Raw genomic sequence first — 40,764 nt, 5'->3', positions numbered from 1 at the left:
GCCCCGCGTTCCGCTACGACCGCTCCCTGGACGTCATCACCCAGGGCCGGGCCGCCGGCATGGTCACCAAATCCAACCTGATCCTGGGCATGGGCGAAACCCGGGAAGAGATCTCCGAAGCCCTTGCCGACCTGCACGCCGCGGGCTGTGACCTGATCACGATCACCCAGTACCTGCGCCCCTCCGAACGGCACCTGCCCGTGGACCGCTGGGTCAAACCCCAGGAATTCGTCGAGCTCGCCACCGAAGCCGAGGAAATCGGCTTCCTCGGCGTCATGTCCGGCCCCCTGGTCCGCTCCTCCTACCGCGCCGGACGCCTCTGGGCCACCGCGATGCGCAAGAAAGGCCGCGAAATCCCCGCCCACCTGGCCCACATCGCCGAAGGCATCCAGGACTCCGGCACCACCCGCCAGGAAGCCCGCACCCTCCTCGCACACCACGCATAGCACGTCGGCTAAAGCACGGTCAAAGGACCGGACCCCGGGCAAATCCGGCGTCCGGTCCTTTGGCATAAATCACGTAGAATTAAGGCACTATGGCGAAATCCCCTGATTCCAGCAACTCGACAACATCGGCTGCCGACGCTCCCAAGCGCGGCTTGTTTTCCCGCAAGCCCAAGGAAGCCAAGGCCAAGAAGCCGAGCCAGCTGAAGCAGATCGGCGAGGTCTTCAAGATGACCCGCCGCAATGACCCCATCGTTGTGTGGCTCATGCTGCTGGCGTTCCTTGGCGTCGTTGCTGTCAGCCTCGTCGTCGGGCTCCTCCTGAACAACTGGGTCACAGGCCTGATCATCGGCATCCCCTTGGGCCTGCTGGCCGCTGTCTTCATCCTCTCGCGCCGCGCGGAACGGGCGGCCTTCGCGCAGATCGAGAACCAGCCCGGAGCTTCCGGCGCGGCTTTGGGGACCCTGCGCCGCGGCTGGATCACTGAGGACCAGCCGGTCGCCGTCAACCCGCGTACCCAGGACGCTGTCTTCCGCGCCATCGGCCGTCCCGGCGTCGTGCTGGTCAGCGAAGGACCGTCGCACCGCGTCAAGCCCTTGGTTGACGCCGAGCGCAAGAAGCTCGCCCGTATCCTGCCGAACGTCACCATTCACGTGATCGAAAGCGGTCGCGGCGAAGGCCAAGTGCCCATCAGCCAAATCGCAAAGACCATGAACAAATACAAGAACGAGCTCACCAAGGTTGAGGTCGGCGCGGTCAGCAAGCGGATCTCTTCGCTGGGCAACCGCCTGCCGATCCCCAAGGGCATCGACCCCTACAAGGCACGCCCTGACCGCAAGGCAGCACGCGGACGCTAACCAAGACCACAGCCGCCCGTTCCTGTAATCTCCAGGAACGGGCGGCTTTTTTGTCCGCGTAAAAGTTACATCCGAATGAGAATGGTGTTCATGGCCCTGTCGTGGAGGCCGCGCTGGTCGGGATCAAAAACAACTGCAGGAATCACCAGGCACAGGAGGATCGTCCTGACCAAGGCAGCCAAGGGTCCCGCCTGTGCTCCTCCGAGCCGCACCACGTGGATGCCGGCAACCCGGTGTCCGATGCTGTAGCCGAGCGTGCCGATGAGAAGGATCTGTTCCACCGCGAAGACGGCGAGCGTCGCCCACTGGTTGCCACCGAAGGCAAAGTTGCTGATCACCAAGGCAATGACCCAGTCGATGCAGATTGCCAGGATGCGACGGCCGGCCCGGGCCATCGAGCCGGGGCCGGACTCGGGCAGGCCGAGCCGCGCTCCCGGGTACTTGGAAATTCCGGACGTGTCAGGCCCTGTGAGCCATGAACCAATATCTCTGCGATCAACCACGCTTCAAGCTTACGGCTTCACCATCGGATGGTTGGCGGTGGTGGTCGCAGGTGGTGGAACGTTCACAGTGTTCGCAAGGAAACAGACACACAGGCGTAAGACATAGACTGGCACTGCAGTAGACCAGTAGCGTTTACACGGCAGGCTGTTCTGTAACCTGCCCGAAACAATACTGACACTCCGGGGAAATCCCATTTCCCTATGGTTGGAGAAGTTGCTAGCCGCCGAATCAGGGATACTTTTTTGTTTCCCTGCTTTCGGTTTGCGCTGGACCAGACGGCCCGAGGGCCTGTTACCTGTTATGCGTTAGGAGCATAGATGTTCAAGACTGCGGACGAAGTCCTCAAGTTCATCAAAGACGAAGACGTTAAATTCGTCGATATCCGCTTCACCGATCTTCCGGGCGTCCAGCAGCACTTCAATGTGCCGGCCAAGAGCGTTGACGCTGACTTTTTTGTCAACGGCCAGCTCTTTGACGGATCTTCCATCCGCGGTTTCCAGGGCATCGCCGAGTCCGACATGCAGCTCATCCCGGACGTCACCACGGCCTTCATCGACGCCTTCCGCATCGAGAAGACCCTCGCACTGAACTTCTCCATCGTGAACCCCCGCACGGGTGACCCCTACCACCGCGACCCGCGCGGCGTTGCCGAAAAGGCCGAAGCTTACCTGGCCTCCACTGGCATTGCGGACACGGCATTCTTTGCTCCCGAAGCCGAGTTCTACGTCTTCGACAACGTCCAGTTCGAATCCTCCCCGCAGGGTTCCTTCTACAAGGTCGACTCGATTGAAGCCCCGTGGAACACGAGCCGCGAAGAAGAAGGCGGAAACCTCGGTTACAAGACCCCCTTCAAGGGCGGCTACTTCCCGGTATCCCCGGTTGACCACCAGGCCGACCTCCGCGACGCTATGTGCCTCGCCCTGGACGAAGCAGGCCTTGAAGTCGAACGCTCGCACCACGAAGTCGGCGCCGCAGGCCAGGCTGAGATCAACTACAAGTTCACCACGCTGGTGCACGCTGCCGACGACCTGCAGAAGTTCAAGTACGTCATCAAAAACACCGCGTGGGAGTACGGCAAGTCCGTAACCTTCATGCCGAAGCCGATTTTCGGTGACAACGGCTCGGGTATGCACTGCCACCAGTCCCTCTGGAGCAACGGTGACCCGCTGTTCTACGACGAGAAGGGCTACGCCGGCCTCTCCGACACCGCACGCTGGTACATCGGCGGCTTGCTGAAGCACTCCTCTGCCGTGCTCGCCTTCACCAACCCGACGGTCAACTCCTACCGCCGACTGGTCAAGGGCTTCGAAGCCCCGGTCAACATGGTCTACTCGCAGGGCAACCGCTCCGCCGGCATCCGCATCCCGATCACGGGCTCCAACCCGAAGGCCAAGCGCATCGAGTTCCGCGCTCCGGACGCCGCGTCCAACCCGTACCTGGCGTTCTCCGCCCAGCTCATGGCCGGTATCGACGGCATCCGCAACCGCATCGAGCCCCCGGCTCCGATCGACAAGGACCTGTACGAACTGCCCGCCGAGGAAGCCAAGGACATCCCCAAGGCTCCGGGCTCGCTTGAGGAAGCACTCGAGGCCCTGCGCGAGGACAACGAGTTCCTGCAGGCCGGCGGCGTCTTCACCCAGGACCTGATCGACACCTGGATCGAGTACAAGTACGAGAACGAGATCCGTCCGCTGTCGCTGCGCCCGAACCCGTACGAGTTCGAGCTCTACTACGGCGTCTAGTAACACCGCAAGAGGCAGATGAAGGGCCGCAGTTCATTTTGTGAACTGTGGCCCTTTTCCTTTAACGTCCACAGACGCGAATAGGGCCGACGGGCGCAAGCCCACAAAAAAGGACGGCTGTGTCCGCTAAGACACAGCCGTCCTTTTGCAAAGGCCCCGGATCGCCGGGGCCGGACCCCCAATTTTCCTACACCCGCCGGCGCCCGCTAATCAACCTGAAGAGGAAGACGATAATCGCCAAGACGATCAGTATCGGGGCGATCCAGAGAAGGAATCCCAGGGCCTTGACAGTTCCGCCAATGATAAAGAAAAGGATCGCGATGACCGCGACGATTCCGAGGATGACATTCATGATGTACCTTCCGTTTCAGTCGTAAACATTCTGATGATTGCCTTTATCGCTGTGCAAACCTCAGCAACCTTACTGTAAGCATGCTTATTATTCCAATCCGCCAAGACCCACCAGCGATGGCCCTCCCCCAAACCCTCGCTCACATATAGCCGCCCTGCCCGGGACGCTCGCTCACAAAAAATAACGAGCGTGTCCACCTTGAAGCCATGACTGCAGGGGCGTTGCCCAGATGGATGACACAAGTGAGCGAGGGTCCGGTCAAACACCCATATAAGTGAGCGAGGGTCCATGCTCTGTCGCCGCAGTGGACGCCGTGGTACGTTCAGCGTGATCAGGATGCTTAGGAGCGAGTCCTCATCCCTTCCGGCTCCTGACGCAACTTCTGAAAGCGGAGGCATACGATGACAACCTTGATGATCTTCCATGAGGTCGACGACGTTGAGCACTGGCTCAGCTCACCAAAACGGGAAGAAATCTTCGGACCCATGGGCATTACGGTTCGAACGTTCGCAGACCCGGCAAAAACCAACCGTGTTGGCCTGATCGTCGAAGTCCCGGACATGGAAACATTCCAGCGAATGATGGAGTCCGAAGTTGCGGCCGACGCGATGAAATTCGACGGCGTGCGCCCGGAAACAATCCTGACGCTCGTCGAGTCCTAGATACGGCCTAGCCGCCGAACCTCCGGTACATCGTCCATTGCGGACCGGAGGAACCACCCAGGTACCTGCCCCTCTGGAGAAAACCCGCTTTTGCGTACGCAGCCTGGGCGGCGGGATTGCGTTCGTTAACCGAAAGTACGACGCCGTCCTGCCCGCCGCCCAGCCTCGCTGTCAGCTTCTGCGCTTCCCGGGCCGCAGCTACAGCTGACAGGGAGCCCAGGCCCCTCCCCTGGCTCGTTCGGTCGATCAGGAACCCGCGCAAGAGCCACGCGGAATCGTCGTCGGGCCATCCCGCCAAGGTCGCGGCGCCCGCCTGCAAGGTGAAGACTCCGACGGCGGCACCGGCCGCTTCGATCACGTACGGCAGGCGGCTTTCGTCTTCGAGACCCATGAGCATCATCTTGAACGGATCCCCGACGAAGTCTTCCTGCCCCGCGGCCACTTCCATGGCCGCGACGTCGCCGAGCTTAATGGCGCGGGCATCGTCGTCGAGATCCTTCAAGGGAATGAGCCACACGGTTTCCAGCATCCTTCGAGCTTAGCCGCCTCCGCACTCCGCGGGACGGCTGGAGCGGGAGCTCACTGGCCGTAGAAGTCCTTCTCAAACACGGCCCGGGTCCGCCGGCTCAGGCGCAGATAATCTTCCTCGAACACCGCGGCTTGCCCGGGAGCGTAACCACACCATCTGGCAACGGCCTCTAGATCCCTGCGGGAGGCCGGGAGGAGATCGGATGCACGCCCGGTGCAAATCACATTCGCCGATCGGATACGGCTCGCGAGCCGCCAGGCTTCGCGTAGCAACACGATGTCACTCCTGTCGATCAAGCCCAACGACTCAATGGCGTCGAGGGCCTGCAGGGTGGAAGGCGTCCGGAGTTGCGAATGCTTCCCTGCGTGTTGGAGCTGCAGCAGCTGCACAAGCCATTCGACGTCGCTGAGTCCGCCCCTGCCGAGCTTTACATGCCTGGCCGGATCGGCGCCTCTCGGGAGCCGTTCCGACTCGACCCGTGCCTTGACGCGTCGGATCTCCCGCACGTCTGTTTCTGCGAGCGATTCCGGGTAGCGGATCGGGTTGATGAGCCGGAGGAACTCCGCGGCCAAATCGTCGTTCCCGGCCATTGGCTGGGCCCGCAACAGCGCCTGGGCTTCCCAGATGAGGGACCACCGGCGGTAATACTCCGCGTATGACTCGAGGGAACGGACCATGGCCCCGTTCTTCCCCTCCGGGCGAAGATCGGCGTCGACGCTGAGGACCCGCTCCGCCAGGATGGCCGGTTTGAGGGGTTGGGTCAGCAACGTGGAAATGTGCCCCACGATCGCGAGCGCTTGCTGCTGGGCTTCGGATTCACTCGCGCCGGGAAGAGCACGATGGACGTACATGACGTCGGCGTCAGAGCCGTAGCCGATCTCCCGTCCGCCTTGCCTGCCCATGGCAACCACCAGCACTTGCGTCTTGAGGGGGCCCTCGGTAGCCACGATAGCCTCGGCGACGTGCAAGGCGCCCAGAACCGCCGCCCGGTCGGCATCGGCCAGTGCCGCGCCCACCGCGTCTTGTTCCAGGAGGCCGGAACTGTCTGCAATGGCGATCCGCAGGATTTCCCGGCGCCTGATGAGCCGGATGAGCCGCATCGCGTTCGCGGGATCGGCGTGGCGTGACATCTTGGACTGGATTTCCTGCCACTGCGCTTCGAAGCTAAGGGGCATAAGTTCCTTGTCGGCACCAAGCCACGCAACGGATTCCGGGGAAACCTCCAGGAGGTCCGCGATCAACCGTGAGTTGGAGAGCACGTGGCACAGCCGCTCGGCCGCCGCTTTGGAGTCCCGGAGCATCCCGAGATACCAATGGGTGGTTCCGAGGGCTTCGCTGACGCGGCGGAAGGCGAGCAGTCCGGCGTCGGGATCTACACCTTCGGCGAGCCAGCCGAGAAGGATGGGGAGCAGTTGCCGCTGCAAGGCGGCGCGGCGGCTGACCCCCGCCGTGAGGGCCTCGATGTGGCGCATGGCGCCTTGCGGGTCGCGGTAACCGAGTGCCGCGAGCCGGCCTTGGGCGGCTTCCGGAGTGAGCCGGGCGTCTTCGGTGCTCAGCTTCGCGGCCGTGTTGAGCAGCGGCCGGTAGAAGATCCGATCGTGTAGTTCGCGAACGGACCGTTTGGTCTTCTGCCAGGTTTCGATCAAGGCGTCCGGATGCGGCCTGCCCGTCGAAAAGGGCCCCAGGACGGCCTTTGCGAGGAAACGCAAGGACTCCTGGCTCGTAGGCATCAGGTGGGTACGGCGCATCTGGAACAACTGGATGCGGTGCTCGAGAACCCGCAGATAGCGGTAGGCGGCGTCGAAGGCCGCGGCGTCCACCCGGCCGATGTAGCCACCGGCGGACAGTGCGGATATTGCCGACGTTGTATCCCGGCAACGGAGCGTTTCATCGGACTTTCCGTGGACGAGTTGCAGGAGCTGCACCGTGAACTCGACATCGCGCAGGCCGCCGGGACCGAGTTTGATCTGGCGCTGTTCTTCTGCCGGGGCGATGTTGTTCGTCACCCTGCGGCGCATCGCCTGCACCGATTCCACGAATCCTTCGCGGCCGGCCGAAGCCCACACGAGCGGTTGGACGGCCTGCTCGTAACGCGAGCCCAGATCCGTGTCCCCTGCGATCGTCCGGGCCTTGAGGAGCGCTTGGAACTCCCAGCTTTCAGCCCACTTCCCGTAGTAGCTCAAGTGCGAGGGCAACGTCCTGACAAGGGGACCCGATTTCCCCTCCGGCCGGAGGTTCGCGTCGACCTCCCACAACCCTGGTTCGGATCCCGTGGACGAAATGGCACGGGAGATCCCGGCGGCCAAGGCCGTGCCGATGGTTGCAGCCTCGGCGTCCTCCAGGTTCGGCGCCTCGATCACGTAGATGACGTCGACGTCGGAAATGTAGTTGAGCTCACGGGCACCGCATTTGCCCATGCCGATGACGGCCAGCCCGACGCCGGCAATATCGGCGGGATCGAAAGTCGCCGCTGCTTCTGCCCTGGCAACCGCGAGGGCCGCCTCTATCGCCGCACCGGCGAGGTCGGCCAGTTCGGCGCCGACCGCGGGCATGAAGTCCTGGGGACTGGCGGCGCAGAGGTCCTTGATGGCCAGTTCGGTCAGCCCGCGCCGGTAAGCCGTCCGCAGAGCGGTGTAGGCTCTGGCTCCCGTCATCGCCGCAACGGGCCGGGGAGAATTGGGGTCTGCCTTGACCGATCGGAGCAGCTTCGTCCGCAACTCACCGGCGTCGGCGGACAAGGGCTCCGGGCTGACGCGGACATCGAAGACGTCCAGATGTTCCGGATGCCTGATCAGGAACTCCCCCAAGGCCTCGGATGCCCCCAGCAAGCGGTAAAGCGGTTCACTGCGATCAGGGTCCTCCCCCGCGAGCTGCCTGAGCGAGGGATGCTTCTCAATCAAACGGACAAGCGACTGGAGCGCGGTGTCCGGGTTGGCGCTCAGGTGCAGACCGGCAAAGATCGTGTCCTGGTCGATGCCGTCGAGTTCACGCGCGGCAAGGAACCGTTCACCCTTTTCAAGATCGCTGAAACCGGCCGAGATGAGCCGGCGGGCCAGGCTCACACTCACAGCCTAGAGAATGCCGAGATTGCGCTTGAGCTCGTAGGGCGTGACCTGGAGCCGGTAATCCTGCCATTCCGCACGCTTGTTGCGCAGGAAGTGGTCAAAGACCTGTTCGCCGAGGATGTCCGCGACGAGTTCCGAATCCTCCATGGCGCGGATGGCATCGTGGAGGCTGGCCGGCAGCGGCGTGTGCCCCATCGCCTTGCGCTCGGCCGAGGTTAGCGACCAAACGTCGTCTTCCGCCGCAGCCGGAAGGTCGTAGCCTTCCTCGATGCCCTTGAGCCCGGCACCCAGCAACACGGCGTAGGCGAGGTACGGGTTGGTGGCGGAGTCAATCCCGCGGTATTCGATCCGTGCGGACTGGCCCTTGCCGGGCTTGTAGAGCGGCACACGAACCAGGGCGGAACGGTTGTTGTGGCCCCAACTCAGGTAGCTCGGCGCTTCGCCTCCGCCCCAGAGACGCTTGTACGAATTGACGAACTGGTTGGTGACGGCAGTGAATTCCGGCGCGTGGCGCAGGATACCGGCGATGAACTGGCGCGCGGTCTTGGACAACTGGAATTCGGCGCCGGCCTCGTAGAAGGCATTGGTGTCGCCCTCGAACAGCGAGAAGTGCGTGTGCATGCCTGAACCCGGGTGGTCCGTGAACGGCTTGGGCATGAACGTGGCGTAGGTACCCTGCTGCAGGGCCACTTCCTTGATGACCGTGCGGAAGGTCATGATGTTGTCCGCCGTCTGGAGGGCATCCGCGTACCGGAGATCGATCTCGTTCTGGCCGGGTCCGCCCTCGTGGTGGCTGAACTCCACGGAGATGCCCACGGATTCAAGCATGGTGACGGCCGTGCGGCGGAAGTCCTGTGCCACACCGCCGGGCACGTGGTCGAAATAGCCGCCCTCGTCAACGGGAACAGGAACGCCGTTGGCGTCGAGGTCCTGGGACTTGAGGAGGTAGAACTCGATCTCAGGATGCGTGTAGCACGTGAAGCCCATGTCCGCCGCCTTGGCGAGGGTGCGCTTGAGCACGTTCCGGGGATCGGCAGCCGACGGCTCGCCGTCGGGGGTCAGGATGTCGCAGAACATCCTGGAGGTCTGCTCGGTTTCACCACGCCACGGAAGGATCTGGAACGTGGAGGGGTCCGGCTGGGCCAGCATGTCGGATTCGAAAACCCTGGCGAGGCCCTCGATCGCCGAGCCGTCGAAACCCAGGCCCTCCTCGAAGGCGCCCTCCACTTCTGCCGGCGCAAGTGCCACCGATTTCAGGGAACCGACGACGTCGGTAAACCACAAGCGTACGAAGCGCACGTCACGCTCTTCGATAGTCCGCAGAACGAACTCTTGCTGGCGGTCCATGGGGCCTCATTTCCGGGTCAACGTCCATGCCGCGGGTTCGGGGTTCGAAGCCGACGACAACTCAGCATTCACTCTACTAAGCATTGGCCCGGAATGGCTGCACCCCCAGTTCGCGTAACACAGCGTTTACAAATGTGAGGCTCCCCATGCGCCGGTGGCTAGGACGGCCGGTACCGCATACGCTCTATTCATGGCCCCAAGCAACAGTTCCGATTCCAGCATGCCCGCCGAAGTTCCTGCGCCTTACGGAACCGGACCTGCCACTGCAGGTTCCGGGGCTTCAGCGGATGCTTCAACGCCGAAGCCCGCAGCCAGGATCCGCACCCATCACCTCCAACAGGCCAAGGCCAAGGGTGAGCGCTTTGCAATGTTGACTGCCTACGAGCAATACACCGCTGAAATCTTCGACCAGGCCGGCATCGAGGTCCTGCTGATAGGCGACTCGGCCTCCAACAACGTCTTCGGCAACGAAACCAGCCTCCCTGTGACCGTCGACGAACTCCTCCCCTTGTGCCGCGCGGTGGCCCGATCCGCCAAGCGTGCCCTGGTAGTGGCAGATCTTCCCTTTGGCAGCTACGAAGTGTCGCCGGAGCAGGCAGTGGCAACAGGTGTCCGCTTCCTGAAGGAGGGCCTGGCGCACGCCGTCAAAATCGAAGGCGGCGCGTTTTATGCGGGCACTGTCCGGGCCATGGTCCAGGCAGGCATACCCGTCATGGCGCACATCGGCTTCACTCCCCAGAGCGAACACTCCCTGGGTGGCTACCGCGTCCAGGGCCGGGGGGATGACGCCGCGCGCCTGGTCGAAGACGCCGTTGCCCTCGCAAATGCCGGAGCGTTCTGTGTGCTCATGGAGATGGTTCCCGCGGAAACCGCAGCCGCCGTCGACGCAGCCATTGACGTCCCGACAATCGGAATCGGCGCAGGCAACGCCACCACGGGACAGGTTCTGGTGTGGCAGGACATGGCCGGACTGCGCGGCGGCAAGATGGCCAAGTTCGTGAAGCAATATGCGGATCTGCGCACCACCCTGGGCGAAGCAGCGAAGGCGTACGCCGACGACGTCAGGTCCGGTCAGTTCCCCGGCCCGGAACACTCCTTCTAAGAGGACGCAGCTTCAGTCCTCGTCGTCCTTGTCCCACGCTTCGTTCCGGGCCTTGACCTTTTCGAGGGCATGCTCGGCTTCCTCGCGGGTCTTGTAAGGACCGATCAGCTGGGACCAGTCGGACAACGCGTCCTCTTCGATTTGGTGTGTCTGAACGTTGTACCAGAACTCCGCCACGGTTTCTCCTTTGCGAATCCCGCCGTAAGCTCGGCGGGGCCGGTTGCCCTTCGTCCGGGCCGATATTTAGCTACTTAGTTACTTGCGTCTCGTGCGTCCCTTATATGATCAATCTATGCCTTCTCCCGCTCTGACCGCACCCATCGGCACGCTCACCCGTGGAACCGTCAGCCCACAGCTGCCCGTACCGGCGTCCATCCCGCGCCCGGAGTATGTTGGCAAGCCGGGACCCGCGAAGTTCACCGGTTCAGAGGTCAAATCGGCGGAAACCATCGAGAAGATCCGCATCGCCAGCAAAATTGCTGCCCAGGCGATCGTCGAAGTCGGCAAGCACATCGAGCCTGGCGTCACGACGGACCAGTTGGACCGGATCGGCCACGAGTTCATTCTGGACCACCACGCCTACCCGTCAACGCTTGGCTACCGCGGCTTCCCCAAGTCCCTGTGTTCCTCGCTCAACGAGGTCATCTGCCACGGCATTCCGGACAGCACCGTCGTGGAGGACGGCGACATCCTGAACATCGACATCACGGCGTACATCAACGGCGTCCACGGTGACACCAACTACACCTTCTTGGTGGGAGACGTAGACGAAGAGTCCCGGCTCCTGGTTGAACGTACCCGGGAGTCGCTTAACCGGGCCATCAAGGCCGTAGCGCCGGGCCGCGAAATCAACGTGATCGGCCGGGCCATCCAGTCCTACGCGAAACGCTTCGGTTACGGCGTGGTCCGCGACTTCACCGGCCACGGCGTCGGCGAGGCCTTCCACACGGGCTTGATCATCCCCCACTACGACGCCGCGCCGGCCTACAACACCGTGATCGAAGCAGGCATGGTCTTTACGATTGAACCCATGCTCACCCTCGGAACGATCGAGTGGGACATGTGGCCCGATGAATGGACAGTAGTCACCCGCGACCACAAGCGGACCGCACAATTCGAACACACCCTGTTGGTCACCGAGACCGGCGCCGAAATCCTGACTCTTCCTTAAGCTCTCCGGAAGGTCACCTGCAGCCGTTCGTGCTGCGACATGCCCACCCCTCCTGCCATGAACGGAAACGCATTGACCAAGAAGGATGAGAAGATTCACAAGAACGGCCCGCTGATCGGCATCGACGTCGGTGGCACCGGTATCAAGGGCGGCATCGTCGATCTCAAGAAGGGCAAGCTGCTCGGGGACCGCCTCCGTATCCCCACGCCGCAGCCCGCCACCCCCGAAGCCGTCGCCGAAGTGATCGCACAGATCGTCGAAGAATTGTCGGCCCGCGAGGATGCTCCGGCCAAGGGTTCGCCTGTGGGAGTTACCTTCCCCGGAATCATCCAGCACGGCGTGGTCCGCTCTGCCGCCAATGTGGACAAGTCCTGGCTCGACACCGACATTGATACACTGCTCACCAAGCGCCTGGACCGGCCCGTCGAGGTCATCAACGACGCCGACGCAGCCGGTCTCGCGGAAGCCCGCTACGGCGCAGGCGAAGGCGTCGACGGCACGGTCCTGGTCATCACGCTCGGCACAGGCATCGGCTCAGCCTTCATCTTCAACGGGCACCTGGTGCCCAACGCCGAGCTCGGCCACCTCGAAGTGGACGGCCACGACGCCGAAACGAAGGCATCCGCCGTCGCGCGTGAACGCGACGGCTTGAGCTGGGAAGAGTACAGCGTGCTGCTGCAGCGCTATCTCTCCCACGTCGAGTTCCTGTTCTCCCCCGAACTCTTCATCATCGGTGGCGGTATTTCAAAGCGTTCGGACGAGTACTTCCCCCATCTGAATCTGCGGACCCGTATCGTCACCGCGGAACTGAAGAACGACGCCGGAATCGTGGGGGCCGCGCTGGACGTCGCCCTCCACCACAAGCTCGCCAAGTAGCCCGGCAGCCTTTCGGATGGACGACGGCGTACCCCGACAGCGGGGTACGCCGTCTTCGTCAATTACTCCAGGGATGCCGAAGGCGCACGGACGGTCTCCGGCGGACGGTAGAAGTGGTGCCGGCGGTGGCTGCGGCTTCCCCTCCGCTGCCACCACCGGAGCTAGATTGGGCTCTTCTCGGAGCTCTTGCCCTTGGCGCCCTTCGCTGCATTCTCGGCCGCTGCGCTTTCGGCTTCGTGGCGAAGAAGCGAAATAGCCGACTCGAAGTCCTCAAGCGATTCGAAGGCCTGATAGACGCTGGCAAATCGCAAGTAGGCGACTTCGTCCAGTTTCTGGAGTGGTCCAAGGATGGCCAGGCCGACCTCGTGGGCGTCGATTTCCGCCGCACCCGAAGAGCGGATGTTTTCCTCGACTTCCTGGGCCAGCATCGCAAGGTCGTCTTCAGTCACGGGACGCCCCTGGCAGGCCTTGCGAACGCCGTTGATGATCTTGATCCGGCTGAAGGGTTCTCCCACGCCTGAACGTTTGATGACGGAAAGGCTGGTGGTCTCCACGGTGGTGAAACGGCGTCCGCACTCGGGGCACTGGCGCCGACGGCGGATGGCCGAGCCGTCGTCGGCCATCCGACTGTCCACAACGCGTGAATCGGGGTTTCGGCAGAACGGACAATACACGCTGGGCCTCCCCTGTTCGGTTCCGACCCCTATCCTCGCGGCGGCTTCGGCCGGGAACGAAAAAGGTGCCGGAAGTTTGACTTCCGGCACCAGTTTACGGCTATATAAGGCCTAATGACAAGACTGTAATTACTATATGTAGTGGTTCTTACCCATACATGTAGTGGTTCAGGCCCCCGCGAAACGAATCTTGACGGCGTCGCCGTGGCCGGGAAGATCTTCGGCATCGGCGAGGCTCACGATATGTCTGCTGACCTGTTCCAAGGCAGCCTTGTCATAGTTGATCACCTGGACGGCGCGCAGGAAGGTTGTCACGTTCAATCCGGAAGAGAAGGCTGCGGTACCGCTCGTGGGCAAAACGTGGTTGGAGCCTGCACAGTAGTCTCCAAGGCTGACCGGACTGTAGTCCCCTACGAAAATCGCACCCGCGTTGCGGATCCTTGCGGCGACCGCGGCTGCGCCCGCCGTCATGATTTCCAAGTGCTCTGCCGCGTATGCATCACAGACCGCGATGCCCTGCTCGACATCGTCTACCAGCACCACGCCTGACTGCGGGCCCGACAATGCCGTGGTGACCCGTTCGCCGTGCTTCGTGGTTCCTGCCTGCACCGCGAGTTCCCGCTGCACGGCCGAGGCGAGTTCCTCGGAGTCGGTGATCAGGACAGACGCCGCCTTGGGGTCGTGCTCGGCCTGGCTGATGAGGTCCGCGGCAACGAGCGCAGGACGGGCGGAAGCATCAGCCAAGATGGCGATCTCGGTGGTGCCGGCCTCGGAGTCGATCCCCACGACGCCTTTCACAAGCCGCTTGGCGGTGGCCACGAAGATGTTTCCGGGGCCGGTCACAACGTCGACGGGCTCGATGGGCTGATCATCGCCGGCCCCGGGAATGCCGTAGGCAAAGGAAACAATCGCCTGGGCACCTCCGATGGCATAGACCTCGTCAATCCCGAGCAAAGCGGCTGCGGCCAGGATGGTGGGGTGGGGCAAGCCGCCGAAGTCCTTCTGGGGCGGGGAAGCCAAAGCGATCGATGCGACCCCGGCAGCCAGCGCTGGAACGACGTTCATGATCACCGAGGACGGGTAGACGGCCAGGCCGCCGGGAACATACAGTCCCACGCGGCCCACCGGTACCCAGTTCTGGCTGACGACGGCGCCGTCCCCCAGTTCCACATCGACGTTCGCGGGCCGTTGGCCATCCGCAAAGCGCCGGGCACGGCTGATGGATTCTTCCAGGGCCGCGCGGACTGACGGGTCCAGGTTTTCAAGGGCTTCAGCAAGGGCGGCGGCCGGCACGCGGGGGTGGGACTGTTCCACGCCGTCGAACGCCAACGCGAATTCCCCAAGCGCCTCGAAGCCGCGCGAACGGACGGCCGCAATGATGTCCAGGACTTTTTGCTCGGCGTCCGCCATGGTCTGATGCTTCGCCCGGGGCACGACGGCGCGCAGTTCCGCCAAGGTCAGGGACCGTCCGCGCAAGTCAATGCGGCGGAAGTCCAGGGACTGGGCGGCGGTTTCGGCAGGATTCTCCGGAGAAATGGTCACCAGATCATTTTACGGGGCAAGCGGCGGTGCCTCCGGCTGCTTTCCCATCAAGCTGAAAAGAGTCAGGAGGAATGTCACAAGGGCCGTCGCCCCCGGCCACAGCAAGAGTGCCGTCGCCGCCCGCAATGTGAAGCCTTCACTGCCGTTTGCGGCGGGACCCCACCACTGCGCGGCCAGCATCCCCACCTGCCAGGCCACCAAGGCCCCGGCAGCTCCACCCAGGACTGCCAGGAACGTGCGGATGCCGTGTCCCGGCTGCCGGACCTTGCTATCGAGCAGGACCGCCGTGAAGCAGCCGGAAAGCAGCAGGAGCCCGGCCAGGACCAAGTCCCTCGGAAGCCGCCCGGCCGAGGCTGTGGGATCGGCGAGGGCAGGATTTCCGGAGATCACGTTGAGGCCGCCCGGAGCCAGCAGCCACCATGCGAGACCCAGCCCGATGCCCGAGGCGGCAGGCACGGCGAGCCACATCCACCATTTGCGGTCCCGAGTGTCCGTGCCCGTGTCCGGGTCCGTGTCCCTCGTAGGACCGGAGTCGAGAAGGTTCGATGTTGGCTTGGTCATGACACAAACATTAACAAACGTTTCTGGACGCTCAACAAGCAAGCGTCCCGGCGAGCAGCGGAATACGCTGAATCCACCAGCGTTATTACCAATAGCTCACGCAGGAGATCGGCAAAGTGGCTTCGGACAATTCGGCTTTTGAAGCAACATTCAAGCAAATGTTCCGCCGGCATGCCGCCGGCGTGGCCATCATCACTGCCGACCTCCACGGCAAGCCTTTCGGCTTCACTGCGACGTCCGTGGCTTCGCTGTCCGCCGAGCCGCCACGCTTCACGTTCAACATGTCCCGCAGTTCCAGTTCCTGGCCCGCGGTGGCGAATTCGACCTATATCGGCCTGCACATGCTCGGCCTTGAGAACCAGGCCCTCGCAGACCGCTTCGCCCGCACCCAGGAACGGTTTGAGGGCGATCACTGGGAACCGGGTCCGTTCGATGTCCCCATCCTCAAGAACGTCGCCGGCTGGTTGATCGGCAAGATCCAGATGCGCCTGTCCTTCGAAAACAACGCGATCGTAGTGGTGGAGGTTGTCGACGGACTGGTCGGCGAGGAGGATACTCCCCTGCTTTACCATTCGGGCTCCTACGGCCAGCCGGTTCCGCTCGACTATGAGATCTAGTTAACTGTCCAGGCAGGTCGGGCCAAGAAGTACCTTGAGGTCACCGAAAAGTGACGGAGTGGGATTCACGCGCATGTGCACGGGCAGGCCCATGACCTCGACCTTGGAGTCACCCTGCAAGTGGAGCCTGACCTCGGAGTTCCCCCGGTGGGTGGTCAAAACATCGCGAAGATCGGTGACGACAGCCTCGGTTGCCTTGTACGTGGGCATCGTGATGACGAGGGGACCGTTGGTGCTTTCGCTCAGGTCCGGAACCGAGAGCTCCATGCAGTTCAAGGTGACCGCGCCGTCGTCGCGCCGCTGCAGACGGCCCTTGACCACCACGATCAGGTCCTCCGCGAGGACCGAAGCGATGGGGCCGTAGACCTGGCCGAAGAACATGACCTCGATGGAAGCGCCCAGGTCTTCGATCTCCGCCCGAGCGTAGGCGTTGCCGCTTGCCTTGGCGATCCTGCGGCTGAGCGAAGTGATCATGCCCGCAATGGTGACGATGGCGCCGTCGTGCGGTCCGTCTTCCCCCAGGATCGAGGTGATCGACTGGTCGGCATGCTGGCTCAGCACGCCCTCAAGCCCTTGCAGGGGGTGGTCCGAGACATAGAGTCCAAGCATGTCCCGCTCGAAGGCGAGCTTGTCTTTCTTCTCCCATTCCGGCAGGTCCGGGATCTCCGTGCTCAGGGAGGCCTGCGGCTCCTGGTCCTCGAATCCGGCGAAGAGATCGAACTGGCCGATCGCCTCATTGCGTTTGAGCGTGATGACGGAGTCGATTGCTTCTTCGTGGACCATGGCCAACGCCCGGCGGTGATGGCCGAGGGAGTCGAACGCGCCTGCCTTGATGAGGGACTCGATGGTGCGCTTGTTGCAGACGACCGCCGGAACCTTCATGAGGAAGTCCTTGAAGGAGGTGTAGGCACCCTCGCCCGCCCGGGCCGCCACCATGGCTTCCACCACGTTGACGCCAACGTTGCGGATGGCCCCCATTCCGAAGCGGATATCGGTTCCAACAGGGGTGAAGTTGAGGCTTGACTCGTTGACGTCCGGCGGCAGGACAGTAATGCCCATGCGCCGGCATTCGTTGAGGTAGATCGCCGATTTGTCCTTGTCGTCGCCCACGGACGTGAGCAGGGCGGCCATGTATTCGGGAGCGTAGTGGGCTTTGAGGTACGCAGTCCAGTAGGAGATTACCCCGTACGCGGCGGAGTGCGCCTTGTTGAAGGCGTAGTCGGAGAACGGGAGCAAGATGTCCCACAAGGTCTTGACGGCGTCCATGGAGTAGCCGTTGTCCTGCATGCCTTGGGAGAATCCGGCGAACTGCTTGTCCAGTTCGGATTTCTTCTTCTTGCCCATGGCACGGCGCAGGATATCTGCCTGGCCCAGCGAGTAGCCGGCCAGCTTCTGCGCCACGGCCATGACCTGCTCCTGGTACACGATCAGGCCGTACGTTCCGCCGAGGATTTCGGCGAGCGGTTCCTCGAGCTCCGGATGGATCGGGATGACCTCTTGGATCTTGTTCTTGCGGAGCGCGTAGTCCGTGTGCGCGTTGGCGCCCATGGGACCCGGCCGGTACAGCGCCAACACGGCGGAGATGTCTTCGAAGTTGTCAGGCTTCATGAGCTTGAGCAGCGACCGCATAGGCCCGCCGTCGAGCTGGAAGACGCCCAAAGTGTCGCCGCGCGCCAGCAGCTCGTACGACGCCGGGTCGTCCAACGCCAGGTGCTCGAGATCGAGGTCGACGCCTCGGTTCATCTTGATGTTTTCCAGGGCGTCGGAAATGATCGTCAGGTTCCTCAAGCCGAGGAAGTCCATCTTGATCAGGCCGAGGCCTTCGGACGTCGGGTAGTCGAACTGCGTGATGACCTGGCCGTCCTGGATGCGGCGCATGACGGGAATGACGTCGATGATGGGGTCCGAAGACATGATGACACCGGCGGCGTGCACGCCCCACTGCCGCTTCAGCCCCTCAATGCCCAGCGCGGTCTCGAAGACCTTGGCGGCCTCCGGGTCCGTGCTGATCAGCTGGCGGAAGTCTCCGGCCTCGCCGTAGCGCTTGGCCTCCGGGTTCTGGATGTCCGCCAGCGGGATGTCCTTGGCCATCACGGCCGGGGGCAGTGCCTTGGTGAGCTGTTCACCCATGCTGAACGGGTAGCCGAGCACGCGGGAGGAGTCCTTGAGCGCCTGCTTGGTCTTGATGGTGCCGTAGGTGACGATCATGGCCACGCGCTCGTCGCCGTACTTCCGGGTGACATAGTCGATGACCTCGGAGCGGCGACGATCATCGAAGTCGACGTCGAAGTCGGGCATGGACACGCGGTCCGGGTTGAGGAAGCGTTCGAAAATCAGGCCGTGTTCCAGCGGGTCGAGGTCGGTGATGCGCATGGCATACGCCACCATGGAGCCCGCACCCGAACCACGGCCCGGGCCCACCCTGATCCCGTTATTCTTGGCCCAGTTGATGAAGTCGGCCACCACCAGGAAATATCCCGGGAAGCCCATGGACGTGATGACGTCAAGCTCGTAGTCGGCTTGCTTGCGCACCTTGTCCGGGACGCCGTTCGGGTAGCGGTAATCGAGTCCCGTCGCTACTTCCTTGACGAGCCAGGACGTCTCGTCCTCGCCGGGCGGGCAAGGGAACCGCGGCATGTAGTTCGCACCCGTGTTGAAGGACACTTCGCAACGCTCTGCGATCAGCAAGGTGTTGTCGCAGGCTTCGGGATGGTCGCGGAACAGCTCGCGCATCTCATGCGGGGATTTCAGGTAGTAGCCGCTGCCGGAGAACGCGAATCGGGAGCCGCCGTTGTCATAGGTGGGCTCGAGCAGCGTGGAGCCCGACTGGATCGCCAAAAGGGCCTCATGGGCCTTCGCGTCATGCTCATGCGTGTAATGGAGGTCATTGGTGGCCACGAGCGGAAGCTTCAGCTCCTTGGCCAACCGCAGCAGATCGCCGGTGACGCGCCGCTCGATGTCCAGGCCATGGTCCATGAGTTCGCAGAAGTAGTTTTCCGCTCCGAAGATGTCGCGGAACTCGGAAGCCGCAGCCAGCGCCTCGCGGTATTGCCCGAGCCGAAGACGGGTCTGGACTTCACCGGAAGGGCAGCCGGTGGTGGCGATCAGGCCTTCGGAATAGGTGTTCAGCAACTCGCGGTCCAGGCGGGGCCATTTGCCGAAGACCGAGTCAAGGGAAGCAATCGAGGATGCCCGGAACAGATTGCGCATGCCCACGTTGTTGTAGCTCAACAACGTCATGTGGGTGTAGGAACCACCACCGGAGACGTCATCCTTGCGCTGGCCCTCGTCGCCCCAGCGGACGCGCTCCTTGTCGCCGCGCGCCGTGCCCGGCGTGACATAGGCTTCGACGCCGATGATCGGCTTGATGCCTTTGTCCGTGGCCTTCTTCCAGAAATCGAAGGCACCGAACAGGTATCCGTGGTCCGTGGTAGCCAGCGCAGGCATGCCGAGCCGCTCGGTCTCGTCGAACAACTCGGTGAGACGGGCCGCACCATCCAGCATGGAGTATTCGGTGTGGGTGTGCAGATGGACGAACGAGTCATTGCTGGAAGTCACCACGACAGTCTACCGGCAGGGCCCGCGCAGTTGGAGTGGCGCGCTGGCAGCGTGAATCCCGCTACGCGTTGCCGCTTTCAAGAAGTTCCAGCGCATACTGCAGGTCCGCCGGATACTGGCTGGTGACTTCCACCCATTCGCCGGTCCGGGGGTGGTTGAAGCCAAGCCGCCGCGCGTGCAGCCACTGGCGGGTCAGTCCCAGGTTGGCAGCCAAACGCGGGTCCGCCCCATAGGTCAGATCGCCCGCGCAGGGGTGCCTGAGAGCCGAGAAATGAACCCGGATCTGGTGTGTCCTGCCTGTCTCAAGGTGAATTTCCACGAGGGTCGCCTTCCCATAGGCCTCGAGGACCTCGTAGTGCGTTACAGAGGGACGGCCATCCTCGATCACCGCGAAACGCCAATCATGCCCCGGGTGGCGCCCGATGGGCGCGTCTATGGTGCCCTCCAAGGGATCCGGCAGGCCCTGGACCACTGCGTGGTACACCTTGTCCACCGTGCGTTCCCTGAAGGCACGCTTGAGCACCGTGTAAGCCTGCTCGCTCTTGGCCACGACCATGACGCCGGAGGTTCCGACGTCGAGACGGTGGACGATGCCGGCACGTTCAGGCGCGCCGGACGTTGAGATCCGGTATCCCGCACCGGCAAGGCCACCCACCACGGTGGGGCCGACCCAACCCGGTGACGGGTGCGCTGCCACGCCTACAGGCTTGTCGATGACGACAAAGTCATCATCGTCCAACAGGATATTCAGGCCTTCCACGACTTCCTCCACGACTTCCAAGGGATCCCTGCGTTCGGGAACGGTGACTTCCAGCACGGACCCGGCAACGAGTTTCGCCGCTTTACCGACTGGGTTCGCGGAGATGGTGACGTTGCCTTCGGCGATCAGCAAGGCGGCGGCCGAGCGGGAGATGTCCATCAGTTTCGCCAAGCCCGCGTCGGCCCTGGCGCCGCCCAGCTCTTCGGGCACCACGAATTGCTCAGACATCGCCCGGATCCTCATCTTCCGGCGTGCCGGCCTTGGCCGGTTCGGAACCGGCGGAGTGGTGGCGGGAGCCGTCGAGGCCGATCCCCCGCAAGGTCAGCAGGCAGATGATCACGACGCTGGAAACCACCGCCGAGTCTGCGATGTTGAAAATAGCGAAGTTGGGCAACTGGATGAAGTCCACGACGTGGCCCATGGCGAAGGAAGGTTCGCGGAAAAGGCGGTCCGTGAGGTTTCCGAGTGCGCCGCCGAGCAGCAGGCCGAGTGCTAGCGACCACCAGACCGACCCCAATCGACGCACTTGGAACAGGATCACCACTGAAACGGCCGCCATGACGATCGTGAAGACCCAGGTGACGTTTTCACCGATGGAGAACGCAGCGCCCGAGTTTCGGATGTAGTACCAATGCAGGAGCGGAGGAAGGACAGGGATCCGCTCGCCTTCGACCATAGTGCTGGTGACCCAGAGTTTGGTCAGTTGGTCGAAGGCGTACGCGAACACAGCGAAGCCTGCAAAGACCCAAAGCAGTGCGGGACGCCACGTGTGGGCTTTGATGCGGACAGGCTCCGTGGTGCCGTCAGTTTGTTCGTCGCTCATAGTACTTTCATTCGGTAACCGTGGCTTCTGGCGCCTTAACAGGCGAAAGCCGGCGGCCGAGGAATCCCCAGCCACCGGCTTTCAGAATACTTGCTAGACCTCTGCGGCGGCTTCGCCGACCTCAGGAGCCGCAACCGAGCCGCGGGCATCCAGGTCACGCAGCTGGCCTTCGATGTAGGCCTTCAGGCGGGAGCGGTAGTCGCGCTCGAAGCCGCGGAGCTGCTCCACCTTGCGTTCGAGAACGCTGCGCTGCTGCTCAAGGGCACCGAGGATCTTGCGGGACTTGTCCTGCGCGTCGTTGACGAGGCTGGAGGCTTCGATCTGTGCCTCGGCAATGATCTTTTCCTTCTGCTGCTCACCATCGGCCACGTGCTTGTCGTGCATCTGCTGAGCCATGGCGAGCAGGCCGGCTGCGGACTCGGCGGAAGGAGAGCCGGCCGAAGGTGCGGCCGGGGCCGGAGCGGCGGCAACGGCCGGCTCCTTCTTCTTCTCGGCTTCGGCCTTCGCTTCGGCTTCCGCCTTGGCCTGCGCGTCCTTGTCGACCTTCACCGGAGCGGGCACCTTCTCGACCACGGGTGCCGATGCTGCGCTGGCAGGGACCGGGTTTCCGCCTTCGCCGAGCTTCTTGCGCAGCTCGTCGTTCTCTTGGTTCAAGCGCCTCAGCTCGACGACGATTTCGTCGAGAAAGTCGTCGACCTCGTCCTGGTCGTAGCCTTCGCGGAACTTGGTCGGCTGAAAGCGCTTGTTGACAACGTCTTCTGGCGTCAAAGCCATCTGGTCACCTCGTTGGTCTAGTTAGTCAGTAGGCCTTCCGGCCGTTCAAAACTACGGTACCTAAATATCATCTGATTCCCCCAATTCAACACCATCGTGTTGGGTCGGAGGATTGCAGCCCACTGTCCGAAGAAAAACAGATCAACGGCAAATGGCCTGCGGAAAAGCTACGCCAGCGTGTAGACGAATCCCATCGCGATGCTGACGACAATAAACACGATCAGAAATGCCAGGTCAAGGGACACCCCACCAAGCTGCAGTGGTGGAATCAGCCGGCGGATCCGTTTCAAGGGCGGATCAGTCACAGAATAGACCACGTGCGCGGCCACCAGGGCAGCGCCACGGGGGCGCCACTGGCGCGCAAACATCTGCACCAGATCAAAGACGAGCCTGATGATGAGGGTGACCAGGAACAGCAGCAATGCAATGTACAAAAGGCCGAAAACTATGCCCACGGGTTAGCTCAGATCTCCTAGTTCGCCACTTTTCTCGGTCAGTCCCTCTATTGCAACACAGATGCCAGGCAGATCGCTCTGCCTGGCATCCGTGATGACTGTGCTAGCTCTGGTTGAAGAACGTTGCTTGGGCTTCGCTGACCTTCTTGTCGTCGCCAAGAACTTCGACGTACGACGGCGACAACAGGAAAACCTTGCTGGTGACGCGCTCAATGCTGCCATGGAGTCCGAAGACCAACCCGGCGGAAAAGTCGACAAGGCGCTTGGCATCTCCCTCGCCCATGTCGGTGACGTTCATGATCACGGGGATACCGTCCCGGAAACTTTCGCCGATGACCTTGGCGTCATTGTAGGAGCGGGGATGGACGGTGGTGATCTGCCTCAGTCCGGAGGCGTCTTCGCGGCTAGATGCCGCACGCTTGATAGGTGTCACGGGTGCGCGGTATTCCTCTTCGGCGACAGGGGGGACTTCACGAACTACTTCACGTACAGGTGCAGGGGCGCGGCGCTCTTCACGATTGTGGTCGACAGACCGGTCCTCGTCCGTGTGCTGCACGTGCTGCTCAGACTCGTAGTGTTCATCGCCATCGGCGAGCCCAAGATAAACCATTGTCTTGCGCAGTGCGCCAGCCATGCTGGACTCCTATCGTGTCTGCAGTAGGCGGGCCGCCCATGACTTGACATCGCTGAAATCCCGGCCCGTCGCTTCCAATACTTTGACGCTACCCCACCCGCGGACGCGAACCGAGAATATCCGAGCCAATTCGCAGGTGTGTCGCACCAAATTGAACGGCGGCTTCGAGGTCCTGGCTCATCCCTGCGGATATCCCCGCGGCATCCGGATGCAGTCCTCGCAGATCCTGTGAAATGGCGGCGAGTTTCTCGAATGCTTCCCCGGGCGGCGCGCCGAGCGGCGCGACAGCCATCACACCGGCCAGGCGCAGTCCGGTGGCGGAAGCGATGGACTCGGCGAGGCGCTCGACGTCGGCCGGAGCGGCACCGCCGCGGTGGGCGGCGTCGTCCTCAAGACTGACCTGGATGTAGCAGTCAAGGTCCGGCCTGCCGGACTCGGACTGTTGCCGCGCTACAGCCTTGGCAAGGGCCTCGGCGAGTTGCGGACGGTCGATCGATTGCACGGAAAACGCGTACTTCGCCACGGACTTGGCCTTGTTGCTTTGCAGTTGACCGATGAAGTGCCAACGCACAGGGAGTCCGGCGAGCTCGGCGGACTTCGCGGCCGCCTCCTGGTCGCGGTTTTCACCGACGTCTGTCACGCCAAGTGCCGCCAGCCGGGCGACATCCGCTGCGGGATGGAATTTGGTGACGACTATCAGTTGGGGCTCTTCGCTTCGCCCCGCCGCCGCGGTTGCCGCCGAAATCCGCTGGCGGACCGCGGCGAGCCGTTCGCGCAGCCCGGCGGTCCGTGGATCGCCTGCAGCGCTTTCCGCTGTTGGGAAATTCTCACTCATGCGTCCACACCAAACCTGCAAAGCGGCCTGTGTGCTGATTGCGCCTGTAAGAGTAGAGCCGGGCGGTCTCCCGTGTGCACTCCCCCGAGTACTCGACCGTGACGTCGAGTGTTTTCAGCTGGGCGCGCACACCGGCGGGCAGATCCAGAGCGGGCGAGCCCCATGAGGTTGTGGACCATGTTTCAGGGACCGCGGCTGCTACGTCCGTCCGCAACTGTTCGGGAACTTCGTAGCACTCACCGCAGATGGAAGGGCCCACCCAGGCGCTGATGGTCGCCGCACCGCGGTTTCGCATGTTCGCCACAGTGGCCGAAACGATGTCCGCTGCAACTCCGGGCCGGCCCGCGTGGACCACCGCAAGGACCGGATCGATGTCTTCCGGCACTTCGCCCAACAGCACGACGGGGACACAGTCGGCCACCATGACCGCGAGAGGCTGCCCCCTCGACACCATGGCGTCAGCCGTTGGCCCGTCGCCGTACGCGGCGATGAATTCAACGGCTTTTCCGTGGACCTGGTTCATGTATTGGAAATGCCGTTCGCCGAGCCCCGCTGCTGCTTCCAGCCGGGCCCGGCGCGCCATGACATCGTCAGGATTGTCCGCGACGTGCAGTGCAAGGTTGCCCGCATCGTCATCGGAGAAAGCGACCGAAATTCCGGGTCGCACTTCTTTTTGCCACCAAAACACTACTGGCTAACTCTCCTGGGTGGGTCTGAACGGAACGGCTACTTCAGGAAGTCCGGAACATCGAGGTCGTCGGTGCGGCTTCCAGAAAGGTCCGGTTCGACGACGGCGGGAAGGTCGACGTCGAAGCCGGAGTCAGCCGGCAAAGCCGAAGGGCGCTGCTGGCCCCAGTTGCTCAAGCCGGAAGCGCCGACGCCAGCGGAAACGTGCTGCGGCGCCGAGTAGGCCGGCGCAGCTGAAGGCGCGGCGGGACGGTCCGGGGCCGCAGGGGCCTGGTGCTGACCTGGCTGCTGGGAAACCGACTGCTGGTTCATCGACGGTGACGTGGCCTTGACGTCGTCAAATCCGGCGGCAATGACCGTGACGCGTGCTTCGTCACCCAGGGCGTCGTCAATGACGGCACCGAAGATGATGTTGGCTTCGGGGTGGGCCACTTCCTGCACGAGCCTCGCGGCTTCGTTGATTTCGAACAGACCAAGGTCCGAACCGCCCTGGATGGAGAGCAGGACGCCGTGGGCGCCATCGATCGACGCCTCCAGAAGCGGCGAAGCGATGGCGAGCTCTGCGGCCTTGACGGCGCGGTCCTCACCGCGCGCCGAGCCGATACCCATAAGAGCGGAGCCTGCACCCTGCATGACCGACTTGACGTCGGCGAAGTCGAGGTTGATCAGGCCCGGGGTGGTAATGAGGTCCGTGATGCCCTGGACGCCGGAGAGGAGTACTTGGTCAGCGGAACGGAAAGCGTCCAGGACGGAGACGTTACGGTCGCTGATGGACAGGAGGCGGTCGTTGGGAATGACGATGAGGGTATCGACTTCGTCGCGCAGGGCGTCGATTCCTGCCTCGGCAGAACCGGCGCGCCGGCGGCCTTCGAAGGTGAAGGGTCGGGTGACGACACCGATGGTCAGGGCGCCGAGCGAGCGTGCGATCCGGGCCACGACGGGGGCGCCGCCGGTTCCGGTGCCGCCGCCTTCGCCTGCGGTGACGAAGACCATGTCGGCTCCGCGGATGACCTCTTCGATCTCATCGGCGTGGTCCTCGGCGGCCTGGCGTCCGACGTCGGGGTTGGCGCCGGCTCCCAGACCGCGAGTGAGCTCGCGTCCGACGTCAAGTTTGACGTCCGCGTCGCTCATGAGGAGAGCCTGGGCATCGGTGTTGATGGCGATGAACTCGACGCCGCGAAGGCCGACTTCGATCATTCGGTTAACTGCATTCACGCCACCGCCGCCGATGCCGACGACCTTGATGACGGCCAAGTAATTCTGCGGTGCTGCCACGTTTCGTGCCCCTTGCTTGTGTCCTATAGCGAAACAGATCGAGTCCAACTTGAATCCTTGGACCTTAACCCTCTAGTTGAAGGTTATAGTTATGTCAAGTAACTCTTAAGTGACGGTATGGGCTATGAATCCGACATTCAATGACCGCCTCCGCGTGTCGTGTGAAAGTCCGAAAAATAGCCCCGTACGTCGGCGAAGTTACTTCGTGGAATGGCCTATTTGGTAAACGGGTGCCTCGGTGCGCTGACATCGTAGACATTCACGGGAACTTTTGGATTGGCGGGAGCCTTAAGCAACGCCTCGAGGACCCGTGCCTTCAGCTCCTTCTCGTCCGCATTCCCCCACACAACGATCTTGCCGTCCGTGAGCTTGAGCTCGACGGCGTCCGGCGACGAGGCCGACGCGCTGGCCATCTTCGCCAGGACATCCGCCGGCAGCGTCGCAAGAACGGCCGTGATCGCCCTGAAGAGATTCTGGTTGGCTCCCAGCCCATCGATGAGGGGCAACGCAACCGATGCGGGATCGGCGGTTGATCCAAGCTGGACGCCGTCGACGTCGACTAGTGAATAGTTGTCGCCGCTCTTGACCAGCGCCACGGGCACCCGCTCCACGACGTGGACCAAAAGTTCCGACGGCGGGCGGGCCTCGGTACTGACGGAACGCACCTGGACGAGGGGCTTGAGCAGCGCGGCGATCTCGGCGTCGTTGATTTGCGGAAGAGGTTTTCCCTTCACCGGTTCGAGGGCCTTCTGGACGCTCCCCGCTTGGAGTAGCTTGGTGCCGTCAACCGTCACCGTGCGCACAGCGAACACCGGCGAGTAGATCGCCGCAACGATAATTCCGGCGACCAGGGCGACGACGATGGCCAACACCGTGAGCACCGTCCGCCTCCGCTTGCGTCCCTTGGGCTCCGGAAAGGCCAGCACATTGCTGTCCTTGCCGCTGGCGGCTTCCGAAGGGCCCCCGACGGGATCGTCGAGGCTACGTTCAGCACTGACGACTCCGGGCCGGGTGCCCGCCTTCGGCTTGAAAGTGGGCTTCCGGGTATCAGCCACCCAACAGCTCCACGATCCTGGGTCCGTAGGCCGTCACGTCGCCGGCTCCGACGGTCAGCACGATGTCGCCCTCGCCGGCCGCAGAGAGAACCGCGTCCAGCGCTTCCTGGCCGCCGGCCACGAGCCTGCCGCTCTTGAGGCGCCCCGTGATCAAGGCGCTCGTGACTCCGGGGATGGGATCCTCGCGGGCAGGGTAGATGTCCAGGACGAGGGCCGTATCCGCCCCGCCAAGCGCCTCCGCAAACTGCTCCGCGAATTCGCGGGTGCGCGAAAACAGGTGCGGCTGGAAGAGCACATGCACCTTGTTGCCGCCTGCCACGGAGCGGGCAGCGGACAAGGCGGCCCGGACCTCCGTGGGGTGGTGGGCGTAGTCGTCGTAGACACGCACGCCCCTCCCCTGCCCCTTGAACTCGAATCGCCGCGATGCGCCGGTGAAATGGCCGAGGGCAGCCGCGGCGGCCTGGGGCGCCACGCCGAGCTCGATTGCGACGCCGAACGCAGCCGCCGCGTTCAAGGCGTTGTGCCGCCCGGGTACTTGGAGCTCAAGCTGGTATCCCTGTCCGTCGATGGACACCCGGACGTCGCCGGGCCCCCCATCGTGCAGGCGGATATCGGCATCCTCCGCCGTCCCGTAGCTCAGCACACGGGTATTGCCCGCGGCGCGGGTCCGTTCAGCGAGGGCCCGGGCGCCGTCGTCGTCCGCGCAGGCAAAAAGCACGCCATTGGCGGGCAGCAGTGCCGCGAAACTGTCGAAGGAGGCGTAGACAGCCTCAGGCGTGCCGTAATAGTCCAGGTGGTCTGCCTCGACGTTCGTGACGACGGCAATGAGCGGCCGGTAGTTCAGGAAGGAACCGTCCGACTCATCGGCTTCGGCAACGAAGATGTCCGAGGTGCCGTGCGCCGCGTTGACACCGAGGGCGGGTACGTTCGCGCCGATGGCGAACGACGGGTCCAGTCCCGTTTCCTTCAGCAACACAGCAACCATTGAGGTGGTGGTGGACTTGCCATGCGTGCCGGCCACGGTCACCACACGGTCTGTGCCCATGGTTGCTGCGAGGGCCTCCGAGCGGTGGAGCACCGGAAGGCCGGCTGCCCGGGCCGCCTCCAGCTCCGGATTGTCAGCCCTGATGGCCGAACCCGCGACGACGGTCTGCGCGTCACGAAGGTTTTCTGCGGCGTAGCCAACGGCGATCCGCGCCCCGGCGGACTGGAGGTCCTGCATGACGGGCAGATCCTTGGCGTCCGAACCGCTCACCGGAACACCCCTGGCCACCATGATGCGTGCGACGGCAGACATGCCCACGCCGCCGATGCCGATGAAATGGACCCGGCCGAGGGAATCGATGTCTGCGAGGGGCTGGGTCATTCGCTTACCGCTTCCAAGACGAGATCAGCCATCCGCTGATCAGCATTTCTGATGCCAAGTTCCTTTGCCTTGCTGGCCATATCCTCGAGGCGGGCCTGATCCGTGAGCAAAGGAATCAACTCGGCTTTGAGCCATTCCGCGGTCAAGGCGCGGTCGTCGACCAAAAGCGCCGCCCCGGCCTTGACCAGCGCGGAGGCGTTCATTGCCTGCTCGCCGTTTCCGATGGGCAGCGGGACGAATACCGCGGGGAGCCCGACGGCGGCCACCTCGCTGACGGTTGCCGCGCCGGATCGGGCAAGGAGAACGTCGGCGGCCGCGTAGACGTTTTCCATGCCGTCCACGTATTCCACCTGGTGGTAGCCGTCGGCGGCCAGGGGGGCGCCGTCGTCGTTCGTCACTGCTTTACCGCGGCCCGTGATGTGCAGCGTCTGGATACCGGCTTCCGCCAAAGCGGCGACAGCGCCGGCAATGGTGCGGTTGATGCTGAGGGCGCCGGAAGAACCGCCCGTCACGATGAGTGCGGGTCGTCCAGCGTCCAGGCCAAGCGACTGCCTGGCATCCGCGCGCCAAGCCGCCCGGTCCAAACCGGCGATGGCCTTGCGCATGGGCATCCCCACGTGGCGGGCGTGCCTTAGGCGGGTCTCGGGGAAGGCCACCCCCACATGCTTGGTGAACATCGCGCCTACCCGGTTGGCAAGCCCGGCGCGCGTGTTGGCCTCGTGGATGACGATGGGAATCCTGCGACGCCACGCCGCGAGGTACATGGGAGTGCAGACGTAGCCGCCGACGCCGAGGAGGACGTCGGCCTGCGCGTCGTCCAGGATGCGCCCGGCTTGTTTGACGGCCGCAGCGAGCCTGCCGGGCAGTTTGAGCAGATCCGCGGAAGGCTTCCGGGGAAAGGGAACCCGGTCGATGGTGGCCAACTCGTAGCCTGCAGCCGGAACCAGACGCGTTTCCATGCCGTTGGGTGTGCCGACGGCAAGGATCCTGGCATCCGGCCGTAGTGACTTGATGGCATCGGCAATGGCGAGCAACGGGCTGATGTGTCCGGCGGTCCCGCCGCCGGCAAGGACCACGGAGAGGGGTTTGGGCTGGGAATTCATGGAGTGCTATGTACGCTTTCGTGCAGTTTTCGCAATTCGCCAGCGCGGCTTGGAACGGCTGGCAGGAGCCATTTGGGCGCGGGCCAAAGACAACACTACGCCCACGCCGCACAGCGACATCACCAACGCTGAACCGCCGTAGGAAATGAAAGGCAGAGGAACGCCGATCACGGGCAGCAGGCCCGCCACCATGGCCATGTTGATCGCGGCCTGTCCAAGCATCCACGCCATGATCGATCCGCCGAGCACCCGGGCGAACAAGTCTTCCTGGTGGCTGACGACGCGGTAGATGGCAACTGCGAGCAGCGCAAAAAGCACCAGCACCACGATGGTCCCCACAAGCCCGAGTTCCTCCCCGATGACAGCGAAGATGAAGTCGTTGTGGGCTTCGGGAATCCACTGGTATTTTTGCCGGCTCTGGCCAAGTCCGACACCAAGCCAACCTCCCGAAGCAAGGGCGCTGAGCCCCTGTTCGCTTTGGAAGCCGATGTCGCTTGCCCCTGCGCAGCTCTGTCCCATCCACGAGGTGATCCGGCACATCCGGTTTCCGCTCGTGAACGCCAGAATCAGCGCGGCAGCGGCGGCAACACCACCGGCCGCAGCGAAGAGCTTCAGGTTGACGCCGCCGAAAAACAAGCCCGCAGCCATGATGAGCATGACCACCAGCGAGGTGCCGAGGTCATGCCCCAGGACAATGAGGGTAATGATGGCGCCGGAGACCGGGACGATAGGGATCAGCGCGTGCGTCCACTTGTCGAGAAGTTTTGCCTTGACGGAAAGAACCGTGGCCATCCAGAGCACCAGGGCGAACTTGGCGAACTCCGATGGCTGGAAGGTGAAGCCACCGATCTCGATCCAGTTCTGGTTGCCCAACACACGCTTGCCGATAACCAGGACCAGCACCAGCAAGGCGCCGGCAAGAATGATTGAGGGCCACGCGAATCTCTTCAGCCAGACGACGTTGACCCGTGAAAGCACCAGCATCGCAACGATGCCGATGCCTGCGAACATGCCTTGCTTGGTGGCGATGGAGTATGGGGATTCGCCGGCCGCAATCGCCTCGACGCTGGACGCCGACAGGACCATGATGATCCCGATAGCCGTGAGCGCCAGCGAAGCGCCAAGAATCAAGTAGTAGGTTGACCCGCCGCTCGATTTACCGCTTCCCTCGAGAGTTGACCAAAACCCGGAAATCCCCGAGCGAATGCGGGACGGAAGTGAGGCTCGGGCAACGCCTGCCGCGCGTCCAGCGGGGTCCGGCTTGCCGGCCCGGGTCCGCCCGGGCCCGCTGCGCGTGGGCGTGCTGACCATTGTTACTCCTCGGTGGTCTGTGCCTGGCCTTCCACAAGCTCGCGCACTGCCCGGATGAAAGCATCGCCACGGTGAGCGTAGGAAGAGAACTGGTCCATGGAGGCAGCCGCCGGGGCCATCAGCACGGTATCGCCGGGCTCGGCGATACTTGCTGCCGACTCGACAGCATGGGCCATGACGGTGTCCCCGAAGATCGGAGACGGTTCCGCGGCGGTACCAGCTGAATCGGCGGACTGCACCTTTTCAGTGTCGCCCTTGGGCTGCCCGATTACGGGCACATCCGATGCGTGTCGCCTGAGGGAGGCTTCCAGGTCCGCGGTGTCGGAGCCGATCAGCACCACTGCCTTGAGCCTGTGCGCGTTGCTTTTGACCAGGTCGTCATAGTTGACGCCCTTGGACAAACCGCCTGCGATCCAGACGACCTTGTCGAACGCCGACAGGGCTGCAGAAGCTGCGTGCGGATTGGTCGCCTTGGAGTCGTTGACCCAGAGCACGCCGTTCTGCTTGGCCACAGGCTGGATGCGGTGGTCTCCCGGGAGATAGTTCCTGAGCCCCTCACGCACTGCAGCCGGTTCGACGCCGTAGGCACGCACCAGTGCGGCAGCGGCCAGCGCGTTGGCGACCATGTGTCGGGGCGCAGCCTGGCCCAGATCCGCCAGGGACGCGAGTTCCTCTGCTGAACTCTTGCGCTCTTCAATGAACGCACGGTCCACGAGCAACCCCTCGACGACACCGAGCATGCTGACCGCCGGAGTCAAGGTGGTGAAGCCGATCGCCCGGCAACCCTCGACCACGTCGGCGTTTTCCACCATGCGTTCGGTCTCGATCTGCTCGGCGTTGTAGATGCACGCCATCTGGGTGTTCTCGAAGATTTTTGCTTTGTCCGCGAGGTAGGACTCGTAGGAGCCGTGCCAGTCGACGTGGTCCTCGGCCACATTGAGGCAGACGCTTGCGACCGGGGAGAGCGATTCGATCCAGTGCAATTGGAAGCTGGACAGCTCAACCGCGAAGGCGTCGTACTCCACTGGGTCACGGAGTGCGTCCAGGATGGGAGTACCTACATTCCCCACGGCGATTGCCTTGAGCCCCGCTGCCTGCAGCATGGCTTCAGTCATGCCCACCGTGGTGGTTTTGCCGTTGGTACCTGTGATCGTGAGCCAGTCCGCCGTCTTGCGGCCCTTGCGTTCGCGCACCCGCCAGGCGAGTTCGACGTCGCCCCACACCGGTACGTGGGCCCGTTTGGCAGCTGCCAGGAGGGACTGGTCCGGCCGCCAGCCCGGCGATGTCACGACGAGTTCGGCTTTTTCGCCGTCCACGCGGGGCAGCGTCTTGACGGCGTCCTGGCCGAGGAGGACGTCGGCTGCGCCGACGATCTTCAAAGTGTCCGCCTGGGCGAGGGCTTTGGCACTCGTGGCAGCGTCAACCACCACCACCCGTGCGCCAAGTTCGATCAAGGTGTCGGCGGCCGCGAAACCGGAGACGCCGATGCCGGTCACGACGACGCGCAGGCCCTTCCAGTCGGAATCCCAACTGACGAGGTTCTCGAGCCGTTCGTTGGAAGAAGGCTTGGTTTGAGGACTTGAGCTCACAGCAGCACCACCCATTCAGCATAGAAAATCCCAAGGCCCGCGGCCACGAAGAGGCCACAAAGAATCCAGAATCGGACAACCACCGTGATCTCGGCCCAGCCCTTGAGTTCGAAATGATGCTGAAGGGGGGCCATTTTGAAGACCCGCTTCCCCTTGGTGACCTTGAAGTAGCCCACCTGGATGATGACCGACAGCGTGATGAGGACGAAGAGCCCGCCGATGATGCCCAGAAGAAGTTCGGTGCGGGAGAGGATCGCAAAGCCGGCCACCGCGCCGCCGATGGCCAGGGAACCGGTGTCTCCCATGAAGATCTTCGCCGGGGACGTGTTCCACCAGAGGAAGCCAACGAGCGCGGCACTGCAAATAGCGGCCAGGAGCGCCAGATCAAGCGGGTCACGGACCGAGTAGCAGCCGCTGCCCGCCTCGCGGGGTGAACCGCACGCCTGGTTGTTCTGCCAGATTCCCATGAGCGTGTAAGCCCCGAAGACCATGATGGAGGCGCCGGCGGCAAGGCCGTCCAGTCCGTCCGTCAGGTTGACGCCGTTGGTTGCCGCGGTGACGATCAGGTTCGACCAGATGACAAACAGGATGGCCCCGAGGACGGTGCCCCCGAAGGCCAGGTTCAGCCAGGGAATGTCCCGCACAAGGGAAATATGGGTGGAGGCCGGGGTGATCCCCTGCGCGTCGGGGAAGTTCAGGACGAGCACTGCGAAGACAATGCCGACGAACGCCTGAAGGATCAGCTTGGCTTTGGCATTGAGTCCGAGGCTGCGTTGCTTGGAGATCTTGATGAAATCGTCGAGGAAACCAACGAATCCCATGCCGACCATGAGGAACAACAGGAGCAGGCCCGAAGCTGATGGGCCCGGTGATCGCGGGTTCATCATCCACATGATCAGGTGGGTCAACCCATAGCTGATGAGCACGGCGGCCACCACGACTGTCCCGCCCATGGTGGGGGTACCACGCTTGGTGTGGTGGGAGGTGGGTCCGTCGTCGCGGATGAACTGGCCGTATCCCTTGGTGACGAGGAACCGGATGAAGAGTGGCGTTCCGGCCAAAGCCACCAGGAGGGCGACGCCCGCGCCGATCAACAGTGCAATCACAGCAGCTCGTTCCCTTCATTGGCGGCAGTTGCAGCCGCGGTGTTCGCACTCGTACCGGCTTGTGGGGGTAATGCTATCCGATCCCCTAAATGCCTTAGGCCCACCCCGTTCGAGGACTTGAAAAGCACCAAGTCGCCCGGTTTGAGCTCGGCCTGCAGCAGTTCGTAGGCTTCGTCGGCCGTTTCGGCGAAACTGCACTCGTCGCCCCAGGAGCCTTCCTGGATCGCGGAAATGTACAGCGCCCGGGCTTCGCGGCCAACCACTACGAGCCTGGAAATATTCAAGCGAACCACTTGCGTCCCTACCGCGGTGTGTTCGCGGATGGAATCTTCGCCAAGTTCCAGCATCGCGCCCAGGACCGCCCAGGTGCGGCGTCCCTGTCCGAGGTCGGCGAGGGTGCGCAAGGCTGCCCGCATGGATTCCGGATTCGCGTTGTACGCGTCGTTGATGATGGTGACGCCGTCCGCGCGCTCAGTGCGTTCCATTCGCCACCGGCTGGCCGGCGCCTGCTCGCTCAGCGAGTCGGCGATCCCGGCCGCAGGGAGGCCGGCCGCGAACGCCGCGGCCGCGGCGGCAAGCAGGTTGGTGATGTGGTGCGCACCGATGAGCTTGCTGTGGACGGGATGCGGGACCGCGCCGTCGGGGAGGACGAGTTCGAATTCCGGGTGGCCGTCTTCGTCGATATCTGCGTTCCTGGCTTCGACTGCGGAACCGGAGATGCCGGTAGCGGAGGTTCCGAGCACTTTGGCCTGGGTGCGGGAGACCATCGCCGCGACCCGCGCGTCGTCGAGGTTGATGACGGCGGTTCCGTCCTGCCCCAGCGCCTCGACGAGTTCGCCCTTGGCCTTGGCTATGTTCTCCACGCCACCGAACTCGCCGGCGTGGGCGGTGCCGACGCAAAGAACGACGCCGATGTCCGGTTGGACCATCTCGGCGAGGTATTTGATGTGGCCGACGCCGGTGGCGCCCATTTCGATCACGAGGTAACGGGTGCCCGCATCGGCTCCGAAGACGGTGAGCGGCACGCCGACTTCCCCGTTGTACGAACCCTGCGGCGCCACTGTGGCGCCGGCCCGGGAAAGAATGCCCGCGAGCAAGTCCTTGGTAGTGGTCTTGCCCGCCGAGCCTGTGATGCCGATAACGGTGAAGGGCTCCCCCTGGGCGGCACGTGCGGCGCGGATGCGGCGCACGGACTCTGCAGCCAGGGCACCCATGGCGATCACGGCGTCATCGACGACGACGGCGGGGTACGGCCGGCCGTCGTCGTCGGAAACGTCGCGCTCGGTCAGCGCCAGGACAGCCCCGCGCTCAAAAGCGGCGCCTACATAGGCATGCCCGTCAGCGTTCTCTCCTGGCTTGGCCACGTACAACGATCCAGCGGCCGCCTCACGGGAGTCGGTAACGACGGACGCCGGGACAATGCCCGGGTCCGCTGCCAATCGGCCATTGGTAATATCGGCGATCTCCGCCGCAGTAAGTGCAATCATCTCGGTCTAGGACTCTATCCGCTCGTCCGTGGAAACTTTGAATCCCCTGGCTGTCAAGGCCGCCCGCAGTTCCACCCGGTCGTCGAGGGCAAGGTTGACGCCCTTCACTTCCTGCCAGACCTCATGACCGCGGCCGGCGATCAGGATGGTGTCTTTCTCAGTGGCCAGTTCCACGGCTTGGCGGATGGCGACGTCCCGCGGGTACGCTTCCACAATCTCGCAGTCGAGGTCCTCTGACTCGCGGGCGGCACGGGCGCCGGCGATGACTTCCGAACGGATCGCCGCAGCGTCTTCGTCATGGGGATCGTCGTCGCTGACAATCACGACGTCGGCGAGCCGGGCGGCTATGGCGCCCATGGTCGGCCGCTTGCCCTGGTCGCGCTGTCCTGTGGCGCCGAAAACGACAATCACGCGGGATCCCGGGGATTGCGGGCGCACGGCCTTCAGGGCCCTCGCCAGCGCGTCCGGGTTGTGCGCGAAATCGACAACGGAGGCAGGGGCATCCGAGATCAGCTGCATCCGGCCGGGTACGGAAACGGTGAAGGGATCGTGCGTGTCGAGCGCCGCCTGAAGTGCCGACGGCTCAATGCCGGAGTCGAGCACCATAATGGTGGCCAGCGCCGCGTTGGCGACGTTGAAGTCCCCCGGCAATCCGGTATGGACGCGCAGGGCCGTTCCATCGCGGTGGCGCAATTCGAAGTCCGTTCCAAGCCCGCGTGGCTTGGCTGACTCCACAGTCCAGTCAGCGTCGCTCCCCGACGTGGCCGACAGCGTGGACACGGGAATTCCCGACTCGTCGGCCAGCAAGCGCCCCCACGGGTCGTCCACGGTCACTACAGCCCTCCGTGCGCGCGCGCTGGTGAACAGCTCCGCCTTGGTCCGGAAGTACTCGTCCATGCTTCCGTGGAGATCGAGGTGGTCCTGTGTCAGGTTGGTGAAGCCGGCAACGTCGAACGTCACCGAGTCAACCCTGTGGAACGACAGGGCATGGGAGGAGACCTCCATGGAAGCCGCCTCCAGCCCACGTTCACGCATGAGGGCGAGCAAGGCGTGGACATCCGTCGACTCCGGCGTGGTCAGCAGGCTCGGGATGGCCTCGCCCCCCGCAAGAATTTCAATCGTCCCGATCAGGCCAGGATTCATGCCCAGGGCGCGAAGCAGGGAATTGATGAAATACGTCGTGGTCGTTTTGCCGTTCGTACCGGTCACCCCGAAAAGCGTGGGCGAAACGCCGTCGAGGGGCTGGCTTCGATAAATGAGGGCAGCGAGGGTCCCGACGGCGGCACGGGGATTGCTGACGATCAGCACGGGAACAGCGAGGTCCTCAAGTGCCAATTGACGTGCGCCATCTTCATCGCTTAACACGGCCACAGCACCGGCTGCCACCGCTTGGGTGACGAAGTCGGCCCCATGGCGTGTGGCTCCGGGCAGGGCCAGGTACAAGTCTCCCGGCTCGACGGTGCGCGAGTTGAGGGAGACACCGGTCACCGACGTATCGCCGGAGTCAGGGGTCAGCGCGATTCCGAGGGACGCTGCGATGGCCTCAAGGGGAACAGGCGCCACGACCGCTGGACGGAAGCCTGGTTTGTCCGTAGCCGACGGGTTCCCTGTAGGGATCGATACGGCATCATTCTGCTCTGACAAGGTGGTCTCCGTTGGTACTCGTAAAACTGGCCGCACGGGAACCCGGGGGCTCCCGCAATCGGCATGGGTGGATCGTAATGTGGCCGGACAGATGCCCAACAAGCTTACTTGGCGAAACTGAACTACTTGCAGTACTGGCCCTATTTGCGTTGACGGGCCCTATTTGGCGTACTGGGGGAACCGCGCTGGAGTGCCCGTGGACGGCGGGACGTTGTAGGTGCGCAGGACCTGGCCCATGACCGAGCGGAAAATCGGCCCTTGGGTGATGCCGTAAATGCTGCCCTTGGGCCGCTGGAGGACAACCTCTACGATGAAGCGCGGATTATCCATGGGCGCCATGCCCACAATGGACGCGGTGTAGCCATCGAACCCAGGGAGGCCATCTTCACGGGGCGCCTGGGACGTGCCCGTCTTGGCGCCCACCCGGTATCCGTCGATGGCGGCATCTTTCACTTCGCCCATGGTGACGTTGCTCTCCAGGATGTCCCGCACCTGCTGCGCGGTGTCCTTGGTAACGACTTGCCGGGAATCCTTGGCAGGCACTTTCTCCTCCACCCCGTCAGCTCCGACGTAGCCGTCAATCAGCCGCGGTTGCAGCATCACGCCGTCGTTGGCAACGCTCTGGTACGCCCGGACGGTCTGCAGCGTGGACTGGGAAACGCCTTGGCCGAACAGCACGGTGTACTGCTGGCGGTCATCCCATTGATCGGGCTTGGCCAGGATGCCTGAGGTTTCGGCGGGAAGACCAATGTCCGGAGCCTGGCCGATACCGAAGCGCGTGAGGTAGTCGTAGCGCTGTTGCTTGCTCAGGCGGCTGCCGATCATCACGGTACCCGTGTTCATCGAATAGCCAAGGATGCCGGCGAGGGTCCTCTGCTCGGTTCCATGGTCGAACGCATCGGTGAAAGTCTGACCGTCGATAGTCAAAGCCGGTGGAATGGTGACGGTGTCCAATGGGCTGGACTTTCCTTCATTGATCGCAGCGGACGCCGTGATCATCTTCTCGACCGAACCGGGCTCGTAGGCAGCCGTCACGGACCGTACGCCACGGTCGGCAGCCGCTACCTTGCCGGGGTCGTTGGGATCCGGTGCGTTGGTGTCCGCCATCGCAATGAGGTTCCCGGTTTTGATGTCCTCGACGACGATTGATCCCCACTCGGCATTGAGCTGGTTGACCTGGGTCTGGATGGCCTGCTGCGCAAAGTACTGGATGTCCGTGTTCAGCGTCAGCTTGACGTCTTTGCCGTTGACGGCCGGGGTCAGCAGGTCGGTTGCCACGGGGATACGAAGACCGTCGGCGCCGATCTCGAAGACGCGCTTGCCGTCTTTGCCGCGGAGCAGCTCGTCCTGGGTCTGCTCAAGGCCTGCCTGGCCCGTGGTGCCGTCTTTGAGGAAGCCGACTATCCCACCGGCGACGCTGCCGTTGGGGTAGACGCGCTTGCTGATGCCCTCCGAGACGACACCCGGAATGTGCAGCTGGGATATCCGGTCCTCGACGTCCGGCTTCACTTCCTTGGCCACGATGTTGTACTTCTTCACGCCGGTCACGGCTTGTGTGACCTGCCCGACGTCCATCCCGAGGGCGCTGGAAAGCTCTGCTATCCCCTGGGACCTGGAGATCGTATCGATAGCTTGGGTCTGGGAGTTGAAACGAGGAAATTGATCAGTGTTGGTGTTGACCGTTTGGTCCACCACGATGTTGTAGCGGATCACGCTGCTGGCGAGCACGGTGCCGTTGGCGTCAAGGATCTTGCCTCGTTCGGCTGGGAGGATCGTGGTTGTCAGCCTGTTGTTGTAGGCCGCCTCGGCCAGGCCGCCGACGTCCAGCCCTTGGACGAGGAACAACTTGCCCCCGACCACCAGCAATAGCGTCAGCATGATTCCGAGGCCGAGGCGCAGGCGCTTCTTCGCCGCCGGCGTTCTCTTGTTCTTCGATTTGCCGGTTTTCTGCACCACGTCGATTCCTTGCTGCTTGCCTTGCTGGTTACCTGAAATCAGGTCGGCTGGACGCTACTGCCCTGGTACCTTCTGCTGTGGAGCCGGGACCGAACCACCGTGGAGATCCACAACCGGCGGCTTGGGTGCCGTAGGAACCGCGGACGCCTGCGGTTTGGCCGGTGTCGAGTCGGCGGCCCCGTTGGGCTTACGGCTGTCCAGTGAATCATTCTTGGCGGGTGCGGAAGGAGCGACGCTGGGCTGGCCTGCAACCGCAGGAGCAGCGATGACGGCACCGGGATTCTGTCCCTTGGTTGCCGGCGTGGCTTTTCCTGTGACCGTCAGGTTGTCCAGATCGATCTGGCCCGTGGCAGTGGAAGCTACCATTCCCAATTCTGCGGCCTTGGCGGCAAGATTCTGAGGGGCTTGGTAGTTCTGGACCTGCTGTGTCAGATCCTGGTTCTGCTTGTTCAGGGACGCTGCGTCGTTCCTGAGCTTCACAAGGTCGTATTGGGCCGTGGAAACGGAGATGTTGAGCACCAGGACAGTCAACAAGGCGGCCGCCAGCACGCCGAAGCAAAAGACGACGAACGGAGTCCGTCGTCGTCCGGGAACACTCTGTACGAGCGAGAGCGGCGTCCGCGCCTTGCGGGTCGTGTCGCGCTCCGGTCCCCGGGCGGGCAGGGCACGCGCGGTGTTCCCCACCGTGGTCGGCAGGATCTTCGCGGCAGCGGTGCTCATGCTGTTCTCCTCGCTTTGATGCGTTCCACGGCCCGCAGGCGGGCAGATGCCGCACGCGGGTTTTCGGCGATTTCTTCAGGGGTAGGCACTTCCGTGCCCTTGGTCAGGGTCTTGAATTCCGGCTTATGTTCTTCCAGCTCCACAGGGAAGCCGAGCGGGGCCGAAGACTTGGACCGGGACTGGAAGACCGACTTGACGATCTTGTCTTCGAGTGAGTGGTATGACATCACCACTACTCGTCCGCCCATTGCCGAGGCAGAGAGGGCCGCAGGCACTGCCCGCTCCAGGACATCGAGTTCCTCATTGACTTCAATCCGCAGGGCCTGGAAAGTCCGCTTTGCCGGATGCCCGCCGGACTTTGCAGCCGCCGCGGGAACAACGCCGCGGATCTGCTCGACGAGTTCCCCGGTGGTGGCGAATGGCTTGGTGACCCTCGCCGTGACGATGCGGTTCGCGATTCTGCCGGCAAACTTCTCTTCGCCCCACTTGCGGATAATCCGCACGAGGTCTTCTTCGGAATAGTTGTTGACTACGTCGGCGGCAGTCTGGCCGCGGCTGGTGTCCATCCGCATATCCAGCGGCGCGTCGTAGGAGTAGGCAAAGCCGCGCTCCCGCTCGTCCAGTTGGAGGGAAGACACGCCCAGATCCATGAGGATGCCGTGCACCTCCGGGATACCAAGGTCCGCAAGGACATCTTCGATTTCGTCATAAACGGCATGTACCAGGTCAGTGCGGGCCGCGAACGGTTGCAGGCGCTCTCCAGCGAGGGCCAGGGCTTCTTCGTCCCGGTCTATACCAACAAGGTGCAGATCGGGGAACCGCTGCAGCATGGCTTCGGAGTGGCCACCCATTCCCAACGTGGCGTCGATGACGACGGGCGTTTCGCCACGGCTGCGGGCGGCCTCAAAACCTGGTGCCAACAAATTGATGCACCGGTCCTTCAGGACCGGTACATGTCGCTCCGAGGTTGGTTTTGGCGCGTCTTGCTCCTCCATGCGGCCTCCTCAGAGCTGAGTTGTTCGTCTGTCAGTCGGGCGGGTCGCTTCTTGGGCCGGATCCCCATCCGCGCCTATCGCAGCGTCTGCCTGGCTCCGGGGAAGGTGAGCCAGGAAAACAATGTGATGGGCGGCTGGAGATCCCGTCCAAGAAGCATTGCTGCTTCGTGTCCAGGTTTCTAAATGAACCCGGGAAGGTTGTCGTCGTCGGTCTCCGAGAAGGCGGCTTCCTTCTCGGCCAGGTACTCATCCCAAGCCTGGGCGTCCCAGATCTCTGCACGGGTTCCGGCGCCGATGACGGCCAATTCCCGCTCAAGACCTGCGTAGCTCCGGAGCGCCGGCGGAATCGTCACGCGCCCCTGCTTGTCAGGTACCTCGTCAGAGGCTCCGGACAGGAAAACCCTGATGTAGTCACGTGACTGCTTGGAGGAGATGGGGGCCTCCCGCATGGATTCGTGAATACGTTCGAATTCCCGCTGGCTGAAGACGTAGATGCAACGTTCCTGGCCCCTTGTGAGCACCAAGCCGTCAGCAAGTTCCTCGCGGAACTTGGCGGGAAGGATGATCCGGCCCTTTTCGTCCAGACG

The 40,764-nt window shown here is 63.3% G+C and carries 37 protein-coding genes and 1 pseudogene (1 of these 38 cut by a window edge); 8 read left to right on the top strand and 30 right to left on the bottom strand.

From position 1 onward, the window contains the following. Both QRN59_RS18230 and QRN59_RS18225 read left to right on the top strand, forming a co-directional pair. Positions 1-446 (top strand): lipoyl synthase (locus QRN59_RS18230; RefSeq protein ID WP_502871079.1); only part of this gene is annotated, 446 nt, incomplete at its 5' end. Between the two features lie 89 nt (positions 447-535). Beyond that, the gene (locus QRN59_RS18225) at positions 536-1,300 is read left to right on the top strand and encodes a DUF4191 domain-containing protein (protein WP_284983878.1); all 765 of its coding nucleotides are present in this window, start codon (positions 536-538) and stop codon (positions 1,298-1,300) included. Between the two features lie 65 nt (positions 1,301-1,365). Here QRN59_RS18225 and QRN59_RS18220 read toward each other — a convergent pair whose 3' ends face one another. After that, a complete protein-coding gene (locus tag QRN59_RS18220) occupies positions 1,366-1,803 on the bottom strand; it encodes an RDD family protein (protein WP_284983877.1) in 438 nt (145 codons plus the stop codon). A 318-nt stretch (positions 1,804-2,121) separates the two neighbouring features. Here QRN59_RS18220 and glnA point away from each other — a divergent pair, with 318 nt between their 5' ends. Then, positions 2,122-3,546 carry a type I glutamate--ammonia ligase gene (gene glnA, locus QRN59_RS18215; RefSeq protein ID WP_236816953.1) on the top strand — a complete coding sequence of 475 codons (1,425 nt, stop codon included), beginning with the start codon at positions 2,122-2,124 and terminating at the stop codon, positions 3,544-3,546. Between the two features lie 187 nt (positions 3,547-3,733). On the opposite strand, the gene QRN59_RS18210 is transcribed toward glnA, so the two are convergent. Next, positions 3,734-3,898: a DUF2207 domain-containing protein gene (locus tag QRN59_RS18210; protein ID WP_148667595.1), complete on the bottom strand. Its 165-nt coding sequence runs from the start codon at positions 3,896-3,898 to the stop codon at positions 3,734-3,736. Positions 3,899-4,299: 401 nt separating this feature from the next. Between QRN59_RS18210 and QRN59_RS18205 the strand changes: the two genes are divergently transcribed. Further along, the gene (locus QRN59_RS18205; RefSeq protein WP_284983876.1) at positions 4,300-4,560 is read left to right on the top strand and encodes a hypothetical protein; all 261 of its coding nucleotides are present in this window, start codon (positions 4,300-4,302) and stop codon (positions 4,558-4,560) included. A gap of 7 nt (positions 4,561-4,567) precedes the next feature. On the opposite strand, the gene QRN59_RS18200 is transcribed toward QRN59_RS18205, so the two are convergent. The 3 genes from QRN59_RS18200 to QRN59_RS18190 are packed head-to-tail and all read right to left on the bottom strand — an operon-like array spanning position 4,568 to position 9,501. Further along, positions 4,568-5,089, bottom strand: coding sequence for a GNAT family N-acetyltransferase (locus QRN59_RS18200; RefSeq protein WP_284983875.1), 522 nt, complete (start codon positions 5,087-5,089; stop codon positions 4,568-4,570). A 50-nt stretch (positions 5,090-5,139) separates the two neighbouring features. Next, positions 5,140-8,151, bottom strand: a complete 3,012-nt coding sequence (locus QRN59_RS18195) for a bifunctional [glutamine synthetase] adenylyltransferase/[glutamine synthetase]-adenylyl-L-tyrosine phosphorylase (RefSeq protein WP_284983874.1) — start codon at positions 8,149-8,151, stop codon at positions 5,140-5,142. Positions 8,152-8,160: 9 nt separating this feature from the next. Continuing rightward, entirely contained in the window at positions 8,161-9,501 is a 1,341-nt protein-coding gene (locus tag QRN59_RS18190; protein WP_284751784.1) for a glutamine synthetase family protein, read from the bottom strand. A gap of 190 nt (positions 9,502-9,691) precedes the next feature. Here QRN59_RS18190 and panB point away from each other — a divergent pair, with 190 nt between their 5' ends. Further along, entirely contained in the window at positions 9,692-10,603 is a 912-nt protein-coding gene (gene panB, locus QRN59_RS18185) for a 3-methyl-2-oxobutanoate hydroxymethyltransferase (RefSeq protein WP_284983872.1), read from the top strand. A gap of 12 nt (positions 10,604-10,615) precedes the next feature. Here panB and QRN59_RS18180 read toward each other — a convergent pair whose 3' ends face one another. Beyond that, positions 10,616-10,780, bottom strand: coding sequence for an SPOR domain-containing protein (locus tag QRN59_RS18180; protein WP_234753867.1), 165 nt, complete (start codon positions 10,778-10,780; stop codon positions 10,616-10,618). Positions 10,781-10,895: 115 nt separating this feature from the next. On the opposite strand from QRN59_RS18180, the gene map reads away from it, so the two are divergent. Both map and ppgK read left to right on the top strand, forming a co-directional pair. Continuing rightward, a complete protein-coding gene (map, locus tag QRN59_RS18175) occupies positions 10,896-11,774 on the top strand; it encodes a type I methionyl aminopeptidase (RefSeq protein WP_284983870.1) in 879 nt (292 codons plus the stop codon). Positions 11,775-11,846: 72 nt separating this feature from the next. Beyond that, on the top strand, positions 11,847-12,650 hold the full coding sequence (ppgK, locus tag QRN59_RS18170) for a polyphosphate--glucose phosphotransferase (protein WP_284983882.1): 804 nt from the start codon (positions 11,847-11,849) through the stop codon (positions 12,648-12,650). 161 nt (positions 12,651-12,811) lie between these two features. Here the strand turns inward: ppgK and nrdR are convergent, their stop codons facing one another. The 3 genes from nrdR to QRN59_RS18155 all read right to left on the bottom strand — a co-directional run bounded on the left by nrdR (position 12,812) and on the right by QRN59_RS18155 (position 15,427). Next, positions 12,812-13,324, bottom strand: coding sequence for a transcriptional regulator NrdR (gene nrdR / locus QRN59_RS18165; protein ID WP_284983869.1), 513 nt, complete (start codon positions 13,322-13,324; stop codon positions 12,812-12,814). A gap of 168 nt (positions 13,325-13,492) precedes the next feature. Beyond that, positions 13,493-14,866, bottom strand: coding sequence for a histidinol dehydrogenase (gene hisD / locus QRN59_RS18160; RefSeq protein WP_284983868.1), 1,374 nt, complete (start codon positions 14,864-14,866; stop codon positions 13,493-13,495). Positions 14,867-14,875: 9 nt separating this feature from the next. Next, positions 14,876-15,427: a hypothetical protein gene (locus QRN59_RS18155; protein WP_284983867.1), complete on the bottom strand. Its 552-nt coding sequence runs from the start codon at positions 15,425-15,427 to the stop codon at positions 14,876-14,878. A 158-nt stretch (positions 15,428-15,585) separates the two neighbouring features. On the opposite strand from QRN59_RS18155, the gene QRN59_RS18150 reads away from it, so the two are divergent. Next, positions 15,586-16,044: a flavin reductase family protein gene (locus tag QRN59_RS18150; RefSeq protein WP_502871082.1), complete on the top strand. Its 459-nt coding sequence runs from the start codon at positions 15,586-15,588 to the stop codon at positions 16,042-16,044. On the opposite strand, the gene dnaE is transcribed toward QRN59_RS18150, so the two are convergent. The 21 genes and pseudogenes from dnaE to mraZ all read right to left on the bottom strand — a co-directional run. Next, entirely contained in the window at positions 16,045-19,602 is a 3,558-nt protein-coding gene (gene dnaE, locus QRN59_RS18145; RefSeq protein ID WP_284983864.1) for a DNA polymerase III subunit alpha, read from the bottom strand. Positions 19,603-19,663: 61 nt separating this feature from the next. Next, a complete protein-coding gene (locus QRN59_RS18140) occupies positions 19,664-20,590 on the bottom strand; it encodes an RluA family pseudouridine synthase (protein WP_284983863.1) in 927 nt (308 codons plus the stop codon). Next, positions 20,583-21,185: a signal peptidase II gene (gene lspA, locus QRN59_RS18135; protein ID WP_284983862.1), complete on the bottom strand. Its 603-nt coding sequence runs from the start codon at positions 21,183-21,185 to the stop codon at positions 20,583-20,585. The genes QRN59_RS18140 and lspA overlap by 8 nt, the downstream gene beginning before the upstream one ends. A 93-nt stretch (positions 21,186-21,278) precedes the next feature. After that, on the bottom strand, positions 21,279-21,959 hold the full coding sequence (locus QRN59_RS18130) for a DivIVA domain-containing protein (RefSeq protein ID WP_284983861.1): 681 nt from the start codon (positions 21,957-21,959) through the stop codon (positions 21,279-21,281). Positions 21,960-22,126: 167 nt separating this feature from the next. Further along, positions 22,127-22,414: a YggT family protein gene (locus QRN59_RS18125; protein ID WP_284983860.1), complete on the bottom strand. Its 288-nt coding sequence runs from the start codon at positions 22,412-22,414 to the stop codon at positions 22,127-22,129. Between the two features lie 103 nt (positions 22,415-22,517). After that, complete coding sequence (locus tag QRN59_RS18120; RefSeq protein ID WP_284983859.1) at positions 22,518-23,048, bottom strand: cell division protein SepF; 531 nt, start codon at positions 23,046-23,048, stop codon at positions 22,518-22,520. 88 nt (positions 23,049-23,136) lie between these two features. After that, complete coding sequence (locus QRN59_RS18115) at positions 23,137-23,883, bottom strand: YggS family pyridoxal phosphate-dependent enzyme (protein WP_284983858.1); 747 nt, start codon at positions 23,881-23,883, stop codon at positions 23,137-23,139. After that, positions 23,876-24,571, bottom strand: a complete 696-nt coding sequence (locus QRN59_RS18110; protein ID WP_284983857.1) for a purine nucleoside phosphorylase YfiH/LACC1 family protein — start codon at positions 24,569-24,571, stop codon at positions 23,876-23,878. Before QRN59_RS18110 ends, QRN59_RS18115 begins: the two co-directional genes overlap by 8 nt. Before the next feature lie 38 nt (positions 24,572-24,609). Beyond that, positions 24,610-25,845, bottom strand: a complete 1,236-nt coding sequence (gene ftsZ / locus QRN59_RS18105; RefSeq protein ID WP_284983856.1) for a cell division protein FtsZ — start codon at positions 25,843-25,845, stop codon at positions 24,610-24,612. Positions 25,846-26,060: 215 nt separating this feature from the next. After that, positions 26,061-26,900, bottom strand: coding sequence for a cell division protein FtsQ/DivIB (locus QRN59_RS18100; protein WP_284983855.1), 840 nt, complete (start codon positions 26,898-26,900; stop codon positions 26,061-26,063). Next, a pseudogene (gene murC / locus QRN59_RS18095) lies at positions 26,893-28,167 on the bottom strand (UDP-N-acetylmuramate--L-alanine ligase); the annotation flags it as partial. The gene QRN59_RS18100 and the pseudogene murC, both read right to left, overlap by 8 nt. Positions 28,168-28,262: 95 nt before the next feature. Beyond that, a complete protein-coding gene (gene murG, locus QRN59_RS18090) occupies positions 28,263-29,369 on the bottom strand; it encodes an undecaprenyldiphospho-muramoylpentapeptide beta-N-acetylglucosaminyltransferase (RefSeq protein WP_284983853.1) in 1,107 nt (368 codons plus the stop codon). 6 nt (positions 29,370-29,375) lie between these two features. Next, positions 29,376-30,680, bottom strand: a complete 1,305-nt coding sequence (ftsW, locus tag QRN59_RS18085; protein ID WP_284983852.1) for a putative lipid II flippase FtsW — start codon at positions 30,678-30,680, stop codon at positions 29,376-29,378. Between the two features lie 2 nt (positions 30,681-30,682). Then, positions 30,683-32,284 (bottom strand): UDP-N-acetylmuramoyl-L-alanine--D-glutamate ligase, encoded by a 1,602-nt coding sequence (gene murD / locus QRN59_RS18080; RefSeq protein ID WP_284983851.1) that lies wholly within the window; start codon positions 32,282-32,284, stop codon positions 30,683-30,685. Beyond that, positions 32,266-33,375 carry a phospho-N-acetylmuramoyl-pentapeptide-transferase gene (mraY, locus tag QRN59_RS18075; protein WP_284983850.1) on the bottom strand — a complete coding sequence of 370 codons (1,110 nt, stop codon included), beginning with the start codon at positions 33,373-33,375 and terminating at the stop codon, positions 32,266-32,268. The genes murD and mraY overlap by 19 nt, the downstream gene beginning before the upstream one ends. Further along, positions 33,372-34,862, bottom strand: a complete 1,491-nt coding sequence (locus QRN59_RS18070; protein WP_284983849.1) for a UDP-N-acetylmuramoyl-tripeptide--D-alanyl-D-alanine ligase — start codon at positions 34,860-34,862, stop codon at positions 33,372-33,374. The genes mraY and QRN59_RS18070 overlap by 4 nt, the downstream gene beginning before the upstream one ends. 6 nt (positions 34,863-34,868) lie before the next feature. Further along, positions 34,869-36,506: a UDP-N-acetylmuramoyl-L-alanyl-D-glutamate--2,6-diaminopimelate ligase gene (locus QRN59_RS18065; protein ID WP_284983848.1), complete on the bottom strand. Its 1,638-nt coding sequence runs from the start codon at positions 36,504-36,506 to the stop codon at positions 34,869-34,871. 159 nt (positions 36,507-36,665) lie between these two features. Beyond that, entirely contained in the window at positions 36,666-38,462 is a 1,797-nt protein-coding gene (locus tag QRN59_RS18060) for a peptidoglycan D,D-transpeptidase FtsI family protein (protein ID WP_284983847.1), read from the bottom strand. Between the two features lie 54 nt (positions 38,463-38,516). Next, complete coding sequence (ftsL, locus tag QRN59_RS18055; protein WP_284983846.1) at positions 38,517-39,182, bottom strand: cell division protein FtsL; 666 nt, start codon at positions 39,180-39,182, stop codon at positions 38,517-38,519. After that, the gene (rsmH, locus tag QRN59_RS18050) at positions 39,179-40,177 is read right to left on the bottom strand and encodes a 16S rRNA (cytosine(1402)-N(4))-methyltransferase RsmH (protein WP_284983845.1); all 999 of its coding nucleotides are present in this window, start codon (positions 40,175-40,177) and stop codon (positions 39,179-39,181) included. The genes ftsL and rsmH overlap by 4 nt, the downstream gene beginning before the upstream one ends. 179 nt (positions 40,178-40,356) lie before the next feature. After that, positions 40,357-40,764: the 3' portion of a division/cell wall cluster transcriptional repressor MraZ gene (gene mraZ, locus QRN59_RS18045; RefSeq protein WP_059389147.1), read on the bottom strand. 24 nt of this gene lie beyond the right edge of the window; 408 of the gene's 432 nt are visible here — the last part of the coding sequence; its start codon lies beyond the right edge, outside the window; the stop codon is at positions 40,357-40,359.

It is taken from the genome of Arthrobacter sp. efr-133-TYG-118 (assembly GCF_030209755.1).
Taxonomy (GTDB): domain Bacteria; phylum Actinomycetota; class Actinomycetes; order Actinomycetales; family Micrococcaceae; genus Arthrobacter.
The sequence above is the reverse complement of the archived record's forward strand: the minus strand, read 5'-3'. Positions and strand labels throughout refer to the sequence as shown.

Excerpts from the sequence above, each read along its gene's own strand:
- QRN59_RS18120 (WP_284983859.1), bottom strand. The coding sequence starts at position 23,048 with ATGGCTGGCGCACTGCGCAAGACAATGGTTTATCTTGGGCTCGCCGAT.
- QRN59_RS18070 (WP_284983849.1), bottom strand. The coding sequence starts at position 34,862 with ATGATTGCACTTACTGCGGCGGAGATCGCCGATATTACCAATGGCCGA.
- QRN59_RS18150 (WP_502871082.1), top strand. The coding sequence starts at position 15,586 with ATGTTCCGCCGGCATGCCGCCGGCGTGGCCATCATCACTGCCGACCTC.
- glnA (WP_236816953.1), top strand. The coding sequence starts at position 2,122 with ATGTTCAAGACTGCGGACGAAGTCCTCAAGTTCATCAAAGACGAAGAC.
- QRN59_RS18225 (WP_284983878.1), top strand. The coding sequence starts at position 536 with ATGGCGAAATCCCCTGATTCCAGCAACTCGACAACATCGGCTGCCGAC.
- QRN59_RS18210 (WP_148667595.1), bottom strand. The coding sequence starts at position 3,898 with ATGAATGTCATCCTCGGAATCGTCGCGGTCATCGCGATCCTTTTCTTT.
- QRN59_RS18200 (WP_284983875.1), bottom strand. The coding sequence starts at position 5,089 with ATGCTGGAAACCGTGTGGCTCATTCCCTTGAAGGATCTCGACGACGAT.
- QRN59_RS18130 (WP_284983861.1), bottom strand. The coding sequence starts at position 21,959 with ATGGCTTTGACGCCAGAAGACGTTGTCAACAAGCGCTTTCAGCCGACC.
- QRN59_RS18205 (WP_284983876.1), top strand. The coding sequence starts at position 4,300 with ATGACAACCTTGATGATCTTCCATGAGGTCGACGACGTTGAGCACTGG.
- panB (WP_284983872.1), top strand. The coding sequence starts at position 9,692 with ATGGCCCCAAGCAACAGTTCCGATTCCAGCATGCCCGCCGAAGTTCCT.
- map (WP_284983870.1), top strand. The coding sequence starts at position 10,896 with ATGCCTTCTCCCGCTCTGACCGCACCCATCGGCACGCTCACCCGTGGA.
- murD (WP_284983851.1), bottom strand. The coding sequence starts at position 32,284 with ATGGGTGGTGCTGCTGTGAGCTCAAGTCCTCAAACCAAGCCTTCTTCC.
- lspA (WP_284983862.1), bottom strand. The coding sequence starts at position 21,185 with ATGAGCGACGAACAAACTGACGGCACCACGGAGCCTGTCCGCATCAAA.
- QRN59_RS18140 (WP_284983863.1), bottom strand. The coding sequence starts at position 20,590 with ATGTCTGAGCAATTCGTGGTGCCCGAAGAGCTGGGCGGCGCCAGGGCC.
- murG (WP_284983853.1), bottom strand. The coding sequence starts at position 29,369 with ATGAATTCCCAGCCCAAACCCCTCTCCGTGGTCCTTGCCGGCGGCGGG.
- rsmH (WP_284983845.1), bottom strand. The coding sequence starts at position 40,177 with ATGGAGGAGCAAGACGCGCCAAAACCAACCTCGGAGCGACATGTACCG.
- ftsW (WP_284983852.1), bottom strand. The coding sequence starts at position 30,680 with ATGGTCAGCACGCCCACGCGCAGCGGGCCCGGGCGGACCCGGGCCGGC.
- QRN59_RS18190 (WP_284751784.1), bottom strand. The coding sequence starts at position 9,501 with ATGGACCGCCAGCAAGAGTTCGTTCTGCGGACTATCGAAGAGCGTGAC.
- ftsL (WP_284983846.1), bottom strand. The coding sequence starts at position 39,182 with ATGAGCACCGCTGCCGCGAAGATCCTGCCGACCACGGTGGGGAACACC.
- QRN59_RS18115 (WP_284983858.1), bottom strand. The coding sequence starts at position 23,883 with ATGAGTGAGAATTTCCCAACAGCGGAAAGCGCTGCAGGCGATCCACGG.
- QRN59_RS18155 (WP_284983867.1), bottom strand. The coding sequence starts at position 15,427 with ATGACCAAGCCAACATCGAACCTTCTCGACTCCGGTCCTACGAGGGAC.